Here is a 56,838-nt window from a genome sequence, read left to right as displayed (position 1 = left end):
TCGGTCGCAGCCGTGCTCGCGGGTACCGGGGTCGACCCGGGCCGCGCGCACGAGCTCACGGGCGGCAATCCCTTCTACGTCGGCGAGATCGCGCGACATCCCGACCAGCGGCTGCCGTCGACGATCCGCGACGCGGTGCTCGCGAGTACCACCGCGCTCGACGGTGACGACCTGGAGACCCTGCAGCTCATCGCCTCGGCACCCGACGCGCTCGACGACCGCCTGTTGCCCGGACTCGGCATCGATCTGCCGCAGTTGCGTCGCCTCGAGGCGACCGGGCTCATCGTGCGAGCCCGGCGCGGCATCGCGTTCCGCCACGAACTCGCCCGGCTCGCAGTGCTCGACTCGGCCGGACCGGGCGGCGCGAGCCTGCTGCACCGACGGCTGCTCACGGCCCTCGAGGCGCTCGGCTCGAACGACTACGCGGTGCTGACGCACCACGCGGAGGCGGCCGGCGACGACGCCCGCACCCGGCGATACGCGGCCCTCGCCGCCGACGTCGCGACGCGCACCGGGTCGCACTCGGAGGCGGTCGCCTTCCTCGAGCTCGCACTCGCACACCTGGGCGACGAGCGCACTCACCGCCGCGAGCGCGCCGAGATGCTCGAGCTCCTCAGCACGGAGCAGTACATGGTGTCCCGATTGCCCGAGTCGATCGCGTCGATCGATGCGGCGCTGCGGCTCCGCGAGCAGCTCGGCGACCGCGAGGGCGCGGCAGCCGCGCACGACCGGCGCGCCGTGGTCGAGTACTACTCGGCGCGGCGTGCCGCCGCCGAGCACCATGCCGAGCTCGCGGTCGCGGCGAGCGACGGCACGCCGAACGGGCCGTCGGCGCGTGCCACGCTCGCCTATCTCGCCTACCGGCGCCACGACCTCGCCGCTGCCCGCGCCATCCTGCTCGAGGCCGAGCACGATGACGACGCGCCGGCCGGCCCGCACGACGACCCCGCCGCGATCCGCTTCGCCATCACCGAGGCGGCCGCCGCTCTCGTCGAGGGCGAGCCGTCCGGCCGTCCCCGGCTGCTGCTGCGTGCCGCGCAGGCACTCGACCGCTCGCTCGACGAGGTCGGCACGACGGCGTTCTCGAATCTGGCTGCGATCGACATCGAGTCGCGCCGCTTCCGCGAGGCCGAGGCCGTGCTCGCCCGCTCGATCCCGCTGACCGTCGAACGCGACATCCCGATCTGCTACCAGTGGCAGACGGGCATGCGGGCACGGCTCCACTTGCTTCGCGGACACTGGGCCGCGTCCGCCGAGGATGCCTCGAACATCCTCGACGAAGGCAGTGCGCCGCTCGCCTCGGTGTGGCCGAACCTCGTGCTCGGGCTCGTCGAGCTGCGAACGAGCGGTGACGACGCGACGGTCTCCGAGCACCTCGACACCGCATGGGAACTGGCGCTCGAGCTGGGGGAGTCGCTCATGATCCTCGGCGCCCTCGCCGCGATCGCCGAACGCCGTTGGATGAGCGGCGGCGCCGATGCGCGGCTCGACGAGGCGCCGGCCCACCTCGGCGCCGCCGCCTCACTGCCGGGCATGCAGTGGGCGATCGGAGAGCTCATGGTCTGGCTCGCCCGCGTCGGCCGGGCCGTCGATGCCGATGCGAGCGGGCTCGCCCGCATCGCCGAGCCGCACCGGCTCGAACTCGCCGGTCGCCACGCGGAGGCGGCCGCGGCCTGGTTCGCACTCGGTTCGCCGTTCGAGGCGTCGCTCGCCGAGCTGCACGGCACCGACCGGGAGGCGGCGATCGGCGCCCTGATCCGGCTCGAGGAGATGGGGCTGGATGCCTCGGCGGCACGCGCCCGCACCCTGCTCGCCGATCGAGGCATCGAGGGGCTGCCCGCGCAGCGCAGGGCGAGCACCCGGTCGAACCCCTCGGGCCTCACGAACCGCCAGCTCGACGTCGCCCGCCTGGTCGCGAAGGGGCTGACGAACGCCGAGCTCGCGACGAGCCTCTACATCTCGCCGAAGACGGCCGACCATCATGTCTCGGCGATCCTCGCGAAGCTCGGACTCTCGAGCCGGCGCGAGATCGCCCGACGGGCCGCCGAGTTCGGCATCGACTGAGCGATCGGCTCGTTCACCGCTCCACGTCGGGTCGGCGGCCCTTCCGGGCCGCCCGCCGGGCCGCGACGCGCCCGAGCGAGAGCGTCTCGGCCTTGCGCATCATCTCGGGCTCGAGCTTGACGTACCCGGCGCTCTGGACGCCGATGGCGACGGCCCCGCTGACGAGGATGACCACGCCCGCGATCCAGCTGATCTGCCAGAACGCCGCCACCGTGCCGACGCACGCGGCCGCCATCGCGACCCCCCGGGCGAAGCCGACGCTGCGCGCGCGGCTCACGCGGTGGCGGTACGCCTCCTGGCTGCCGAGCAGCATGAGCATCGCGAGCAGCGGAATGGCCAACGCGAACGAGATGACCGTCACGAGCCCGAGCGGGGGAAGGTCGTCGCTCCCGATGTACGGCTGGACGATCACGACGCCGAGGCCGATCAACCCGCCGTACATGAGCGTGTTCTGCCGGATCAATTCGTCGGCGAGGCCCGGCTCCTTGAGGAGTTCGCCCGTGATCGCCTCGTCGTCGCCCATGCCGAGCGGGTCGCCGGCCGCCGGCTGCCCGCTCGACGGGGACTCGTCACCGTGTTCGGTCATCGACGTCAGTCTCGCACCCGAGGGGTCGACGGCGCCATCGTCCGATGATCGAGCAGGTCGTTCTAGTATCGGACGCATGGCGGCAGACATGAAGGCGGCGCAGGCGGGGTCGCAGACCCTCAGCCGTGGCATCCGGATCCTCGAGATCCTGGCCGATGCCGACCGCGCGCTCTCGATCGACGAGGTGGCCGCCGAACTGGGCGTGCACCGCTCGGTCGCCTACCGCCTGCTGCGTACGCTCGAGCACCACGGGCTCGCCTCGCGCGACGCCGGGGGGCGCATCGTGCTCGGGGCCGGTCTCGCCGCACTGGCCGCCGGGGTGCAGCGCGACCTGCAGCAGCTCGCCCTGCCCGAGCTCGCGGAGGTCGCCGAAGAACTCGGCATGACGTGCCTGCTCGCCGTGCTGCTCGACGGCGACGAGGCCGTGACGCTCGTGAGCGCGTCGCCGCGCCGGACGGCCGCCGTGTCGTACCGGCCGGGGCACCGGCACCCGATCACGCGCGGAGGCCCCGGCAAGGCGATCCTCATGGGCTTGCCGGAGTCGCGCTGGCCCGACGACGTGCCCGAGACCCTGCGCGCCGAGATCGCCGAGAGCCGTGCCCGGGGGTACACCGTGAGCCACGACGAGGTGGTGCCGTCGCTGCGATCGGTCGCCGTGCCGCTCAACCTGCCCGGGCAGCCGCCGGCGGCGATCGCCGTCATCCACGTGTCCTTCCCCCGGCCCGAGGACGAGCTCGCCGAGCGGCTGCTCGTCGCCTCGGCGAACCTGCGGCGCGCCTCGGGCGCCTGACGACTCGCCCCTCCGCGCCCCGAGAGTGCACTCGCCGCCCGCATCCGGGCCACGAGTGCACCTTCGACGGGCCCGGGTTCAGCGCTCGAGCATCTGCCCCGCGAAGAACTCGCCCAGCTCGGCCGTCGCCGTGAGCGGCAGCACGTGCGCGACGTACCCGTCGGGGCGCACGACGACGACCGCACCGTCGCGCGAGATGCCGCGCTCCTCGAAGATGTCGGTCGGGCACCAGACGCTCGGGCCGGCGGCGAAGACCTTCTCCCAGTCCATCAGCGCGAGCGGACCGGTCTTCGGCCGGAACGCCTCGGGCGCCCGGGTGATGTCGAGCTCGTCGTGCCGCTGCTGGTAGATCGCCTTGACGTCGAACACCGCGTCGACGTCGGCACCCGCCGGCGTGAACCGCGACACCGGTGACTCTGGTGCGGTCGCCATCCACTCGGCCCAGTCGGTCAGGGCGGATGCCTCGCCCGCGGCCGGCGCGTCGGCGAAGGCGTAGACGCGCCAGCGGCCGTCGGCCTTGGCGTGGTGGCCGAGGTGCACGACGTTGCCGTCGCACACGAACGACACCTGCGACGACTTGAACCGCTTGCCGATCGGGAACCCGGTCGCGAGCTCCTGGTGCGCGGCGTCGCCCGTGATCATCGAGGGCCCGTACTGCGTCATGAACCCCGACGGGAACTCTGCCGTGCCGAGGTAGAACGTCGCGAGCTCCTGCGGGTCGGAGATCTCCTCGGGCTTGCGCGCCATGAGCGACGACCACTCGCGGTCGAAGTCGATGAGCTGCTGCGCGACGGGCTGCCGTTCGGCCGAGTAGGTCGAGAGCAGCGACGCCGGCGCGAGCCCCGAGACGACCGAACCGAGCTTCCAGCCCAGGTTGAAGCCGTCCTGCATCGAGACGTTCATGCCCTGGCCGGCCTTCGCGCTGTGGGTGTGGCAGGCGTCTCCGGTGAGGAACACCCGCGGCGAGGCATCCTCGTCGTCGTTCGCCCGGTCGTCGAAGTGGTCGGTCACCCGGTGGCCGACCTCGTAGACGCTGAACCACGCGACCTGGCGCACGTCGAGCGTGTACGGGTGCAGGATGTCGTTGGCCTTCGCGATGATGGCCTCGATCGGCGTCTTGCGCACCTCATGGTCGTCATCCTCGGCCACGGCCCCCAGGTCGATGTACATGCGGCTGAGGTACCCGCCCTCGCGAGGGATGTGCAGGATGTTGCCCGCCTCCGAGTTGATCGCGCACTTCGTGCGCCAGTCCGGGAAGTCGGTGTTCACGACGACGTCCATGACGCCCCACGCGTGCGACGCCATGGCGCCGATGTGCTTGCGGCCGATCGCCTCGCGCACGCCGCTGCGCGCGCCGTCGCAGCCCGCGACGTACTTCGCGCGCACGGTGCGCTCCTCGCCGGCGCGCTCGCCCGCGGTGTAGCGCACGCGCACCTCGACGGGGTAGCCCGACGCCGCGCCTTCGCTGCCTTCCTCGTGCACGGTGAGGCCCGTGAACTCGATGCCGTAGTCGGGCACGATGCGGCCGGGCCCGTGGGCTGCGGCCTCGGCGAAGTAGTCGAGCACGCGCGCCTGGTTCACGATGAGGTGCGGGAACTCGCTGATCTTGTAGCCGTAGTCCTCGGTGCGCGAGGTGCGGATGATGTTCTGCGGGTCGGCGGGGTCGGGGCCCCAGAAGTTCATGTAGCCGATGTTGTACGCCTCGGCGATGATGCGCTCGGCGAAGCCGAACGCCTGGAACGTCTCGACGCTGCGCGGCTGGATGCCGTCGGCCTGGCCCAGCACGAGCCGGCCGTCTCGGCGCTCGATGATGCGCGTGACGACGTCGGGGTACTGCGAGAGCTGCGCCGACAGCAGCATGCCCGCGGGCCCCGAGCCGACGATGAGCACGTCGATCTCGTCGGGCAGCTCCTCGGGGCGGTCGATGCCGACCCCTGCGGCCGGGAGCACCCGGGGGTCGCCGGACACGTAGCCGTGGTGGTGGAACTGCACGGTGGGCTCCTCACGTCGTCGTGACGAGGCACCCGGCGGTTTCGAGAGATGGATGCCTCGCATTGTTCGATATTCGAACGTGCTATTCGTTTATCGCGCGAGGCAATGGTAGATCGCGACGCGACGCAGCACAAGCCGGGTGGCGATCAGCGCCGGGCGACCGATGCGGTCGGGCTCGGCGACGTTCGTCACCTCAGTGGAGGAACCGGGTCGCGGCGGGTGGTCGGGCTTCCGTTCGGGCTTGCGGTCAGCGGGAGCGGGCGAACCGGCTCGCGCCGATGATCATCGCCAGGGCGGCGCCGACCGCCGACACGAGCGGCACCGCGACCACCGCGAGGGCGATCGTGTTGGGGCGGAATCGCAGTCCATCCGGTCCGCCGATGTACGCCCCGATCGGCACGGCGTAGCCACCGCCACCGCCACCGCTGCCCTCACCCCGGCCGGCCGGGGTCTTCTCGGTCTCCGGCATGTCGCCGGAGCCCTCACCCCCGCCGAACCCGAAGGCCACGAGCGCGACCGGAACGAACTCGCGCCCGTCGATCGTCGACTTCTCGCCGTACGCCACCTTCGCGCCCCACCTGGGCACCGAATCCGCCAGGTTCTCGATGAGCTTCGTCATGCGCTCGACGGTACGCGCGTTGCCCGCGCGCGGCTAGACCCACCGCGAGGTCCGGAACGCGATTGCGCTGGTCAGCGGGTCTCGACGTTCGACGCGAGGTCGGGATCCTGATCGTCCTCGGCGGGCCGATGGACCGGCACCGATCCGGTCACGACGGCGTCGACGGTCATCGACCCGTCCACGGGCCCGATGACCGCGACCGGCGTGGTCGGAGTGGCCGCGAGCGGCTCGACCGGCAGCCGACCCAGACGGCGATGCTCGCGGACGTAGGCGGGAATGAGCAGCGCGACCGAGCCCAGCCACGCGAGCGGGTTGCTCAGCACGACGCCGACGAAGCCGAATATCGACCCCAGCACGACCGCGGCCGCGACGCGCATCACGAGCTCGATCACCCCGGTCACCGTCGGCACGATGGTGTAACCGAGCCCCTGCAGCACTCCTCGCAGGATGAACAGCACGCCGAGCAGCGAGTAGGTGAAGCCGTCGATGGAGAGCATGAGCGCGGCGGCGTCCACCACGTCGTTCGACCCCTCGCCGACGAAGAACCGCACGAGTTGCTCGCCGAACATGATCAGCAGTGCCCCGATCGCCACGGCTGCCCCGATCGACATCCAGGTCGCCTGCACGACGCCGCGACGAACGCGGTCGGGGCGCTTGCCGCCGAGGTTCTGCGCGGCGAACATCGAAGCGGCGAGGCCCAACGACGAGAGCAGCGCGACCGCGATCGACTCGACCCGCGATCCCAGCGTGAACGCGGCGACCGCGTCGGCGCCGAGCTCGTTGAGCGCCACCTGCACGGTGAGCGTGCCGATCGCGATGATCGAGGTCTGCACGCCCATGGCCATGCCGATGCGCAGGTGCTCGCGCAGCTCGACGCGCGACACCCTCCAGTCGGAGCGGCGCAGGTGCAGCACGGGCAGGCGGCGGCGCACGTAGAGGAGGCAGAGGGCGACCGAGACGGCCTGCGCGACGACCGTCGCCCACGCCGCTCCCGCCACGCCCCAGCCGAGCGGGCCGACCATGACGACGACGAGGCCCACGTTCAGCACGCACGCGATCGTGAGGAACACGAGCGGCGTGCGCGAGTCGCCGAGCGCCCGGATCACAGCGGAGAGGTAATTGAAGAACATGACCGCGGCAGCCCCGAGGAAGCTGACCTGCGTGAACACGGTCGCCTCGGCGAGCAGCTCCTCGGGGGTCTGCAGCAGGCGCAGCATCGGTTCGGCGAGGAACGGGGCGGCGATCGTGAGGCACGCGCTCATCGCGGCGGTGAGCATCGTGCCCGTCGCCACCGAGCTGCGCACCGCGGCGGAGTCAGCGGCGCCGAAGGCCTGCGCCGTCGGGATGGCGAATCCCGAGGTCAACCCCCAGGCGAATCCGAGCAGCAGGAAGAGCAGCGACCCCGTCGCACCGACCGCGGCCAACGAGTCGATGCCGAGGTAGCGCCCGACGACGATCGCGTCGGCGACCTGGTAGAGCTGCTGCACGACGTTGCCGATGAGCAACGGCGTCGCGAAGACGAGGATGACGCGCCAGGGGGCGCCGGTGGTGAGGGAGGTGGGCATGGGGCTCTCGGCGGGTCTCTGCGGGGGCTTCAGATGTTTGCGTTGCCAAGGAGCCTATCGAACCGATTCGATGCGGGTGGCCCGGGTCGGGAGATCACGACACGCGAGTCGCACGGCCAGGTGCGCGGGTCACAGCCTCCCGGGAACGAGCGGATCGAACTCGGTGCGGTCGACGTCAGGTGCGGGAGACTTCGAGTGGCGTCCCCGAGAACCGCGGCACCCAGCACCGCACCGCCGCGCGGTACCGGCGGAACTCATCGCCGATTCTCGCTTCCATCTCGGCCTCCTCGAGCGGGCGCACGACGAAGTTCCAGAACAGCCCGCCCGCGACCGCGTAGGCGACGACCAGCCACGCGCCGAGCATGAGACCGACCGCGACCCCCTGCGTGATGCCCGCCAACGCCATCGGGTTGCGCACGAAGCGATACGGCCCGGTGATCACGAGCCGGTTCGCGGTCGCCGCGGGCAGCGGAGTGCCGGCGCCGCGGGTCGCCATCGCGACCGCCGACCAGATGCCGAGGCCGCTCGCGAGCGCGAACACGAAGGCACCGAACGGCAGCAGCCAGCCGGGCGTGGGCACGGCCAGCCCCCACCGCACTTCGAGCCAGGCGATCACCGCCGGCACGACTCCGAGCAGCAGCCCCCAGAAGACCACGATCTGCACGGCGGTCGCCGCGAGGTGTGCGACCGTCTTCGCCGACTCGTCCGCCCGGCGGAATCGGAACGGCCCGACGAGCATCCACTCGGTCGGCACGCGTCCCAGCACCATCAGGCAGAGAGCCACCACGGATGCCACGGACGCCGCGCCCATGAGCAGCACACCCCAGCCCGCCTCGGTGCTGAGCGTCGCGTACACCGTGAGACCCGCGGTGACGATCAATGTCCACCCTGTCGCGACGAACGCCGCCGCGCGCACGCCGCACGCAGCGACCGCCGAGGCCCCGACGAACAGCGGGAGGTCGAGCACGGCGACGACCATGGGGTCGAGCCCGCCGAGCGTGGCGCCCCGCACGACGGGCACCGTGAACACCGCGAGCCACCACGCCAGTCCTGCGACCGCCTGCACCCCGAAGTACGCCCGGCCGAGCCGTTCACTCATCGAAGACGTTCCAGCAGATCGCGCTGCGGCGCCGCTGATCGTCGAGCACGAGATCGCGGATGGCCGGCGGCAGCCGGTCGCGCTGCCAGTCGCGCTCGGCGAGCCGCGCCCGCTCCGAGGCATCCCCGTCATCAACGGGTGCCGCGGCCGTGGCCGCACGGATCGCATACGCCGCCGCCCCGAGCTCGTGCTCGGCGACGTGCGCCACCGCGACCGCCTGCCCGACCGACAGCGCAGCGAACTTCACGGGATCGGGTCGGCCTCGGCCCGCGGCGTTCGCGTGGAACGCCGCATGATGCGCCTCGCGCATCGGCACCTCGCCGCGCACCCACCCGCGTGCGACCTCGAGCACCTCGCGCGGCCGCGGGTCGTCGGGCTGCGCGTCCTCGAAGAGGGGCAGCACGTGCTCGGCGCACGCGATCGCCCACTCCGCGAGCAGGTGGTGGTCGTCGTCGCTCAGGGTTCCGCCACGACGGATCGTGATGAGCCGCGGATCACGTTCTTTCGGCAGGATCGGCACCTGCCATTCCTACCATCGCGTCGGCGCGGCCGGCGGCGCACCGTCGCGGGCGCCGCGCCCCGCCGCGCTCAGCTGAGACGGCGGGTGAGGTGGACGGTGACCGAGTCGCCGTCGGTCTTGCCGATGCGCTTGCGGACGGCCGCGGAGACCGGCAGCTTGTGGGTGCCGTCGCCGAGCGCCATGAACGCGCCGCGGAACGGCTCGCCGTCGATCGTGCCCTCGACCTTGACGAGGCCGCGGGTGTCGAAGATCGTCGCCGAGTCGGGCAGCTGGGCACAGGTCCAGGTGTCACCCTCGCGCACCTTGCCGAGGGTCGAGGTGAAGGTGATGTCGAGCGGTCCGCTCGTGTCGGTCATGTCGTTGCTCCGATCAGGTGAAGGCGCCGACGAGGGCGCCGATGATGACGAGCTTGAGCAGCCAGTCGGTGAAGTGGACGAGCGCGACGGGGATCGGCGTGTTCTCGTGCACGACCGACCCCAGCAGGAGGACCGCCGGCAGTGAGGCCAACGCCAGTCCGAGCACCGCGCCGGCCGCCGCTCCGTGCCAACCGCCGGCGAGCATCAGGCCGAGCACGAGCAGGGACATGACGAGGCTGCGGAGGACGACGAGCAGCATCTGGACGACGACCGGGATGCCTGGGCGAGGGGTGCTCCGCGCGCCGATGAGCCGGGAGACCGGCGGAATCGCGTAGAGCACCGCGCTTGCGATGAACGAGACGACCGTGGCGAGGGCGACGCCGAGGAGTGCCATGCGGTCCCCTTTCAGTACTGGTGAGTACTCAGTACGGTACGCGCCTCGTTTTAGTCCTGTCAAGTACTAAACTGGAACCATGTCGGTTCCCACTTCTGCTCGCGGGCGTCCGCCCGGGCTCACCGGCTCGGCACTGCTCGCCGAGGCGCGGGCCGTCTTCCTCGAGCGCGGCTACTCCGCCGCGACGATGGACGAGGTGGCCGCGCGTGCGCGAATCTCGAAGAGCTCGTTGTATCGGGAGCATCCATCGAAGTCGGCGCTCTACCGCGCGGTGGTCTCCGACTGGGCGGCCTCGGGTCGCGGCGCGATGCGGCCGGCGCTCGACCGGCTCGCGCAGGTGCCCGATGTCGAGCACGGGCTCGTCGAGCTCGGTGAAACGCTCCTGCGCGCCATCCTCTCGCCCGACGTCGTCGCCATGCGACGACTGGTCATCAACGAGGCGAAGACGCAGCCCGAGGTCGCGGCCATCTACTTCGAGGAGAGCTGGCAGCGCAACGTCTCCGACCTCGCGGACACCTTCGACGACTTGCGCCGAGCGGGCGCGCTGAAGGCCGACGCCCCCCGGGCGGCTGCCGAGGAGTTCACGTGGCTCGTCGTCGGCGCCCCGCTGAACGCCGCTCTGCTCGGCGTCGAGGCCGAGCCGGCGGCGGATGCCTCGGCGAGAGCCGTCGCGCTCTTCCTGGCGCGCTACGGCGAGCCGGGCCGCCACGTGCCGTGAGCATCGAGCGCCCGGTTGCCGTCGGTGTCGCCGTCGACCGCCGGCCGCGGTGACCGCGTCGGTGCGTGGAGCCCTCATACACGCGGGGCGGGCGGACGGGTCAGTCGGTCGCGGAATCGCGCAGCTGCGCGAGGAGCTTCTCGACGCGGCGCGACCGGGTGTCGGCCCCCTTCGCCTGGCCGATCACCCGCGCCTGCTGACGACGCCGGCTCACGGTGAGAGCGTCGAACGCGGCTCGAGCGGTCGGGTCGGCATCGAGCGCCGCGGTGAGCTCCGGCGGCTCGTCGACGGTGATCGGCTCGTCGTCGAGCGCGAGACCGATGGTGACCTCGTCGCCGACCTCGGCCCCGGTCGCCGCCCGGTTCGCGTTGCTGAAGCCGATGAGGTTGCGTCCGAGCATGATCGCGAGACGGGTTCGCCACGTGTGACCGTTGATCGTGACCACGACACGCGGTCGCTTGCCGCCTCCGAGCGCGTCGACCACCTCTGGCGGCACCTCGAGCCCGCGCATCTTCTCGTGCGGTTCGACGATCGAGGTGAAGTGGAGTGCCATGCGGCCATCCTGCCGCAGGGCCTCGTTCAACGACAGGGATGTCTCCGCGACATCCCTGTCGCCGTCGTAGGCTCGTTGGAGTGAGCGATGAAGTGCGCAACCTCAGGGCGGCCCTCGCCGCCGTGCCCGATCCGTGGCAGCCGCACCGGCTGACGAGCGTCAACGACTACGACGTGAAGGTCGTGAAGCTCCTCGGCGAGTTCGTGTGGCACAGCCACCCCGAGACCGATGAGCTCTTCATGGTGCTGAGCGGTGAGCTCACGATCCAATTGCGCGACCGCGACGTCGTGCTCGGCCCCGACGACGTGTTCGTCGTGCCGAAGGGGGTCGAACACTGCCCGCGCGCCGACGCCGAGGTGCACGCCGTGCTCTTCGAGCCGCGCGGCACGGTCAACACCGGCGATGCCGGCGGAGCGCTGACGTCACCGCTGCGCGAGCTCGACTGAGGCCATCGCCTCGGACCGCGACCGCGACCGCGCGCCGAGGTTCGCTGTGCTCTCGGATCGGGGTCGTCACGCCGTGACTCGCGCGGGCCGGTATCGCATGGCGACCACGCCCGACCGGAACTCGTGGCGATCGACGAGCTCGAGCCGGATGCGTTCGCGCAGGCCGGCGAGCAACGTCGGCCCGTGCCCGGCGAGGACCGGCTGCACGACGAACACGTACTCGTCGATCAAGCCGAGGTCCGCCAGCGCCAGGGGGAGCGTCACGCCACCCACGAACAGGCCCTCGCCCGGCTCCTGCTTGAGCCGCTGAACCGCTCGCCCCACGTCGCCTCGCACGAGTTCAGCGTTCCAGTCGACGCCGCTCAGCGTGCTCGACACGACGTGCTTCTTCGCCCGGTCGATGGTCTCGGCGAACGGGATCTCCCACTCGTCCATCCAGTCGGGCCACGTGCCCGTGGCGGGCCGCCGCCACGCCGCCTCCATCATCTCGTAGGTCACCCGTCCGAAGAGCAGGGCGTCGGCCCGTTCCATCTCCTCGGTCCAGTAGCGCATCGACTCCTCGTCGGGAGGGAGCCCTGCCTCGTGATGGCAGCAGCCGTCGAGAGTCACGTTGATCGAGTATCGAAGGGGTCTCATCTCGTCGCTCTCCCTGATGCGTGCATCGCGCCTTCGCCGGACCGTGCTGAGACCATTGTCGGCGGTATTCCCCATCGGCGCCCGTTCCCCTCCTCCTTCCGTATGTCCGGCGCTGCGTTTCGGGCGCTTCCTGCACGGCTTCGTGCGCTGTCGGGCGATCGGGCCAGCTCGATCAGGATTCGAGAAGCGCCGCGGTGCTCGATTCCGTACCGTGAAGGCAGATCGAATTTGACCGGAAGACATCGAGAAGGAGCAACCCATGGCTACGACAAAGACCGACGGACTCTCCGCCGACGAACGCGCCGCCGTCAAGCAGCGCGCGGCAGAGCTGCGGGCCGAAGCGAAGGCCGGCAAGACGCGGGAGGCGGGCGAGAAGGCGATCCGCGAAGCGATCGCCGCGCTGCCCGATGACGACCGCGCGATCGCCGAGGGCATCGACCGCATCGTGAAGGATGTCGCGCCGCAGCTGTTCCCCAAGACCTGGTACGGGTTCCCGTCCTACGCCGACGCGAACGGCAAGATCGTGGTCTTCTTCAAGCCCGCGTCCAAGTTCGAGTCGCGCTACGCGACGCTCGGTTTCGAGGAGGCCGCCCAGCTCGACGACGGCGACATCTGGGTGACCTCGTTCGCGCTGCTCGCGCTCACCCCCGAGACGGAACGGCGCATCACCGAGCACATCCGCAAGGCCGCCGGCTGAGCCCGCCACTCGGCGAACCGACCGGGCGAGCCCGGCGTCAGCCGTGGGCCGGTGCGACCGTCTTGCGCATGACGGTCTTGCTCTTGCCGATGTGCCGCTCGAACGTGAATCCCGCCTTCTCGAACATGGCCCTCGTGCCGTTGTGGAGGAACGACGACGACGTCCGCTTGCCGGGGGCGAGCTCGTTGGGGAACGAGACCACCTCGCCCCCGCCGGCCTGGGCGATCAGCTCGAGCGCGCCGTCGAGCGCTTCTCGTGCCACTCCCGACCGTCGATGGTCGCGGTCGACGAAGAAGCAGGTGATGCGCCACGGCGCCGGCGTGGTCTCGCCGGCGTCGTACTGCTTGCGGTGGTAGATGTTCGGCAGTTCGACCGGACTGCCGTACTCGCACCAGGCGATCGCGTCGTCGCCGTCGAAGACGAGCGCGGCGTGCGCGACGCCCTCCGCCACGAGTCGCTGCTTGAACGTCGGCCGGTCGTAATCGTCCTTGACGGTGCGCTCCGTGTCGCCGTGGAAATACGAGCAGTAGCACCCGCCCCAGACCCCGTTGTGCTTCTGCGCGAGCGCCAACCACGCCGGGAAGGTCTCGGGAGTGAGCGGCTTGATCACGTGCGACGTCGTCACTCCCGTCTCACCCGCCACACGTCTCGGCCCGTGCGGCGGCCCGCCGATCCGAGACTCGCCATCGCTCGCGGAAGATGGCTGGCGTGCCTCCGCTCGGGACGTCCTGATCGGCCATGGCAGACTCCTCGCGTCGTGGTGCCAGTCTGCCGACGACTGCGATGTTCGACAAGGTCGGCCGGCACGCCGATCTGCGGGCGTGCGAGTCGGATCGGGCTGCCATTGTCGATGCGGCCGGCAACGCCGCGACGACAGGTTGCGCGAGAACCGGCGAAACGGCCCTGTAGGTTCCGCGCCGAAATGGCATCAGGGTCCGAGATTCCACGGCAAATGTCATCGGTTTGAGCGCTCGGATTCCACAGAAGATGGCATTTTCCTACACGCCCCGCGACTCACCGAATGGTGCCGCCTCGCTGCGCCAATTGCCTGCGGATGATCCGAACCGACTCCGGCTCATTGCTGCTTGGGAGGAAGTCGTGGCGAAACTCACTGCGGTGGCGCGCGACCTCGAAGCGTTCGACGCATCCCGCAGCGAAGTCGAAGCAGCCCTGGACGAGGCGGCGCCCGTGCTCGACGAGCTCGACGCCGCGATCCACGCCGCAGCAACAGCCGGCATCAGCGACGTGGGAATCGCGCTCGAATCCCGCATCGAGTTGCGACTGGCTCGCGAGGTTGTCAGCGGCGGAACGAGCCTCGGCTATTTCCGTTCGAAGTACGAGCGCCTGAAGCGCCCTCGCTCGAGGTAATCGCTCATTCGCGGGCGTGGAGGGATCCTTCTGCGGCATCTCGTCTAGCGGTCTGTGGTGGCGCTTAAAGGCGGCGTGCTGGTGATGTCGGATTCGTGCGGGGCCGTTCGTTGATCTAGTGAGAGGCGTCCGATGGGCGGGCGCCGAAGCCAGGGAGAACCAGGTCAATGAAACTTACGACGATCACGCAGCTCACGCTCGACGGAGTGACGCAGGGAAACGGCGGCCCGACCGTGGAAGACCGCGAGTGCGGGTTCGAGCGCGGTGGTTGGGCGCGGGGCGCGGGTGACGACTCGACCCGCGATCATATCGCCGCGACCTTCGAGCGCGCCGATGCGTTTCTTCTCGGCCGCCGAACCTACGACATCCTGCTCGAATTCTGGGGAACCATCGAGGACCTGAAACTGCAACCGATCGGCGTGGCCCTGAACACGAGGCCGAAGTACGTGGCATCCAGAACGCTGAGGGAACCGGCGTGGGCGAACACGGCAGTCCTCGGTGATGACCTCTTCGCCGCCGTCACGGAACTGAAAGCCAGCGGGCGTGGAGAGCTGCAAGTGCACGGCAGTAGTCGCCTCATCCAGTGGCTCCTGGAGAAGGACCTCGTCGACGAAATGGAACTCATCATCGTGCCCGTGGTGCTGGGGCAGGGTGCCCGACTTTTCGCGGATTCAGGTCGGGATATCGCGATGAATCTGGTCGACTCACGTACGGATTCGAAGGGCGTGATGATTCAGACCTATCGCCCCGCTGGCCGCCCCGACTATGCAACGTTCTGATCGACAGGAGTCAGTCGTGAGTCTTTACACTGCTGTTGCTACTTCGACCGGTCGCAACGGCCGCGCCTTCAGTTCTGACGGCAAGTTGGATGTGGACTTGGCGTTGCAGCAGGAGCTGGGCGGTACGGGCGATGGCACCAACCCCGAGCAGCTGTTCGCGGCAGGATATGCCGCCTGTTTTGCAACCTCGTTGCAGCTCGTGGCAGGCCAGCGGAGAATCGACGTTTCAGGGCTATCGGTGACAGCCGAGGTCAGCCTGCTTCCCAACGGTGCAGGTGGCTTCACGCTCGAAGTCACGTTGCGGACAGCACTGCCCGAGGGCCTGCCCCCAGAAGTCGCTCAAGAGCTCATCCGGACCACACACGACGTCTGCCCGTATTCGAATGCGACGCGGGGCAACATTCCTGTCCACCTTCTCGCCGAATAATCTAGGGAAACGGAATCTGGTCATGGCGGTCCTCGACGACGTTCGAGCGCTGGGCGCGGAGCTGGAGCGCTCCTATCATGCATACGTGCGCGGGCGATTGAAGTTCCGGGTCGGTCAGATGGTCTACGTCGCGTTCTCACTCGACGAGGCCGTGATGGGGTTCGCCTTCCCGAAGGAGGAGCGGGCAGCGCTCGTCGCGGGAAACCCACGCAAGTTCCAGATGCCCTCGGAGTCAGAACTGCGCTTCAACTGGGTCCACGCCGATCTCGCTGTGCTGAAGCCTTCCGAGGCCCGCGAACTCGTCGTCGATGCCTGGCGCATGGTCGTGCCCGCGAAGCTCGCTCGCGCGTACGATCTCGCGCATCCCACGGGCCCGCACTGAAGACCCGAGCGGGCGTCGCACCAATGACATGAACCAGAGAGAGGACTTCCGATGCAGTACCTGATTTCCGTGATCGATGACAAGCGCAATCCCGGCAGCTTGGACAGGCGACCCGCGATCAGCCAGTTCAACGAGCGCCTGATCGCCGATGGCTACTGGGTGTTCGCGGGCGGGCTCGCGGACACGGACGCAGCCACGGTCATCGACAATCGGGGCGAGCACCCGATGATCAGCGATGGACCGTTCCTGGAGTCGAAGGAGTACCTCGCCGGTGTCTGGGTATGGGAGGCGCCAGATCTGGATGTTGCGCTCACCCTGGCGGCCGAGGCGTCGAAGGTCTGCGACCGGAAGATCGAGGTGCGGCCGTTCCAGTGAGCGACGTCGAGGGCGCGATCAGCCAGGCGTACCGTGACGAGTGGGCCCGGCTTGTCGCCGGCCTGACCAGGCGCTTCGGCAACCTCGACCTGGCGGAGGAGGCTGCGGCCGAGGCGTTCGCGACCGCCGTCACCCGGTGGCCTGTCGACGGCTTACCACCCAACCCGGGCGCCTGGCTCACCACCACGGCGACCCGCAAGGGCATCGATCGACTGCGGCGCGAAAGCCAACGCGACAGCAAACACGAGGAGGCCCGGATGGTGTTCGGCCACGCACCGACCGAGTCGATCTGTGCCATCGACGACGACCGGCTCCGGTTACTCTTCACCTGCTGTCATCCGGCGTTGGCGATGGAGAATCGAGTGGCGCTGACCTTGCGCATGATCGGCGGTCTGACCGTGCCCGAGATCGCCCACGCGTTCCTGGTCCCCGAGAACACGATGGGACAGCGGATAACCCGCGCGAAGGCCAAGATCAAAGCGGCTCGCATCCCGTATCGAATGCCTTCTAAGGCAGATCTCCCGGACCGCGTCGCCGGGGTCCTCGCGGTGCTCTTCCTGATCTTCAATGAGGGCTATCTGGCGACCAGTCCAGAAAGCAGCCCGGTACGTGCCGACCTCACCGCCGAGGCGATCCGCCTCACACGCCTGATCCGTCAGCTCATACCCGAGAGCGGCGAGGTCGCCGGGCTGCTGGCGTTCATGCTCCTCACGGAGGCCCGCCGCACCGCCCGGATCTCCGAACACGGCGAGCTGGTCCCGCTCGACGAACAGGACCGTGCGGCCTGGGAGCCGGAACTCATCGCCGAGGGCCATCAGCTGGTGCGTGAGCGCCTCATTGCCGCCGCCGCCGGTGAGGCTCCCGGCCGATACCAGATCCTCGCCGCCATCGGGGCCGTGCACACCTCCGCCCGCGACTTCCGCGAGACGGACTGGTCACAGATCCTCGCGCTCTACGACCAGCTCGCCAACGCAGACCCGTCACCGATCATCGCCCTGAACCGGGCCATCGCGGTCGCCGAGATCGACGGCCCGGCAGTTGCCCTTACGACGGTCGATCGGCTCGAAAAGGCGTTGAACGGCTATCACGCCTTCCACGCAACGCGTGCCGATCTGCTGCGGAGGCTCGGCCGTAACCAAGACGCCCGCGCAGCGTACGACACGGCCCTCGACCTGGCGGGCAATACCGCAGAGACCGCTCACCTCGCCCGTCGCCGCGACCGGCTCCGATAGCGCGGATGCTCAGCCAATCAGAACCCGCACGAGCGAGCGACCGGTGAGGTTCAGTATCGTCCCGATGGCGGATCCACTCATGGACCACTCTCACGTGATGCCCTTTTGCCCGATCCGGCACCTGATGAAAAGGGCGTCACGCGGCGAAAGGGCGTCACGTCCGTTGGCCCATCCGCCCGCAAAGCCGGTCCGTCACCGCGCCCACAGAACCGATGGGCTAACCCGGGAGGCGACCAACCATGATGGGGGCGATCTCCTTCGAGTACATCTGAATGTCGCTGTTGGACGGCGCATGGAGAATTGTCTGAACCTCAGGAACGCCATTTGGTGCGAGCCATCGCAGATCGTGAGAGTCCCGGGCGTCTTCGTACAGGAGCCACTCCGTCGCATCGACCCAGCCGCGACCCGCAAGCACGGCATCAGAGTCGGACGTCGCCAGCGCCCATGAGAATGGCCGGAATGTCACTGCGGCGAGAGTATGGATCGCCCGGCCACTTCCGTCCGTTAGACCAGTCAGCATCGGCCCGGTGAGCTGGGCTGCGGTCCCCATGTAGGTCGCAACTCGCAGAGTGATTTCACCGGGGAGCCTAACCGGCCCGCCTTCGTGCACCTGCTCCGCGAGTGTCGGATGTAATACCCGCGTGTGGGGACTGATCCCTAACATTCCGGAAAGCACCGATCGCGAGACTCGGCCGGGAGCGACAGTAACCGCCTGAGCGTTTGGTGTCGCGATGCGACTTCGAGAAGTTAGCCTGAGCCGAGTCTCCACTCGACGAGCGAAGTCGGCGTATGCCGTGTCATAGCGTGAGCCGGCGAAGTTGTTGCAGTCGACGCAAAGCCCACGCACCCACATCCCACCCTTGTTCCAAGTCCCTGGCGTCAGTCCGACCCCCGGTGATGCCATCACATTCGCTCGCTCAACATCACGGGTGTTGCCAGCCGCCTGTGGGGGCACGTGGGTCTTACTCAGCCTTCGGAAGACCCCGCACACACCGCATTGACGTGGGTGGTTGTCAAGGAGCAACCCTGCGGGCTCTGGGCCAGAACGGATCACGCATCCCCCATCTCCGGCGCCAGCTTCGTAAAGATACGACCGTCATCCGGGAGCGGGCGACCCGATCGTCGAATGAGTTCGCCGTGCCCAGCGAGCGAATTGTCCGTCTACCTGACCCGATGGTATTCGCCCGCCCAGATACGTCTACTGCAACACAGATCGAATCCCAAACACATGTCCTTTTGGACACCTCGATGACAAGTCCAGTGGGAATTGGACATTTACCACGGGAACCTACATGTAGGTTCCGCGCGGAGATGTCGCTGTGGCGCAGAATCCGCGGTATTTGTCCGGGTCTGAGCGGACGGGATTCCACGGAAGATGGCAAATTCCTACACACCGACATCTGCCGCCACGCCCCGCAAGGGATCTCTCAAAGGGCGCGAGTGGCGCCGGCTAGGGCAAATTGCTTGGCCGGATCCCACAGACCGCGATCGATCGGGTCATTCGTGTTTGTCGCCCGTACCGGTCTGACCTGTCCTTGGCGTGGTGCCTGCGTCTGTGGGTCCAGTGTGAAGCGCATCGGTGTCGACGCTGACGAGGCCGGGCGCGGCCAACCCGCCGGTGACGGCTTCGCGCACAGGGTGTGCGTCAGCGTCTTCATCGAGTGAGGCGCGCAGCGGAACTTCCTTGATGAAGAGCACGAGCACGAGGCCAACGAGGACCATCGGGATGAGCGTTGCGAACACTGGGGTGAGGGCGTCGTTGTAGGAGCCGACGATGACCTCTCTGATCTGGTCGGGGAGATCGCGTACGGCCGCGGGGGTGAGGGAGTTGAGGTCTCCGGCATCGCCACCGCCGGCGGGCATGTTCTCGGTGAGCAGGTTCGTCAGGTTCGCGGTGAAGAGGGCACCGACGATCGCGCCGCCGAGGGATGCGCCGATTTCGCGGAAGAAGTTGTTCGCGGCGGTGGCGGTTCCGACTTGCCGGTCTGGGAAGGAGTTCTGGACGATTAGGACGAGGATCTGCATGCCCAGGCCGACGCCGAGGCCGAGGATGAACAGGTAGCTCATCAGCACCCAGAGCGGTGTGTCGACGGTGAGGGTGGAGAGGAGCCACAGCCCGATGCCGAGGCCGACCATGCTGCCGATCGGCATCCACTTGTACCGGCCGGTCTTTGCCGCGAGCTGCCCGGTGGTGATCGCCCCGGCCATGAGACCGACGATCATCGGGATCAGCATCAATCCGGACACGGTTGCGTTCACCCCGGTGACCATCTGCAGGTAGGTGGGCAGGTAGGCGATCGCCCCGAACATTGCAATGCCGATGAAGAGACCAGCGATGGTGGCGAGCACGAAGTTGCGGGACTTGAACAGGGAGAGCGGAATGATCGGTTCCTCGGCCTTGTGCTCGGCGAGGACGAACAGTGCCGAGAAGACGGCCGCGATCACGATCAGCCAGATGATGATCGGAGAGTTCCACTCGTACTCGGTGCCGCCCCACGACGCTACGAGGATGATCGAGGTGACCGCGATGGCCATGGTGAGCACCCCCCACACATCGAACCGGACTTTGGTGTCGTGCTTAGGGAGTTTCAGGAAGAATGCGGCGAGAGCGATGGCGGCGATGCCGAGGGGGATGTTGATCCAGAACGCCCATCGCCAGCCGACGGACTCGGTGAACCAGCCGCCCAGGAGCGGGCCGACAACGGCGGACAGTCCGAAGACGGCGCCCATGATGCCCATGTACTTGGAGCGCTCGCGGACGGGAGCGACGTCGGCGATGATCGCCTGCGAGAGGATCATGAGTCCGCCCCCGCCGAGGCCCTGGATCGCGCGGGCGATGATCAGCCAGGTCATGTCCTGGGCAAACCCTCCAACGATCGACCCGACCAGGAAGATCGATAGCGCCCCGATGAATAGGCCCTTACGGCCGATGAGGTCGCCCAGTTTGCCGTAGATCGGCATCATGATCGTCGACGCCACCAAGTAGGCGGTGGTCACCCACAGCATGTGGTTCACTCCACCGAGCTCACCCACGATGGTCGGCAGTGCGGTAGAGAAGATGGTCTGGTCCAGGGAGGCCAGCAGCATCGCGACCAGCAAGCCGGCGAAGATCGGGAGGATGTGGCGGGAACCGCCGGCCTGGTCAACAGTGTTCGCGTCGGGTCGGGAAGAGTGAGTCACCCGTCTATGCTCTGACGGAGCTCTCGGGTGCACGTCCCCCAGGTGCGGCATCTTGACGTACTGCGTTCGCAGTATGCGGGTATCTATCCACCCGGGGTCAGTAGACCGGTCTCGTAACCGATAATCACCAACTGGGCGCGATCATGAGCGTGAAGCTTGGTCATCACTCGGTTCACATGAGTCTTCGCAGTGTGCGGGGAGATGAAGAGCTCCTCTGCGATCTCGAGGTTCGACCGGCCCCGAGCGACCAGGAGCAGCACCTCGCGTTCCCGATCGGTCAGTTCGGCCAGCTCTGGGATGGTTTCAAGGTTGGGCTGCGCTGGAACATTCACGTACCGCGTGATCAGGGAACGGGTAGCGGTCGGCGACAGCAACGCGTCGCCCGCGTGCACGGCGAGAACCGCCCGGACGATGTCGTCGGGCTCTGACCCTTTGCCGATGAACCCGCTCGCGCCGGCGCGCAGCGCCGCGACGAGGTACTCATCTTCCTCGAACGTGGTGAGAATCAGCACCCGGGTGTCGGCTAGGTCGGGGTTCGCGCAGATCTGGGCAGTCGCGGCGATGCCGTCCATGCCGGGCATCCGGATATCCATCACGATCACGTCGGGCCGCAGCCGGGCGGCCTGGTCGACGGCATCGACGCCGTTCACTGCCTGCCCGGTGACGGTGATGCCGTCTTGGCCCGTGAGAATGTCGGTGACGGCCTGCCGGATCAGGGCTTGGTCATCGACGATCAGCACATCGATCACGTCGCGTCCTCCTTCTTCAGCGGCAGAGTAGCGCTGATCTTCCAGCCGCCGAGTATGGGACCGGCCTCAACGGTTCCGCGCACCGACGCGACTCGTTCCCGCAACCCGATCAGCCCTACTCCAGTACCGGTCAAGGGGGCGCTGGGCTGGTCGCCGGCGGGGTTGGTAACCACGATCCGCAGGTTGTCCGGTCCAACCTCCAACAGCAGGTGGGCACGGTGCTCGGTGCCGTGCTTGTGGGCGTTCGTGAGTGCTTCCTGAATCACCCGATACGCCACAAGTCCCACAACACCAGTGACGTGCGTGGTCGCTCCGTCGATGCGAGTGTTCACCTCCAGGCCGGTGCTGCGGAACTGGTCTAGGAGGTCGGGAAGCTGCTCGAGCCCGTATTGAGGAGCCGGGACGCCATCGGCCGGGTCGTCGGCACGGAGCATAGTGAGCAGACTACCGATCTCGCCGAGAACGGTCCGGGCGGCTCCGCGGATCGTGCCGAGCGCCGTTGCCGCCCGGGCGGGGTCATCTCGCAGCGCGGAAGAAGCGACTCCCGCGTTCAGGCTGATGACTGCGATCTGGTGGGCGACCGCGTCATGCAGATCACGGGCCAGGCGCAGCCGCTCCTCGGTGACGCGGCGGCGGGCCTCTGCATCCCGGGTCTGTTCGGCGCGTTCGGCGCGCTCCGTGATCGCCGCAATATATGCCCGACGTGACCGGGCACCGTCTCCAGCGGCGGAGGCGAACGCGACCGCGAACACGAACTGGAACACCCGCGGGTCAAAGACACTCCCGGGGGCGGCCGGAATGCTCAACACGAACACCACCAGCACGGTGAGCCCCCCGATGAGGACCGTGGCTCGTCGGGTGGACCGGTTCGCTACTCCAAACATCGCGATCGCCACGCTCAGCCCAATGCCCGGCGACAGCAGCCCGATCCACGCCGCCGTCCCGTACAAGACGAGGCACACGATGAGCACGGCGAGTGGCCATCTACGCCGGAATGGCAACACAACCGCCGGCAGGATCACCAAGACCGTCGCCGCCCAGTTGTCGGGTTGGAACTCATCACCCGGGAAGGGTGCGAACGCGGCGGCGACGATCAGCGCTGCGGCGATCAGATCCCCCGCCCACGCCGGCATCGCCGGATGCGGTGAAGCCGGCACCTCCGCCACCGTCACGGGGCGATCCGGATCTCTGGTCACCCTCCCAGTGTGGCGCGACCAGACCCCACAGACGTCACCTTCTCAGGGGATCCGGAAATACCGCATCCGCGGTATGAGAGTGTCCGCGTCAGAGCGACGCGCGTATCGGGTGTGCCCGGAAGGCTGGAGATACCCAGACCATCCGACGGCCCCGCGGGGCATCACAGGAGCGATTCATGAGTATCCCGATCATCCTCGCCGACGACGTGCACAAGTCGTACGGGCGCGGCCAAACCCGTTTCGACGCCCTCAAGGGGGTGAGCTTCGCCATCTCCGAAGGTGAATCCATCGCGATCCTCGGCAAATCCGGCTCCGGGAAATCCACCTTGATGCACATCATGGCCCTCCTCGACGCCCCGTCCAGCGGTCGCATCAAGCTCGAGAACGTCGACACCCGTACTTTGAAGGGCCGCCGGCTCAACCGCACCCGCAACAAGACCTTCGGGTTCGTGTTCCAGCAGTTCTTCCTCATCCCCAACGCATCAGTGCTCGACAACGTCACACTGCCGCTGAAGATCGCCGGCGTCGGTGCGGCAGAACGCAAGCGCCGCGGCATGGCAGCGCTCGAGCAATTGGAACTCGCCGACAAGGCCAAGAACAAGGCCATCAACCTATCGGGCGGGCAGAAGCAACGCGTCGTGATCGCCCGCGCCCTGGTGAACAACCCCCGGATCATCTTCGCCGACGAACCCACCGGCAACCTCGACTCCAAGACCGGAGCCGTCGTCGAAGACATCCTCTTCGAGCTGAACCGGGAACACGGCATCACCCTCATCGTCGTCACCCACGACGAAGACCTCGCCGCCCGCTGCGACCGGCAGCTGCGCATCCGCGACGGCCTCCTCATCGACGACACTACGGAGGTAGCGGCATGAAGGCCCTCGACCTGATCGGCTCCGCGGTCTCCAACACGTTCCGATCCAAGACCCGCACCATCCTGACGATTTTGTCGATCTTCATCGGCGCATTCACCCTGGCTATCACCAGCGGCCTTGGCACAGGTATCAACAACTACATCGACGACACCATCTCCGGAGTCGGAGCCTCCGACGCGATGACTGTCACGAAGACCACCGAAAACGCTGGCGACCCCCTCGCCGGAGGCGGCGAACCGGCCGAATACGACCCCGACGCCGTCTCCGCCGGCATCCCTGGGATGACCGTCACCGCCCTCACCCCCGACGACATCGAAACCATCGAGGGCATCGACGGGGTCCTTTCCGTCGACGCGCAGCGGAACATCAACCCTGACTTCATCCAATTCGATGACGGCACTCAGTACGTCGCGAGCGTCGGCGCCCTCGTTGCCGGGCAGACCACCGTCCTCGCGGATGGCTCCGCACCCGATGACGACGCGACGGAGTACGAAGTCGCGTTGCCGCAGGCGTACGTGGAACCGCTCGGATTCGACAGTGACGCTGACGCGATCGGACAGACCGTGACGATCGCGATCACCGACGCGGTGCGCACCCAGCACACCATCGACGCGACCGTCGTCGGTGTCACGGAAGAGGCCCTCGCGTCCCCGACGGGCTCCAGCATCCTCATCAACACCGCGCTCACCGACACCCTGTTCGACGCACAGTCCACCGGCATCCCCGCAGACGAAGCGGACCGGTACTCATCCGCGACCGTCTGGTTCGACCCAGACGCAAGCGCGGACGACATCGAAGCGCTCAAGGAGCGACTCGCCGACGCCGGCTTCACCGGCACGACCATCGATGACCAGCTCGGCACAATCACCACCGTCATCGACGGGATCGTGCTCGTCCTCAACGCGTTCGCGATCATCGCACTGCTAGCCGCGGCGTTCGGGATCGTGAACACCCTCTACATGTCCGTTCAGGAACGGACCCGGGAGATCGGACTCATGAAAGCCATGGGCATGGGCAGCGGCAAGGTCTTCGGCCTGTTCAGCCTCGAAGCTACCTTCATCGGCTTCCTCGGCTCCGCGATCGGCGCGGTCATCGCGATCGCAGCCGGCACCGGGCTCAGCTCCGTACTCTCGCAGACACTACTCGCCGACCTGCCAGGGCTCACGCTGATCGCGTTCGACCCGGCATCGATCGTGGGAATCATCCTGCTGGTCATGGCGATCGCGTTCCTCGCTGGCACTCTGCCCGCCGCACGGGCCGCGAAAGCCGACCCCGTCGACTCACTTCGCTACGAATAGCCGCTATGGGGTGCTCGGCAAACCCCGAGCACCCCACCAGCTCCGCAATCGATCACGTCCCGAGGAGGTGATGTCAGCATCAACTCACTAGAAGAGCACGCGGCGTCGGTCTGAGAATCGAAGGATAATCACGACTTTTCGTTGCAGTCCAGCTCCTCCATGGCACCACCCGAAACCCGAGCGATCCGCACCCGCAGCAACAGATCTGACTCCGATTTCCCTCGACACCGCAGACCGCCCTCACCCACACCGAACAGATCGGACCGGAGATATGAAACACAAGACCGCTACGTTCCTCCTCGCATCCGTGGTCGGCGCAGTCGCAGTGTTCGGGCTTACCCTGCTCATCTACGGAACCTTCTTCCAAGACTTCCTCGAAGGTTTCAGCGAGCTATCCCCCGAAACCACGGAGCTGATCTCCAGAGACAGCATCAACATCGTCGCGATCATCATCGCCAACCTCGCTCACGGCGTATTGCTGGCGACCGTCATCACCTGGGGCAAGTTCTACACACCGCTACGCGGTGCGACCGCAGCCGCCGTCGTCGCATTCCTCACTGAGGTGTACTTCCTGTTCACCCAGTACGCGATCTTCAAAACCATGGACCTTGTCTCCGCGATCGCCGACACCATCATGTGGACCATCGTCAACGCCATCGTCGGCGCCCTCCTCGGCTGGATCCTCGCCACCTCAGCTCGCAAACGAGCCGCGCCCGCAGCCATACAGGAGTAGCCGCCGAGGACAGGATCGCGTGATAGGCAGGGGCACGCGCCACGCGCCGGCGAGGGTGCGCTCGGGCACACTCAACGCGATCACCCCGCAGCCAGCCCGCCACACCGCCGTTCAAGCCCCTGGAGAATGAGGGCCCGTTCACCCTGACTGGTGAAAACGCCCGCACAGATGCGTCTACTGCAAAGGCACGGTCGACTCATCTATGGGACCCACGGAAGGTGGCAGAAATGCCATCTTCGTGTGGAACCCTAGGACGGGCCGGAATCCGCGGTAGTTGTCACTAATGACAGGTAGGTGACAAGTACTCGCGGAAAATGACATCTTCCTGCGGAACCTACACCGGCGAAACGGCCCGGCTACACCTGCACCATGTCGGCGAACCGCGAGAAGTGCCCGTGGAAGGCGACCGTGATCGTGCGCGTCGGACCGTTTCGGTGCTTCGCCACGATCAGGTCGGCCTCGCCGGCACGGGGGCTGTCTCGCTCGTAGGCGGCCTCGCGGTGCAGCAGGATGACCATGTCGGCGTCCTGCTCGATCGAACCCGACTCGCGCAGGTCGCTGATCGCGGGCATCTTGTCGGCGCGCTGCTCGGGGCCACGGTTCAGCTGCGACAGCGCGATGACTGGCACCTGCAGCTCCTTCGCGAGCAGCTTCAGCGCACGCGAGAACTCCGACACCTCTTGCTGGCGGCTCTCGACGCGCTTGCCGCTCGTCATGAGCTGCAGGTAGTCGATGACCACCATCTTGAGTCCGACGCGCTGCTTGAGCCTGCGGCACTTCGCGCGGATCTCGACGAGCGTCATGTTCGGCGAGTCGTCGATGTAGAGCGGGGCATCGTTGATGCGACCGCGGGTCGAGGCGATGGTGGTCCAGTCGCGCGAGTCGACGGTGCCCTTGCGCATGTTCTGCAGCGGCACGGATGCCTCGGCCGACAGCAGGCGCATCGCGATCTCGCTCTTGCCCATCTCGAGGGAGAAGAACACGGCAGGCAGGTCGTTCGTGATCGCCGCAGCCCGAGCGAAGTCGAGCGCGAGCGTCGACTTTCCCATCGCGGGTCGGGCGGCGACGATGATCATCTGCCCGGGGTGGAAGCCGTTGGTCAGGTCGTCGAGATCGGCGAAGCCGGTCGGCACGCCGACCATCTTGCCGTCGGTGTGCTTCGCGGCCTCGATCTCGTCGATCGCGACGCCGATCGCGTCGGAGAGGGGCACGTAGTCTTCGGTCTCGACCGAGCCGGTGACCGAGTAGATCTCGGCCTGCGCGTTGTTGACGAGGTCGACGACCTCGCCCTCGCCCTGGTAGCCCATCTGCACGATGCGCGTGCCCGCCTCGACGAGGCGGCGCAGCAGCGCGCGTTCGGCGACGATCGAGGCGTAGAAGCCGGCGTTCGCCGCGGTCGGCACGAGGCTCGTGAGCGTGTGCAGGTACTCGACGCCGCCGGCGCGCTGCAGGTCGCCCGTCTTCGTGAGCTCGTCGGTCACGGCGATGACGTCGGTCGGCTCGCCGTGCGAATAGAGCGTCAGCAGGGCGTTGAAGATGACCTCGTGCTTGGGCACGTAGAAGTCGACGCCGCGGATCGTCTCGATGACGTCGGCGACCGCGTCTTTCGAGAGCATCATGCCGCCGAGCGCGCTCTGTTCGGCGAGCAGGTCATGCGGCGGAACGCGTTCGCCCCGTCGGGCTCCCTCGTCGTCGACCGGTTCGGCGAGCCCGATGTGCGCGATCGACAACTTGGTGACCTCCGATTCGGCTCGGGCGGGCGAGCGACCCGCGCCCGCTCTTCAGCCTCGCCGTGACCACTGACATGGACTCGGCGACCGCGAGAGAACCATCTGATCGAGGGACGCTGCTTCACGATATGGAAGGCTCGTCCACAGCACAAGCCAGCCTGTGGATAACTCTGGGGAGAATCTGGGCGAAACGCCGACCAACATGTGCACTCAGCCTGTGGACAACTGTGGAATTCTTGTGAATTACACGGGTTGAATTCTGACTTGATCAGGGATTCAAGAATTCCACACCTGTGGGGGAGAACTTCTTTTCGAGATCTTCACACACGGTTCTCCACCTGTGTACAACCATCTCAGGAAACCCGCATGCGGGGTTGCGGCCGACCATCGAACGGGTGTAGAAAACGCGACCCTTCCGAGGGTCTCCGAGCGCCCCGCCACGGGGGACGCCGACGCCGTGCCGCGCCCGCCCGAGGCATCCCCGAAAACGACGAAGCGGCGGCCGGGAGCCGAAGCTCCCGACCGCCGCTCGCGATCGTTGCGAAGGCTACTTCGCGGCGACCACCTGGAGGGTGATCGTCGCGGTGAGCTCGTCGTGCAGACGAACCGTCGCCTCGTGGTCGCCGACCGACTTGATCGGCGACGGGATCTGGATCTTGCGCTTGTCGACCGTGCCGAGGCCGGCGGCCTCGACCGCAGCCGCGACGTCCGACGTCTTGACCGAGCCGAAGAGACGGCCGCCGAGGCCGGCCTTGACGGCCAGCCGGACCTTGCCCTCTTCGAGCTTGGCCTTGAGGGCCTGAGCGTCTTCGAGCGAGTGCAGCTCGCGAGCGGCACGCGCCGCCTTGATCTGCTCGACCTGCTTCTCGCCACCGCGGGTCCACGGCGTGGCGAAGCCCTGGGGAACCAGGTAGTTGCGCGCGTAGCCGTTCTTGACCTCGACGACGTCGCCGGCCGTGCCGAGGCCGGTGACCTCGTGCGTGAGAATAACCTTTGCCATTGTCGTGCTCCTTAGCGGCCGGAGCCCGAGTAGGGCAGGAGGGCCATCTCGCGCGCGTTCTTCACGGCGCGGGCGATGAGGCGCTGTTCCTGCACGGAGACGCCGGTGATGCGACGGGCACGGATCTTGCCGCGCTCCGAGATGAACTTGCGAAGGGTGGCGACATCCTTGTAGTCGATGACGCCGACCTTGATGGACTTCGCGGGGGCGGCGTTCTTCGCGCCCTTGCCGCCGCGAGGCTTGCGGCGGTCGCCGCTGCTCTTTCCAGCCATTTCTGATCCTGTCTAGATGTTGCGGGTGTCGGTGGGCGGCCCGGCCGCCTCACTCACCCGCGTGAGTGTTAGAAGGGCGTCTCGTCGCCGTAGTTGGTGCCGGGGGTGTTCCACACGTCGCCGCCGCCGCCCTGAGGGGCGGAAGCGGGCGCGCTGGGAGCCCACGCGTCGTCGGACTGGCCGCCCCCGAAGGAGCCGCCGCCGCCGACCGCACCGCGGTTCGACTGCGCTCGAGTGACCTGGGCGGTCGCGTACCGGAGCGAGGGGCCGATCTCGTCGACCTCCAGCTCGATGGTGGTGCGCTTCTCGCCTTCCTTCGTCTCGTAGGAACGCTGCTTGAGACGCCCGGAAGCGATGACCCGAGAACCCTTGGTGAGCGATCCGGCGACGTGCTCGGCGAATTCACGCCAGCAGCTCGCGCGCAGGAACAGCGCTTCACCGTCCTTCCACTCGTTCGCCTGACGGTCGAACGTACGAGGAGTGGAGGCGATGGTGAAGTTGGCAACCGCCAGACCGTTCTGCGTGTAGCGCAGCTCGGGATCTGCAGTGAGGTTGCCCACCACGGTGATGATGGTCTCGCCGGCCATGGGGACTAGGCGTCCTTCTTCGCAGCGGCGGCGGCCTTCTTGGCGGCCTTCGCCTCCTGCGCCTTGGCGTACGCGGCGACCTGGGCGATCGCCTCTTCGGCGCGGAGCACCTTCGTGCGCATGACGGCCTCGCTGAGGTTCAGCTGGCGGTCGAGCTCGTTGGTGGTCGCCGACTCGGCGGTGAAGTCGACGACGGCGTAGATGCCCTCGGACTTCTTGTTGATCTCGTAGGCCAGGCGACGACGTCCCCAGACGTCGACCTTGTCGACGGTGCCGCCATCGTTACGGATGACGTTGAGGAACTTGTCAAGGCTGGGAGCAACGGTGCGCTCGTCGATCTCGGGATCGAGGATGACCATCAGCTCGTACTGGTGCATGACTAACCCACCTCCTTCGGACTCAGCGGCTACAGGATCTCTGCAGCAGGAGGGTTGTGCATACGTCGCGTCGTGGAGGCCGCGCAATGCGGCACACGGGCAACCTGTCAATGGTAACGGATGCCTCGCGCTCGCGCCATTCGAGCCCGCACCCGCACCCGCACCCGCACCCGCGAATGTTCCCGTTTCGACCGAGCGTCGCCGCGAGGGGGGTACCTCTCGGCTGGAAAGGCCACACTCGTGCGGTGCGAGCGGAAGAGCAACACCGTCACCGCCGCTCGCGGAGCGGGCGCAGCCCCGCACGGCGGAGTTCGGCGTCGAGCAGTGGGGGCCGTACGGCCGCCGTCCAGTCCCAACGGGCTCCGAACGGGCGATGATGACGCACGCGGTTCTCACGCTCCTTCTCGAGCAGCACCGCCTCGGCCGTCGTGCGCCCCTTCAGGTACTCGGGCCGAACGTACTTGCCGCGTCCGTCGAATTCGCCGAACACCCCGAACTCCGGCCAGTCGAAGTCGACGATGTCGCGACCGCCTCCTGGTCGTGGGAATGCGACCTGCAGCTCGGGTGCCGGGTACCCGAGCAGATGCATGTTCGCGCGACTGACCGATTCACCGGGCGAGCCCGACCTGGGGTCGCCGAACGCCACGGCGATGCGCGCCGAGCGCACCCCGCGCCGCCCGGGAATCGCCTCGATCGCCTCGAGCAGGTGCTCGCGCGAGACACCCGCGAGCGCCGGATGATGCGGATGCATCGTCGCCGCGCCGAGCGCCACGTCGACGACCGCGACCGCCGCGGCGAACGGGAGCGCCCGTACGAGGTCCACGACGGTTCGCCGGAAGCTCGTCACGAGGAACCCGTCGTGCTCGACGGTCTCCTCGTCGGCGACCGGCTCGTAGTGCCACGTGACGCCGTTCTTGCTGCGGACCCCGGAGCGCTCCGGCGCGACGAGATGGACGGCGCCGTGGTGCGGGCCGACGATCGGCAGGCCCCAGACGACGCCGGCCGACACGTTGCAGAGCACCGCATCGACTCGCCGCGTCTCGAGCACGGCGCTCACCCTCATCAGGTATCGCTCGTCGTGTCCCGCCGACCGCCACGTCTCCGAGTTCACGAAGACACCGCGGCGCAGGCGCGTGAGCTCGCCCGAACTCGCTCGCGGGTCGCGTCCTTCGAGCGCGAGCGCCCGCGTCGTGACGAGCTCTGCCCGGCGCCGGTCCGTTGAATCCACGCCGCAACGCTGGCACGAATCGCCACCTCCGCCCGCGACTGAACCCGCTCCGTGCACCGTCTGGCCGAAGCATCCGGTGTGGAGGACCAGTGACGACGACGCGTGCGCGGCGAGCGTTGCCGGGCCCGCCGAAGGTTGCCGGTCTCGCCGCCACGCTCGGTCGAAACGGTCACACTCGCGTGGCCGCCGCGCGGCGCGCGCTGCGCGCCCGGCGCGCGCTACTGCTCGCGCGCGGCCCACCAGGCGAGCAGGCGTTCGCGCGCGGCCTCCTCGCCGATCGGACCCTCGTCGAGCCGCACGTCGAGCAGGTACTTGTACGCCTCGCCGACCACCGGGCCCGGCCGGATGCCGAGCGCGGCCATGATCTGCTGGCCGTCGAGTTCGGGCCGTACCGAGGCGAGCTCCTCCTCCTCGGCGAGCCGGGCGATGCGCTCCTCGAGGTCGTCGTACGCGAATGCGAGCTGGTCGGCCTTGCGGCGATTGCGGGTCGTCACATCGGCCCGCGACAGGATGTGCAGGCGCTCGAGCTGCTCGTCCGACCCCGCGTCGCGCACGTAGCGGCGCACGGCCGAGTCCGACCACGAGGCATCCGCGTAGCCGAAGAATCGCAGGTGCAGCTCGACGAGCCGCCCGACCGCCGCAACGGTGTCGTTGTCGAACCGCAGCGCCCGCAGGCGCTTCTTCGCGAGCTTCGAGCCGACGACGTCGTGGTGGTGGAAGCTCACCGCCCCGCCCGACTCGTACCGGCGGGTGGCGGGCTTGCCGATGTCGTGCAGCAGCGCGGCGAGGCGGACGACGAGGTCGGGCGATTCGAGCACGCCGCGCGAGATCTCGTAGTCGATGGCCTGCTCGAGCACGGTGAGGCTGTGCTCGTAGACGTCCTTGTGGCGGTGGTGCTCGTCGCGTTCGAGGCGCAGCGCCGGCACCTCTGGCAGCACGCGATCGGCGAGCCCGGTGTCGACGAGCAGGCGGATGCCTCGGGCCGGCGACCTCGTCGACAGCAGTTTCGACAGCTCGTCGCGAACGCGCTCGGCCGAGATGCGGTCGATCTCGGGTGCGAGCGCCGACATCGCCGCGAGCGTGCCCTCTTCGACGTCGAAGCCGAGCTGGGCGGCGAACCGTGCGGCGCGCATCATGCGGAGCGGGTCGTCGCCGAACGACTGCTCGGGCGCGGAGGGCGTGCGCAGCACCCCGGCGAGGAGGTCTTCGATGCCGCCCGACGGGTCGACGAGCTCGAGCCGGGGCAGGCGCAGCGCGAGCGAGTTGACGGTGAAGTCGCGGCGGGTGAGGTCGCCCTCGAGCGAGTCGCCGAAGACGACCTCGGGCTTGCGCGACTCGCCGTCGTACGAGTCGGCCCGGTACGTCGTGATCTCGACGGTCTCGCCGGCGATCTTCGCGCCGATCGTGCCGAACTGGCGGCCGATGTCCCAGTGCGCCTCGGCGATCGGCTTGACGATCGCGAGGATCTCGTCGGGCGTCGCATCCGTCGTGAAGTCGAGGTCGTTCGTGGACCGCCCGAGGAAGGCGTCGCGCACGGGCCCGCCGACGAGCGCGAGTTCCCGTCCGGCGCGCTCGAAGGCGGCCGCGAGCGGTGCGACGGTCGGCGAGGCCGCCGACTCGGCCAAACGGTCGAGGGCTGTCGCGACACTCTGCATGCCCCCTATGTTAAGCGGGCGTCGTGCGCCGCCGTTCCGAGCGGATGCCCCGCCCCCGACCCGTAGAATCGCCTGCATGGCAGCCGACTCGACCCCTGCGCGCGCGCGCGGCGATCGGCTCACCCACCGTCGGGGCGTCGTGCTCGGCGTCGCCGCCGCCTCGGTGATCGCGGTGATCGCCGCCCCCCTCGGCGCGCTCGCCCTCTCCGGCGGAGCCTCGTCGGCCGGGATCGGCGACGCCGCCTCAGCGCAGGCACGTGCGCAGGCCGAAGCCGTTGCGTCCGCCGAGGCGGAGGGCGTCAGGCTGCACCTCGCGCCCGCGACGTCGACGACGATCGACCCCCGCAGTCCGCTCACCGTGCAGGTCGAGCTCGACAACGCCACGGCCGAGCAGCTCGCCGCCGGCACGCTGCGGCTGACCCGGGCCGAGGAGCCGATCGACGACGCCGACGAACTCGACGCCTGGTTCGGGGTCGGCGACGGCACGCCGCCGTCCGCCGTCGAGCTCGGCACGGCCGAGTCCCGCGCGACGAGTGCCGGCGGATCGACCACGGTCACGTTCACGGTCCCGTCGAGCGCGCTCGGTGACCCCACGGCGCCCGTCATCGGGCTCGGCGCGGAGCTCGTCGTCGACGGCACGGTCGTCGCGACCGGCGCCGACGCGTTCGCGACGCCCACGGGCACCGCCGGCGCGAAGACCACGGTCGCGTTCGCGTATCCGCTCACCATCCCCGAGCAGACGACGGGCATGATCGACGACGCGACCCTCGAGGAGTGGACGGCGCCGCTCGGCCTCCTCAGCCGGCAGCTCGACGCCGTCGCCGACCGGCCCGTCGCCATCGGCGTCGACCCGCGCATCATCGCGTCGATCCGTGCGCTCGGCAGCGCCGCTCCCGAGTCGGCGACCGCGTGGCTCGCACGGCTGGGCACGGTCACGAACGAGATCTTCCCCCTGGCCTACGCCGACGCGGATGTCGCGCTGCAGGCGCAGCTCGGACTGACCACGATGCTCGCGCCCACGAGTTTCAGCGACGTTCTCGACCCGTCGTCGTTCACGACGCCGATCGAACCCGAGCCCGGCACGGATGAAGGCGAACAGGCGCCGATCGACGAACCGACGCCCACGGCCGACGCGACCGTGCCGGCCACCCTCCCCGCGACGACGACGCCCACCGACGGCCCTGCCGACACCCCGACGCCGACGCCGACCGAGACGCCGGCGGTGCCCGGCGAGGTGCCATCGACCGAGGCGCTGCTCGAGTGGCCGTACACCCGCACCGATCTCGCCTGGCCGGCCGACGACACCGTCGCCACCGGCGACCTCGGCCGACTCGACGCCGCCGGTCTCACGACGACGATCCTCGCTCCCGGCAACGTCGCGCCCACCGACTCGGCCGTCTCCGCGACGGCCTCGATCGACGGCTCGACGGCACTCGTCGCCGACGCGAGGATCACCGCGCCGTTGCGCGAGGCATCCGCTGCCGGAAGTGACACGGCGTGGCGCTCGGCGGCGGGGCAGCTGCTCGCCGAGTTCGCCGTCGCGCCGGCCGCGGGCGGGCCGGCCCTGCTCGCGACCTTCGACCGCGATGCGGGCGAGCACTCCGTGCGGGTGGCCGCGACGCTCGGGCAGCTGACGAACGACGCGTCGGTGCAGCCGACCGGCCTCGCCGGAGCGATCGGGGCTCCGCCGGTGGCGCGCACGCTGGTCGACGAACCGGAGGACCCGCAGCGCACGACGACCGCTCAGCGCATGCTCGACCTCGAGGCCGAGGTGGGCCAGTTCTCGACCGTGCTCGACGATCCGCGCCTCCTCACCGGCCCGGTGCGCCGCGACCTGCTCGCGCTGTTCGACGTCGCCTGGCTCGCCGACCCCGCTGCCTGGGACGCGGCGGCCGCCCAGTGGCTGGCCGACCGCCGAGCGACGCTCGCGGGCGTCTCGGTCGTGCCGTCGTCGAGCGTCAACATCTTCGCCCGCGAGTCGCCGTTGCCGATCACCGTGCTCAACGCGCTGCCGTACCCGGTGACGGTCGTCGTGTCGGCCGACCCGTCGAACGGTCGCCTGGTGGTCGAGGAGAGCGTCACCGAGACGATCCCCGCCGAGTCGCGCAGCACGGTGCAGGTCCCGATCGCCGCCGGCGTCGGCCGCGGCGAGGTCACCATCGCGATCTCGCTGGCCTCCCCGACCGGGGTCGCCATCGGCCGTACCGTCTACATCAGCGGCAACGTCCAGGCCGACTGGGAGGGCCTCGGCGCCGTCATCCTGGCCACCGCCGTCGTGCTCTTCTTCGGGTTCGGCATCTGGCGCAACATCCGCCGCCGGCGCAAGCAGCGCGCGGCCGAGGCGAGCAGTGCGATTGCGGAGAGCGGGGTAGCGAAGTCGGCGGAGGCCGGCGGTGCCGCCGACGCGGCGGAGATCGCGGATGCCGCGGCTGCGGTCGAAGCCGGCGACGATGCCGGAGAACGCGAAACCGCCCGAGCCGGTGTCGACACCGCAGAGCGCGCCGACGAGACCCAGGACGACGAGGACCCGAAGCGTGACTGACGACCATATCGGCAAGGCGAGCCTGTTCCTGGCCTCGGGAACGCTCGTCTCCCGCATCCTCGGGTTCGTCAAGGCGATCGTGCTCGCGGGCACCATCGGTGTCGTCAGCTCGGTCAGCGGTGACGCGTTCGCCGTGGCGAACGGGCTGCCGAACACCGTCTACGTCATCGTCGCGGGCGGCGTCCTGAGCGCCGTGCTCGTTCCGCAGATCGTCCGTGCTTCGGCACACGCCGACGGCGGAAGCGGCTACATCAACAAGCTGCTGACCCTCGCGATGGTGATCCTGCTCGGTGCGACGGTCGTCGCCACGGCACTGGCCCCGCTGCTCACCACGCTCTACGCCGGCACGAACAAGACGATGCTGCCGCTTGCCATCGCCTTCGCGTGGTGGTGCATGCCGCAGATCTTCTTCTACGGCCTCTACACGCTGCTCGGCGAGGTGCTCAACGCCCGCCGCAGCTTCGGCCCGTTCACCTGGGTACCGGTGCTCAACAACGTCGTGGCCATCGCCGGCCTCCTCGTCTTCGGCCTGATCTACGGCTTCGACCCCGACGGCCAGCGCGAGGTCGCGGACTGGACGAGCGGCATGGTCGCGCTGCTCGCCGGCTCTGCGACGCTCGGCATCGCCGTGCAGGCGCTCGTGCTGTTCTGGTTCTGGCGTCGCGTGGGCCTCCGCTTCCGGCCCGACTTCGCCTGGCGGGGCGCTGGCCTGCGCGCGGCCGGCAAGCTCGCCGGCTGGACCTTCGGCATGCTGCTGCTCACGACCTTCGCCGGCATCGTGCAGTCGCGCGTGCTGTCCATCGCGTCCGGCTACGGCGCATCGGTCGCAGCAGTCGACACCGCCTGGCTCGTCTTCATGCTGCCGCACTCGGTCATCACGGTCTCGATCGCGACCGCCTACTTCACGCGCATGAGCGAACACGCCGCCCGCGACGATCTCGGTGAGGTCCGCTCCGATCTCTCCAGTGCGATTCGCGGCGTCCTCGTCATCCTCATGCTCGCGGCAGCAGGACTCATGGTCGTCGCGTACCCGTTCGGCGCGGTGTTCCAGACCGGACTGGCCGCGGCATCCGCGATCGGCAACATCCTCATCGCCTTCGCCCTCGGACTCGTGCCGTTCAGCCTCCTGTTCGTCGTGCAGCGCACGTTCTACGCGCTCAACGACACCCGCACGCCCTTCTTCTTCACGCTCTTCCAAGTGGTCGTGTTCACGATCGCCGCGTTCACCTGCCTCATCCTGCCGCTCCCCTGGATCGGCGTCGGCGTCGCGCTCGCGACCACCGTCGCCGTCATCGCGCAGTTCATCCTCGCGACACTGCTGCTGCGTCGTCGGCTGACCACCCTCGACGGTCGACGGATCGGGGTGGCGATCGTCCGCTCGCTCATCGCTCTCGTCCTCCCGGTCGCCGCGGGCCTCGTGCTGCTCGTCGTGCTCGGCGGAACCAGCCAAGGCGGTTTCGCCGTGTCCGGCAGGTTCGGCGCCATCGTCTCGATGGTCGTCATCGGTGCCGTGATGTCGGCGCTGTACTTCGGCGGCCTCTGGCTGCTGCGCTCGCCCGAGTTCCGCGGCTTCGCCGAACCGGCACTCGCCCGACTCCGTCGGCGCTGACGTCCGGGATCGCGCGTCGGCCGCGGCATCCGTCACACGGGCGTCGCGTTCGGGCCACCGGAATACGCGACGCCTAGACTGTGTTGACCATGGCGTGACATCCGGATGCCTCGGATGCCACTTGCACGAGAGGGAGCACCCGTTGCGCGACATCATCATCATCGGTTCGGGCCCGGCCGGGTTCACCGCCGCGATCTATGCGGCCCGCGCGCAGCTGAAACCCCTGCTCATCGCGAGTTCCGTCGAGATCGGCGGTGAGCTCATGAACACCACCGAGGTCGAGAACTACCCCGGCTTCCCCGAGGGCATCATGGGCCCCGACCTCATGACGGCGTTCCAGCAGCAGGCCGAGCGCTTCGGCACCGAGGTCGTGTACGACGACGTGGTCGAGCTCGAGCTCGAGGGTCCCGTCAAGCGCGTCAAGCTCGGCAACGGCGGAGTCGAAGAGGCGCGCACGATCATCTACGCCACGGGCTCGGCCTATCGCAAGCTCGGCCTGCCCGAGGAAGACGTGCTCTCCGGCCACGGCCTGTCGTGGTGCGCGACCTGCGACGGCTTCTTCTTCCGCCAGAAGACGATCGCGGTCGTCGGCGGCGGCGACTCGGCGATGGAGGAGGCGACGTTCCTCACCCGCTTCGCCGACAAGGTCTACGTGATCCACCGCCGCGACTCGCTCAAGGCGTCGAAGATCATGCAGCAGCGGGCCTTCGACAACGAGAAGATCGAGTTCATCTGGAATGCCGAGGTCGCCCGCCTGCTCGGTGAAACCGCCGTGACCGGTGTCACGCTGCGCGACACCGAGACCGGCGCGGAGCGCGACCTGCCGCTCGACGGCCTGTTCGTCGCGATCGGCAACGACCCCCGCACGCACCTCGTGCACGGCAAGCTCGACCTGACGCCCGAAGGCACGGTCGCGGTCGCCGGCCGCAGCTCCAAGACGAGCATCGAGGGCGTGTTCGCCGCCGGCGACGTCATCGACCCGCACTACCGCCAGGCGATCACCGCCGCCGGTTCGGGCGCGGCCGCCGCGCTCGACGCCGAGCACTACCTCGCCTCGATCGGCAACGAGAACGCGGCCGAGGCCGTGCTCGAGAGCGAGTTCGCCGTCGTCGACTGACACGAGGCATCCCATCGACACCGGATCAGCCGGTATCACGACGTTTCAACCAAGGAGAACGCAATGAGCGCACGCGCTGTGACCGAGGCCACCTTCGAGCAGGAGGTGCTCAAGAACGACAAGCCCGTGATCGTCGACTTCTGGGCCGAGTGGTGCGGGCCGTGCCGCGCGGTCAGCCCGATCCTCGACCAGATCGCGACCGAGCACGCCGACAAGATCGACATCGTCAAGCTCAACGTCGACGAGCACCCGAGCCTCGCCATGAAGTACCAGATCACCGCGATCCCCGCGTTCAAGGTGTTCCAGGGCGGCGAGGTCGTCAAGAGCTTCGTCGGCGCCAAGCCCAAGCCGGCCCTCGAGGCCGACCTCGCCGCCTACATCTCGTAGTCGGCGGTCGCAACGTACGAAGGACCCGTCCGGCACCAGCCGGGCGGGTCCTTCGTCGTAGCGGGATGCCTCGTGCCGCGTGCTCCGCGCTCGGACACGGGCTCCCGTAACCCGTCGATCCGCCGGTTCTCCGGCAACTAGCATGGAACTCCTGAGCAGAACGGATAGCGCAGTGACCTCTGACGGCGTCCCCCAGCGGACCGGCAACAATCTCGACCCCTGGTACGCGAATTACGCCGAGCGAGCCGCCGGGTTCGCCGCCTCAGAAGTCCGGGCCCTCTTCGCCGTCGCCTCGCGCCCCGAGGTCGTCTCGCTCGCCGGCGGCATGCCGTTCGTCTCGGCGCTGCCGCAGGACCTGATCACGTCGTCGATGGACAAGGTCATGCGCGAGCAGGGCCCCGTCGCCCTCCAGTACGGCGGGGGAGCGGGCGTCCCGGTGCTCCGCGAGCAGATCCTCGAGGTGATGGCGATCGAGGGCATCGACGGCACGGTCGACAACGTCGTGACGTCGACCGGGTCGCAGCAGGCGCTCGACTTCGTCGCGAAGCTGTTCCTCGATCCTGGCGACGTCGTGCTCGCCGAGGCGCCGTCGTACGTCGGCGCGATGGGGGTGTTCCGCTCCTACCAGGCGTCGGTGGTGCACGTCGCGATGGACGAGAACGGGCTCATCCCCGAGGCGCTGCGCCAGACCATCGCGCACCTGCGCGGGCAGGGTCGGCGCATCAAGTTCCTGTACACGATCCCGAACTTCCACAACCCGGCCGGGGTGACGCTGTCGGCCGAGCGCCGGCCCGAGATCCTCGAGATCTGCCGGGCGAACGAGATCCTGGTGCTCGAGGACAACCCCTACGGGCTGCTGCACTTCGACGAGCCGGCACCGAACGCGCTCCGTTCGCTCGACCCCGAGGGGGTCATCTACCTGGGTTCGTTCTCGAAGACGCTCGCGCCCGGGTTCCGTGTCGGCTGGGCACTCGCGCCGCACGCGATCCGCGAGAAACTCATCCTCGCGGCCGAGTCGGCCGTGCTGTCACCGTCGTCGTTCAGCCAGCTCGTCGTCTCGGAGTACCTCGCCACCGCCGACTGGCGGGGCCAGATCGACACCTTCCGCGGCGTGTACCGCGAACGCAAGGACGCGATGATCGAGGCACTCGGGGAGTACCTGCCGCAGTTGTCGTGGACGAACCCGAACGGCGGGTTCTACGTGTGGGTCACGATGCCCGATGTCCTCGACTCGAAGCAGATGCTGCCGCGCGCGGTCAAGGAACTCGTCGCGTATACGCCCGGAACGGCATTCTTCGCCGACGGCCGCGGTCGTCACGCCATGCGCCTGTCGTTCTGCTACCCGACGCCCGAGGCCATCCGCCTCGGCGTCCGCCGCCTCGCGACGGTCGTCAACGGCGAACTCGACCTGCTCGACACCTTCGCTGGAACGGGCACGCTGCAGCTGCCGCTGACCCCAGGCGTCGAACCGGCGCCCCCATCCGACCTCAAGTAGCCCGCGAACCAAACCGTCACGTCGATTCGAGCACTGGAGAAACCCCTGATCATGAGCGAATCTGCTGGTCTTCTCGTCGTCGTCCTCGCCGGCGGCATCTCGCATGAGCGCGACGTCTCACTTCGTTCCGGGCGACGCGTCGCCGATGCGCTCACGGCGGCCGGGCACCGCGTGGTCCTGCGCGATCCCGATGCCGGGCTCCTGCCGTACCTCGCGGCCGAGCGTCCCGATGTCGTATTCCCCGCGCTGCATGGATCGAGCGGAGAGGACGGCTCGCTGCTCGACCTGCTCGCCGCGCTCGACCTCGCGACCGTGGGCTCGACCGGTGCCGCCGCCCGGCGCGCCTGGTCGAAGCCGGTCGCGAGCTCACTGGTCGCGGGCGCCGACGTCGCGGTCCCCGAGTCGATCGTGCTCTCGCACGAGGCCTTCCGCGAACTCGGTGCGGCGAGCGTGCTGCGGGTCGTGCGCGAAAGGCTCGACGGCGACCTGGTCGTGAAGCCCGGCTCCGGCGGATCGGCGCAGGGCGTCTCGATCGTCGACCACCCCGACGCGCTCGCTCGCGCGATGGTCGAAGCCTTCACGTACGACGACATCGCCGTCGTCGAGCGCCGCATCGTCGGCACCGAGATCGCGATCACGGTCGTCGACACCGGCGACGGGCCGGCGACGCTGCCCGCGGTCGAGATCGAACCGACGGCCGGGGTGTACGGATTCGACGCGCGGTACAACGCGGGGGAGACCACGTTCTACGCACCGTCGCGACTCGGCGACGACGCACTCGCGAACGCGACGGCGGCCGCGATCACCGCACACTCGACCCTCGGACTCCGCGACCTCTCGCGCGTCGACTTCATCGTGGATGCCGCGGGCACACCCTGGTTCCTCGAGGCGAACGTGCTTCCGGGGCTGACCGAGACCTCCCTCGTCCCACTCGCGATCGAGGCATCGGGATCGACGGCCTCGACGTTGTACAGCGAACTCGTGCGGGCGGCGCACACTCGTCAGGCGGCTCGGCGAGCGTGACGAACGAGGGCCCGTTCCACTGGAACGAGCCCTCGAAATCGACGGTTTTCAGTTCGTCAGGAGCCATTCTCCCGACGAGTCGTGATCACACGCCGTCGAGTTCCTCGCCCAGCTCCGTGAGAATCCGGCGAAGGTCCTGAACGGTCGCGAAATCGATGCTGATCTGGCCTTTTCTGGCGCCCAAAGCGATCTTGACCCGCGTGTTGAGCCGATCGCCGAGTCGGGTCGCCAGATCGTCCAGGAAGTCCTGTCGCTTGCCGGCGGATGGCTTCACTCGCGCGGCCGCCTTCGGCTCCTGCGAGGCGATCGACTCGGCGGCGCGCACCGAGAGCTCCTCGTTCACGATCTTGTCGGCGAAGCGCTGCATCTCGGCGGCGTCACCGACCGAGAGGATCGCGCGAGCGTGCCCGGCGGTGAGCACGCCGGCTGCCACGCGGAGCTGCACGGGCTCGGGGAGCTTCAGCAGGCGAAGCGTGTTCGAGATCTGGGGACGCGAACGCCCGATGCGGTTCGCCAGTTCTTCCTGCGTGATGCCGAAGTCGGCCAGCAGCTGCTGGTAGGCCGACGCCTCTTCGAGCGGGTTGAGCTGCGATCGATGCAAGTTCTCGAGCAGCGCATCGCGCAACATGTCCTCGTTGGCGGTGTCCTTGACGACCGCCGGGATGGTGTCGAGACCGGCGGCCTTCGTCGCACGGAGCCGACGCTCGCCCATGACGAGTTCGTACTTGCCGGGCTGATCGGGGTGCGGGCGCACGACGATCGGCTGCAGCACGCCGAACTCTCGCACGCTGTGCACGAGCTCGGCCAGATCGTCGGGGTCGAAGACACTCCGCGGCTGCACGGCATTCGGCACGATGTCGTTCGGGTCGAGGCGCGCAAGCCGCGCACCGGGAACGGTGACCAGCTCTTCGGCGGACGCCGCTTGCTCCACCGCAGCCACCGCCGTGGCCGGCGTCGAGTCGGCGTCGGGGAAGAACACATCGACCGGGCGATTCGCCCTCGTGCTCTCATCGACTGTCGGAATGAGCGCGCCGATGCCCCGCCCGAGTCCGGTTCGCTTGCTTGCCATCAGTTCGACTCCTCGGTCTTCGCAGCGCCACGTCGGGCGATCTCGGCTGCCGCCTCACGGTACGAGAGCGACCCGCTCGACGCGAAGTCGTAGCTGATCACGCTCTGGCCGTAGCTCGGTGCCTCCGACACACGAACCGATCGGGGAATGATCGTCTCGAGCGTCTGGGTGGGGAAGTGGTCGCGAACCTCCTGCGCCACCTGCTGTGCCAGGTTGGTGCGGGAGTCGTACATCGTGAGCAGGATCGTCGAGAGTCGCAGCTCGGGATTGAGGTGCTTCTCGATGAGCTCGATGTTGCTGAGCAGCTGCGAGAGCCCCTCGAGTGCGTAGTACTCGCACTGGATCGGGATGAGCACCTCACGAGCTGCCACGAACGCGTTGATCGTCAGGAGTCCGAGCGACGGCGGGCAGTCGATGAAGACGTAATGGTACGGCTCGTCCATCGAGGCGAGGTGGGCGTCGAGCGCACGGCGGAGTCGCTGTTCGCGGGCGACGAGCGAGACGAGCTCGATCTCGGCGCCGGCCAGGTGGATGGTCGCCGGCACGCAGTCGAGGTCGTCGTGCTCGGTCGACGGCTGGATGACCTCGGCGAGGGGAAGGTCGGAGACCAGCACCTCGTAGACGCTCTTCTTCTCCGAGCGGTGGTCGACGCCGAGGGCCGTCGACGCGTTGCCCTGCGGGTCGAGGTCGATGACGAGAACTCGGGCGCCCGAACGCGCAAGCGCGGCCGCGAGATTCACGGCGGTGGTCGTCTTGCCGACGCCGCCCTTCTGATTCGAGATGGTGAGCACGCGAGTCTGCGCCGGACGGGGGAGCACAGCCTCCTCGAGCGCGATGCGCCGACGGGTCTCGTCGGCAAGTTCGTAGGCCAGGGGAGTTCCTCCGGGATCGATCGATGTTTCACGTGAAACATCGGTGGTGGCATTGGGCTGCGTTGCGGCAGGCGCTGCTTGCGCCTGAGCGGATGACTCGGTGGGCGCCGCATCCTCGGCGGGAGCGGTCGGCTCGGCGGGAGCGGTGGTCTCAGCGAGCGCCACGTCAGGCACGACCGCCACGGCCGGCACCTCTTCCTCGGGCGCGGTCTCCTCGGGCGCGGGCTCCTCGGGCGCGGTCTCCTCGGGCGCGGTCGCCGCTGCGACCTGCGACATCGGTGCCGCCGTGAGTTCGGCCTCGGCGAGCGGCTGCTCACCGACTCGTGCAGTTCCGTCGCTCGCGGGAGCACGCTCGATGTCGTCGGTGCCCGCCTCGGCGACCGGCGATGGTGCACTTGCAGCGGCCGAACGCTCGTCGGGCGTCTCTTCCCGTACCGCGACAGGCTCGGCGTTGGGATCAGCGTGCAGCGCCGTTGCGGTGTCGACCGCGGCGTCTCCGACGATTTCGCGGATGAGGTCCTCGAGCAAGCGGTCGGGCCCGTGATCGGCATCGAGAGGGTGCCCGCTCGAGCCCTCCGTCCGCTCGCCCTCGTCGGTCAGCGCGGCCGCGGTCGCGGCATCCCAATCGATCGCCGCTGACGGCCGCGGATCCGCTGGGTACGCATCGACACTCGATTCGGGAGCCGCCGGAACGGCCGGGTGCGGACCTGCACTGATTGGCGGCTCGGTCACCGACGCTGCGAGTCGTTCGATGCCGGACGTCTGCTGTTCGGGCGGCTGAGCCGGGGAAGTCAAGCTGTTCGAACCGTTGCCCTCAGGGATCGGGTCGACAGGCGGTTCATTCTGGTGGGAACGTCGACGATGGAACCATCCTCGTCCTCCACCAGGTGTCATGCCGTCGTCTCCCAACCGCCGCCGATCGGCCGCAAGTGGATGTCGCGACCCGAGAGTCAAGCTTAACCGTCCCGACCGACCAGCGCCCGCGAAACCGCGGTTCGAGAGAAGACTGCGCTCACCGGTGCTGCCGTTTCACGTGAAACAGCGCGGCGGGTGCACTGGGTGCTCAATGTTTCACGTGAAACGCCACCAGATCGTCCCTCAGCTGCCGACGCTCGGAGTCCTCGATCCGGGGCAGGTCGCGTGGCCCGCTCGCCCGAGTCACCCGCCGCCGGCGGCTTTGAGCGGAGCGGTGTCGAGGGCGCACCAAGACGAGTGGCAAGTGCGGCGATCGTCATCCCGCCTGGCCGGGCGGCATCGACGTCGGCGTGCCCGTGAGTCGCCGCGTGCCAACACGATGTCGCGAACCGGATCAGGCTCGGCTCTTCGCGTGAGGCGCTCCACCATTGGCTCACGCGGCGCCGGTTCGCCGGGCGGGCAGTCCGCCCCGAGGAGTGCTGTCCTCCCGCGACCTCCGTCCTGGTGAGCGCGGAGGCGAGTTCGCCGATCTCCCGGAACCAGGCCGAGCGAGCTCGCCGTTCAGTGATCGGGGGAATGACCACCACTGCCACGAGCGAGCGTGATGGCTCGGGTCGCCGAGTTGAGCTCTTCGGAGCGGAGACGATGTCCAGACTCGATCATCGTGCAGTCGCCGCGTGGTCAGGTTCGTCGGCAGGAGGTCATGACGGGATCGCGGCCACACCGATCGACCCCGCCGTGCGAAGTCGGAACCACCACGGGGAGTCCGAACCCTCGCCGCAGACTGGACCTCAGGTCGGCGCCCGGCCATCACGCCGCTGCGCATGCCCGTGGGGGAGTGGCACTCGCATGTCTGGCGCCTGATGTTTCACGTGAAACGTCGCGAGTACCTTCCCGAGTCGCCGAAGCTCCCCTGGCTGTCATGGCATCACGCCCGATCGATACCGGAGCACGCGAGCGCTCCACGCTCGCACCCGTCGATGTGGCGATGCCGGCCGAATCCGTGACTGCGTGCACCTCACCGGCTCGGCGCATTCGCCGTTTCACGTGAAACGAACTCCAACTGCCCACCATCAGCCACTCGCAACGGAGACAATACCTGGCGCAGTCGGGAGACTGTTTGCGCTCGGCGACGAACGCATTCGATCCTCGGTCACCGACTCCGCCAACCGACTGACACGAACGGCTCGCTGATCGATCCGAGGGGCGGGGAACGTGAACGGGGTCGCACAAATTGCCGCTGGAATCGAGATGTCGACCGACGAGCCCCGCCTCAATCGGCCCTCAGGCGGCTGCCGAGCACTCCCGCCGGCCAGCCCTTCGCGTCAGCTTCAGCAGTGCGCTCTGCCCTGCAGGGTTGAATGCCACGTGATGGCTCTCGAAGGCTGAGGCCACCCGCCGGCCATGGGGGAGCGGCCGATCAGCTCGGGGTGCGCCAGACCGCAACCGCGGGGCACTCGCCCACGGTGCCCGCCGTCGCTCTCACGAGGCGCTCAGACCGGCCGCACCCGAAGCTGACCCGCCTCACGGCGGCCCGGTCGAGCCACGAACCGTTCCGACCATGGGAGCCATTTCAGCCGCAGAGCCTCCCAACTCGGGCCGCCGCTTTGGGCCGAACGGCCCGAGGGTCCGACATCCAACGTGACGGCGCGGCCGCAACGCGCCCAGCAGAGCGAGCGGCATCCGGCGACCTCCCCACACGAGTTGCGACGTCCACTCTCGGTACGAAGCCCTGACCGGCCGCATCCTGAACGAACGGCAACCACGATCGGCGCACTCGATCTGCCTCACTGTGCAGATCACCGTGCATCCACGACGCGCTCGGCGATCCAATCAGGCACGACCGACGGTGCAGCGAAGGATCGGGGGGCGCATCGAAGGAGTCAACCCAACGACCGTGCCGAGTCGCTCTCTGAACGAGTCGCACCGGGGAAGAGCCACATCGCTCCCATCACGCACCCGGACTCCCCAGCTCTCCCACGCGCCCGTCGCCCGTCCAGAGATGGACTCGATCGCCTTGAAACCCGGAGTCGCGCGACACTCAAGATTCGCCCCACACCCCCCAATTCACCGACCGCTCCAACGAAACGGAGGCCGGCTGGACGAACTCCCGGGGCAGACACGCGTGGCCTTTGGGCCGCCAGTACAGCCAAGCACCGTGCCACGTCCCCCTGACGTCTCGACCTCCCTGATGTGCCTCATCGCGGCTGCACCCACCCGGATGCCATCCGCGCGACCGAGCGATGGTCGCGTCGACGCCACCGTTTCACGTGAAGCACATGTGCGGCCCATCAGGACGACCAACCCGTTCTGCTCCCGCCGGGCGACGCAGCATCCACCGGCCGGCCACTATCAGGTTCATGAAGTACCCGTGCCGTGGCGACTCGTCGCGAACGTTCGCCCCGGGCGCTCGGCGCGACGATTCCGGCGGCATTGGTCCGTGCTGGAGCGCGCATCCAAGCCCCACTGCTGTACTGGTCGACCCAGCACTGCGCCAACAGGGCTGGCGCATCCTCGCGTTCGACCGAGATCGCGCAATACGAGCGCTGCTGCACGGGTTCGTGGCCGCGGCGGTGACCGAGCTGTTCGATCGGGTGAGGGAACGCGTCGACTTCAGGTCACGAAGCCCATCGGCCCGCACACCCCTCCAGAACGCACGCGTGATCGCGCGCGGCGTCCTCGGCGCCTGGCTCACGCTGCCACTCGCAAGGCCCGTGATCATCGACACCTTGAATGGCAGACCGAAGATCGTCTCGCCGCCGGTGGCACAGACGACTCCTCCTGGCCGCGGGGGAGCGCAGTGTGGCGACGGGTGCAAGCACGCTGACGATGGGCGACGGCAGGCACAGTCCCGTCCGGCACGGGTGTGGCACGCGTCACCGCTCAGACACGGGAAGGTGATCGATATGGACCCGCGCACGCGAAGCGGACGCGAACGTACATGCCCGCGACTGCTCACGACACGACACCGAAGGACCGCCGCCTGGGGGACTACACGACACCGCGGGAAGCGGCGAGTCTCCAGCCGAGGCCGCGATAGAACCCTGCGCTCGACCGCTCGCCGGCACCTGCCACGCGTTTCACGTGAAACGACAGGGTCCGCGGAGCACGGCGGTGCAGCCGACCGCTCGATTCACCCGATCAGTCGACTACGGCGCGGAACACGCGGGTGACTTCCGAGTCGGGCACGACGCCCTCACCCAGCAGAAGCACCTCGACGTCGCGCAACCGGTACTTGCGAATGACCTTCTCGGCCTTGCCGATCTCGCCGTCGACGCCTGCGCCCTTCATCAGCACGAGCTCGCCGCCGGGCCGAACCAGGGGAGCGGTCACGGGAATCAGCGTGCGCAGTGCGCTCACGGCTCGCGCGGTCACCTGGTCGAGCGACTCGAACAGCTTCGACTCCTCGGCTCGCGCGCGCACGACCGTCACGTTCGAGAGGTCGAGTTCCCTCGCCTGTCGCTCGAGCCACGCCACCCGACGCTCCATCGGCTCGATCAGCACGAATTCGACGTCGGGGCGTGTGATCGCGAGCACGATGCCGGGCAGCCCGGCACCGGAGCCGACGTCACCGACGCGGCCGGGTCGCAGCAGCGGCGCCACCAGGGCGCTGTTGACGATGTGCCGGGTCCACAACCGGGGGAGTTCGAGCGGGCCGATCAGGCCGAGCTCTTCACCATGGCGCGCAAGGGCGGCGGTGAACGCACGGCCCTTCTCGAGATGCTCGCCGAACAAGCCTGAGGCGGCTGCGGGTTCGGGTTCGAGTCCGTCGGTCATCGTTTCACGTGAAACGTCGGGCGTCGGCGTCAGCCGACTCGGGTGATGACCGTGTGACGCTCGGAGCCCTCGCCGCGCGACTCCGAGTGGAAACCCTGCTCGGCGACGAGGTCGTGCACGAGCTTGCGCTCGTACGACGACATCGGGGGGAGCGAGGCCTCGGCCGCGCCGCCCTCGATCCGCTCGACCGCGCGCGTCACGAGCGTCGCGAGCTCGTCGCGGCGCGCGTCGCGCGAGCCGCCGATGTCGAGGATCAGACGTGAGAACGAGCCGGTCTTCGTCTGCACCGCCAGGCGAGTGAGCTCCTGGAGTGCGCTCACGGTCTCGGGCTTCGAGAGCAGGCGCAGGTTGGCACCGTCACCGGCGTTCACCGAGACGTACGCACGCCCGTTCCGGGCGTCGATGTCGATGTCGCCGTCGAGATCGGTGATGTCGAGCAGTTCCTCGATGTAGTCGGCCGCGATGTCGCCCTCTTCTTCGAGCTGGGCGGTCGAACGCTCTTCGGCCTCGTGCTGCACGTCGGTCATGGTCTATTTCCCCTGCTTCTTGGCGCGCGACTTGCTCATCGGCTGCTGGCGCTGAGTCTTCTTCTCTTCGACGACGATCGTCGTTCCCTCGTCCTTGTCCTCGACGACGAGCTTGCCCTTCTTGGCAAGGCGGGCCTCGCGCGCCTTCGCCGCCTCGCTGCCGGGAGTCGGCATGTTGCGGATGACGACGAACTGCTGACCCATGGTCCAGAAGTTCGAGACGAGCCAGTAGAACATGACGCCGAGCGGGAACGCGACGCCCGAGAAGGCGAACACGAGGGGGAGAAGGTACAGCAGGATGCGCTGCTGACGGAACATGGGGCTCGCCTTGGTCTCGGGCGACATGTTCTTCGACACGATCTGCAGCTGCGTGATGAACTGCGACGCCGTCATGAGCACGATCATCGCGAGGGCGATGAGCATCGTGTTGATGCTGAACGGCTGGCCCGCGACCATGAGGTTCCACTCGCCGATGAAGGTCGAGTTGAGCGGGGCACCGAGGAACTCGGAGTTGGCGAACGAGTTCGCGAGCTCCTGGGTGAGCAGGCCGACGCCGGCCTTGTCGTGCTGCGCGTCGTTGAGCACCGAGAACAGTGCGAAGAAGATCGGCATCTGCAGCAGCAGCGGCAGGCACGACGACAGCGGGTTGGTGCCCGTCTTCTTGTAGAGCTCCATGGTCTCGCGCGACATGGCCTCGCGCGAGAGCTGATCCTTCTTGCCCTTGTACTTGTCCTGGATCTTCTTGAGCTGCGGCGCGACCTCGAGCATGCGGCGCTGGCTCTTGATCTGACGCACGAAGATCGGGATGAGGGCCGCACGCACGACGAGCACGAGGCCGACGATCGACAGCACCCAGGTGACGCCGGCGTTCGGGTCCATCCCGATGAAGTCCCAGAACGAGTGGAAGGCGACGAGGATCAGCTCGACGGCCCACTTGATGGGCCAGAGGATCAGGCCGATGAGTTGGTCCATGGGTGGCGGTCAGTCCTTTCGGGACGGGCTGGGGGAGGAGATCATGGCGGCTGCGGCGGGCTGCACCCGCTGCGCCGAGAATTCGAAGGATGCCTCGTGGCCGGTGTGCGACGCACCGTGCACGTGAGCGGCCGGAGCCGAGGCATCCGCCTTCACGTAGCCCGCGGGGAGCACCCAGCCGAAGCGGGTCACGCGGTACCGGTCATGGCGAGCCGGGCGCACGTCGTCGATGCCGCCGGGCGACCACGGATTGCAGCGGAGGATGCGCCAGCCGGTGAGCAGCGACCCGATGACGAGACCTCGCTGCTGCACCGAACCGAGGCCGTACGCCGAGCACGACGGGTAGTAGCGGCAGACGTCGCCGTACAGGGGCGAGATCAGCTTGCGGTAGCCGCGGATGAGGAGCACCCCGAGGTTGCGGGGGATGAGTACGACGAAAAGGGCGAAGTCACGCATGCGACTCGCCCTGTTGCTGTTGCGCCGGCACCGACGTGCGCACGCGGCGCTTCTCGATCGCGCGGATCACGTCGGCCCGGAGCGAGGCCCAGTCGGCCTCGGCCGCCGACGGGAGTGCCCGCACCACGACGTCGGTGCCCGCGAAGCCGTCGCCGAGCACCTCGTGGCACGCCGCCTTCAAGCGGCGGCGGACGAGATTGCGACGCACGGCGCCGCCCACCTTCTTCGAGACGATGAAGCCGAAGCGCGCGTCGGTGCCCGACTCCCGTGAGCGCATGTAGCTCACGGTGTGGGCACCGGCGACCTTCGCACCCCGGCGCACGATGACTCGGTAGTCGTCGGCGCTCGTGATGCGATTGGCTTTGGCGAGCACCGACGAATTACGCGGACAGTTCGGTGCGGCCCTTGGCGCGGCGCGCCGACAGGATGGCACGGCCCGCGCGGGTGCGCATGCGAAGGCGGAAGCCGTGCTTCTTGGCACGACGACGGTTGTTCGGCTGGAACGTACGCTTGCTCATTCTTCTTCTCCGGCTGTCGAATCTCCTCGCCGGGAAGTGGCTGCGACAGGTGCTGCAGCGCGGCGGCGGGAAAACTGGGTGCCCGAAAGGGCTGGGGTCAACTGATTAAAACTACGGCCTCGACGGCCGCCGGTCAAACCGACGGGAGCGCACGAGCGCGCAATTCGAACCCCACAGTATCGCTCGAACCTCGATGCATCCTGTGGAACAACACGCCCGCGATGTCGGATCCTCCGATCGGCATTTGTCGGGGGCGGCATCCTCGGATAGCGTTTGACACCAGTTATCCCCAGCTTCGTGCGCGGAATCCCGGGCGAGTTCCCGAATCTCCCCACAGGCAGTGGAAAACGCTGTGAACACACGCCTCGCGCCGCTCGCTTCGTCGATGGGGGATCGATGAGCGGCACACGAGAGCACCGAACTTGATTGCGGGGAACGATGACAGAACAGCCCATTTCCGAGACGTGGGCGACGATCCTCGATCGACTGTCTGACGACGACGCGATCACCCCGATGCTCCAGGGTTTCCTGAACCTGGTCGAGCCGAAGGGCATCGCGGCCGGCACGTTCTACCTCGAGGTGCCGAACGACTTCACCGCGAGCATGCTCAACCAGCGGATGCGCGTCTCCCTCCTCTCTGCGATGAGCGCGGTCGAGGCGCCGTCGCCGGTCACCTCCTTCTACGTCGTGGTGAACCCCGAGCTCGAAGAGGTGAGGGCCGCTGCCGAGCAGCAGGCCGGCTACGCGAACGAGCCCGACCCCGTCGAGCTGCCGGCGTCGCCGCAGTCGGTGTTCGAGAACACGAGCCCGGTCTCGCCGCGCGACACCCGCCTCAACCCGAAGTACTCGTTCGACAGCTTCGTCATCGGCCAGTCGAACCGCTTCGCGCATGCCGCGGCCGTCGCCGTCGCGGAGGCGCCGGCGAAGGCCTACAACCCCCTCTTCATCTACGGCGACTCCGGCCTCGGCAAGACGCACCTCCTGCACGCCATCGGCCACTACGCGATGAGCCTGTATCCGGGCATCCGCGTGCGGTACGTCTCCTCCGAGGAGTTCACGAACGACTTCATCAACTCGATCGCGAACAACCGCGGCTCCCTCTTCCAGCAGCGCTACCGCAACATCGACATCCTGCTGATCGACGACATCCAGTTCCTGCAGGGCAAGGCGGAGACGCAGGAGGCGTTCTTCCACACCTTCAACACCCTGCACGACCACAACAAGCAGGTCGTGATCACGAGCGACGTGCCGCCCAAGCACCTCACCGGCTTCGAGGACCGCATGCGCAGCCGCTTCGAGTGGGGCCTCATCACCGACGTGCAGGCGCCCGACCTCGAGACGCGCATCGCGATCCTTCGCAAGAAGGCGCAGTCCGAGCGCCTCCAGGTGCCCGACGACATCCTCGAGTACATGGCGTCGAAGGTCTCGTCGAACATCCGCGAGCTCGAGGGCACGCTCATCCGCGTCACCGCCTTCGCGAGCCTCAACCGCACGCCCGTCGACATGCCGCTCGTGCAGACCGTGCTGAAGGACCTCATCACCGACGACAGCGACAACGTGGTCGCGCCGGTCGACATCATCACGGCGACGGCCGACTACTTCAAGCTCACCGTCGACGACCTGTACGGCTCGAGCCGTTCGCAGGCCGTCGCGACCGCCCGGCAGATCGCGATGTACCTCTGCCGCGAGCTCACGAACCTCTCGCTGCCGAAGATCGGCCAGCTCTTCGGCAATCGCGACCACACCACGGTGATGTACGCGAACAAGAAGATCTCGGAGCTCATGAAGGAGCGCCGCTCGATCTACAACCAGGTGACCGAGCTCACCGCGCGCATCAAGCAGACCGCGCGCTACCGCTGAGTCCGTTTCCACCCTTCTGCAGCGCCCCTGCGGACCATCTCCGAACGGTTCCCACAGTTGTGGAGAACCTGTGGATTGTTAACGAGCAACCGCGTCACGACTGTTGACACTGTTCGGTCGGCTGTGCAGAACACCGTTCGGCGTTCTGCGCGCACTCGAGGCATCCGCGCTCGAATCCACACGGTGTGCACAGATGCGATGGGCTGCGATCGGCACCGTTCCGCGGGTCTCCGAACACCATCCACAGTTTCCACAACGGTTAACACCGTTAAGAGAGAGTGGTTAAAGGGGTGATTCCCACAACCTCGAGGTCGAGGTGCGTCGAACGCCGGGCGACCCGGTCGGTGGTGGATGCCGCGCCGCGCCGTTCGATCGGACGGGTGAGCCGGATTCACCGGCATCACGATCGGCTCTGCGGATAGCATGGGAGCCACCAAGCGACATCCACGACGGGAGAACCGTGAAGTTCCAGGTCAATCGCGACGTCTTCAGTGAGGCCGTTTCCTTCGCCGTCAAGCTGCTGCCGCAGCGCACCACGCTGCCGATCCTCTCGGGCGTGCTGATCCAGGCGAACGCCGACGGCCTCGTGCTCTCCTCCTTCGACTACGAGGTGTCCTCCCAGACCGAGATCCAGGCCGACGTCGAAGAGCCGGGCACCGTCCTGGTGTCCGGCCGGCTCCTCGCCGAGATCGCCGGCCGCCTGCCGAACGCGCCCGTCCGCGTCGCCACCGAAGAGAGCCGCATCTCGGTGAGCTGCGGCTCGGCGAGCTTCACGCTCCTGTCGATGCCGGTCGAGGAGTACCCGTCGATCCCCGAGATCGGCGAGCAGTCGGGTCTCGTCCCGGCCGAGGAGTTCGCGGCCGCCGTCGCGCAGGTCGCCGTCGCCGCGTCGCGCGACGACGTCACCCCGGTCATCACGGGGGTGCAGCTCGAGGTGCGCGAGAACAGTCTCGGACTCGTCGCGACCGACCGCTACCGGGTCGCCGTGCGCGAGATCGACTGGGACGGCGGCAATGTCGGCGGCGGCGACGGAGACACGGTCACCGCGCTCGTCCCCGCGCGCACCCTGCAGGAGGTCGGCAAGACCTTCGGCCACTCCGGCAACATCTCGGTGGCCATCACGAACCGCGACGACCGCGAGCTCATCGCCTTCAGCGCCGACAAGAAGACCGTCACGTCGCTGCTCATCAAGGGCAACTTCCCGCCCGTGCGCCGACTCTTCCCCGACACGGTCGACAACTACGCCGTCATGAACACGGCCGACCTCATCGAGGCCACTCGCCGCGTCGCCCTCGTGCTCGAGCGCGAGGCCGCGCTGCGGTACAGCTTCACGGCCGACGGGCTCACCCTCGAGGCGATCGGTTCGGAGCAGGCCCAGGCCTCCGAGTCGATCGACGCGATCCTCACGGGTGACGACACGGTCGTCTCGCTGAAGCCGCAGTTCCTGCTCGACGGCCTCGGCGCCGTCCACTCCGAGTACGTGCGCATCTCGTTCACGAAGACCGAGAACCCGAACAAGCCGGGCCCCGTGCTCATCACGAGCCAGACCTCGCGCGAGCAGGCCGGCTCCGACAGCTACCGCTACCTGCTGCAGCCGAACCTGCTGCTGCGCTGAGCGCGCGCCACACCTTCAACCGGCCCTTCAACCGGCGCGGATGTCTCGGCGCCGGCGTGTCGGCGGCCGCGGGTAGCGTTGTCGTGGTCGATCGAGAGGAGTGGTGCCCGTGCACGTCGCACGCCTCTCATTGACCGACTACCGCAACTACGCCCGCGCCGAGCTCGAACTCGGCCCCGGTGCGACGGTGCTCGTGGGTCGCAACGGGCAGGGCAAGACCAACCTCGTCGAGGCGATCGGCTATCTCGCGACGCTCGGCTCGCACCGGGTCTCGAGCGACCAGGCCCTGATCCGGGCGGGTGCCGACGCGGCCATCGTGCGAGCTCAGCTCGCGCACGGCGACCGGCGCGTGCTCGTCGAGCTCCAACTCAACCGGCAGGGTGCGAACCGTGCGCAGCTCAACCGCTCGCCGGTGAAGACGCGCGAACTGCCGCGCTACGCGCACAGCGTGCTGTTCGCTCCTGAAGACCTCGCGATCGTGCGCGGTGAGCCGGGGGTCCGTCGTCGCATGCTCGACGAGCTGCTGGTGCAGCGCTCACCTCGCCTCTCCGGGGTCATGGCCGACTACGACCGGGTGCTCAGGCAGCGCAACTCGCTCCTGAAGAGCGCGCGGGCCCGCGGACTGGCGGCCGACAAGCTCACGACCCTCGACATCTGGGACGAACGGCTCGTCGCGCTGGGCACCGAGATCATCGACCAGCGCATCGCACTCGTCGCCGAGTTGGGCGACCCCGTCGCCGCGGCGTACCGGTCGATCGTCGACGCCGACCACCGGCCGGAACTGCGCCCGGTGCTGTCGGTCGACGGGGCCGACGTCGACGTCGACGGGGCGGCCGGTCCCGATCGGGGAGCCGGTGGTGTCGTCGCGGCGGAGCACAGCGACGACGCGTATCGAGACCGGTCGGGCGCCACTCGACCAGCGGGGTCCACCGCTGACCGGTTCGCCGCCGCGCTGCGTGCGCTCCGCGGCAAGGAGCTCGAGCGCGGCGTCACGCTCGTCGGGCCGCACCGCGACGACGTGCTGCTGCTGCTCAACGGACTGCCGGCGAAGGGCTATGCGAGCCATGGCGAATCGTGGTCGTTCGCGCTCGCGATCCGGCTCGCCTCGGCCGAGCTGCTTCGTCGCGACTCGTCGACCGGCGATCCCGTGCTCGTGCTCGACGACGTCTTCGCCGAGCTCGACCGCCTCCGGCGCGAGCGCCTGGCCGAGGCGATCGGCGGATTCGAGCAGGTGCTCGTGACCGCTGCCGTGCTCGAAGACGTGCCGACGCCGCTCACGGCGCGTATCGTGCACATCGAGGCCGGGCGCATCGTCGACGGCGAGGCGACGCTCGGGCAGCAGGGTGAGCGCGGCGGCGAGTCCGACGACGCCTCGGTGTCCGTCGCCGAACACGAGGAGGGGGCCGCCGATGACTGACGTCTCCGAGGCCGCCCGCGTGTACCGGCACTTCCGCGAGATCTTCGGCGGTGAACCGCGTGTGCGACCCGGCCGCGCTCGAGTCCGCACCCGCGACGAGTCCGGCAGCCAGCCGTTCACCCCCGGTCGCGACCCGAAGCCGCTCGCCGCGACTCTCGACGGACTGAGTTCGCAGCTCGGCTGGACGGGCCCGCTCTCGCAGCACGACGTGCTCGCGTCGTGGGCGGAGATCGTCGGCGACGAGACCGCGCGGCATTCCGAGGCGATCGCGATCGAGGGCGGCGTGCTGCAGGTCAAATGCGAGTCGACCGCGTGGGCGACGCAGCTCCGACTGATGCGCACGCAACTCGTCACCGAGATCGTCTCGAGGTTCCCCGGCGCGGGGGTCGAGACCATCCGCTTTCAAGGACCCGACGCCCCCACCTGGAAAAGGGGTCCCAGATCGGTTCCAGGGCGCGGTCCTCGCGATACCTACGGCTGAAGAGGCGAAAACGGTCGCTCGACCTGAGTTATCCCCTGAGAAGGCCCGTCGGCGGCCGGTCGGGACACTTGGTTTGATAGGATCGAACGTCGCCAGAACGACGGTTTGGAGCCCGATTCACCCATGACAGCGGAACCGACGAAGGCCCAGAGCGCGCCCGAATACGGCGCAGACGCGATCCAGGTTCTCGAGGGCCTCGAAGCGGTACGCAAGCGGCCCGGCATGTACATCGGATCGACCGGGCCCCGAGGGCTCCACCACCTCGTCTACGAGATCGTCGACAACTCCGTCGACGAGGCGCTCGCGGGCTATGCGACCGACATCGACGTGACGATCCTGCCCGACGGCGGTGTCCGCGTCGTCGACAACGGGCGAGGCATCCCCGTCGACGTCCACAAGACCGAGGGCAGGTCGACCGTCGAGGTCGTGCACACCGTGCTGCACGCCGGCGGCAAGTTCGGCGGCGGCGGATACGCCGTCTCCGGCGGACTGCACGGCGTCGGCGCATCGGTCGTGAACGCACTGTCCAGCCGGTTCGAGGTCGAGGTGCGCCGGCAGGGCCACGTATGGCGCCAGGCGTACGAGATCGGCGTGCCGATGGCCCCGCTCTCGCAAGACGAGGCGAGCGATGCGACCGGCACGACGACCACCTTCTGGGCGAGTCCCGAGATCTTCGAGACCGTCGAGTACGACTACGAGACGCTGCGCACCCGCTTCCAGCAGATGGCGTTCCTCAACAAGGGCCTGCGCATCACGCTGACCGACCTGCGTGCCGGCCACGTGGTCGTCGACCCCGACGACACCGCAGAGGTCGAGGCGGACGCAGCGTCGTCCGGACCGCGCACCGACACGTTCCTCTATGAACGCGGTCTCAGCGACTACGTCGAGTACCTCAACAAGTCCAAGCGGTCCGAGCTCGTGAACGACGAGATCATCTCGTTCGAGGCCGAGGACACCGAGCGCAACATCGCGCTCGAGGTCGCGATGCAGTGGACGACGGCGTACACCGAGTCGGTGCACACCTACGCGAACACGATCAACACGCACGAGGGCGGCACCCACGAAGAGGGCTTCCGGGCCGCGCTCACGACGCTGATCAACCGCTACGCCCGCGAGAAGAACATCCTCAAGGAGAAGGACGACAACCTCTCCGGCGACGACGTGCGCGAGGGGCTCACCGCGGTGATCTCGGTCAAGCTCGGCGAACCGCAGTTCGAGGGCCAGACGAAGACGAAGCTCGGCAACACCGAGGCCAAGTCGTTCGTGCAGAAGGTGACCGGAGACCAGCTCGGCGACTGGTTCGAGCGCAACCCCACGCAGGCTCGCGACATCATCCGCAAGGCGATCCAGGCGGCGACCGCCCGGCTCGCGGCGCGCAAGGCGCGCGAGGCGACCCGGCGCAAGGGCCTGCTCGAGTCGGGCGGCATGCCCGGCAAGCTGAAGGACTGCTCGTCGAAGGACCCGTCGCTCAGCGAGATCTTCATCGTCGAGGGCGATTCGGCCGGCGGATCGGCTGTGCAGGGGCGCAACCCCGAGACGCAGGCGATCCTGCCGCTGCGCGGCAAGATCCTCAACGTCGAGAAGGCCCGCCTCGACCGAGCGCTCGCGAACAACGAGGTCCAGGCGATGATCACGGCGTTCGGCGCCGGCATCGGCGAGGACTTCAACACCGAGAAGGCCAGGTACCACAAGATCGTGCTCATGGCCG

Annotated in this window: 54 protein-coding genes (2 of these 54 cut by a window edge); 25 read left to right on the top strand and 29 right to left on the bottom strand. The window is 68.3% G+C overall.

The window, feature by feature from the left end; translation table 11 throughout:
• Positions 1 to 2,064 carry the 3' portion of an AAA family ATPase gene (locus LR269_RS03365; protein ID WP_231429290.1) on the top strand. The gene continues 558 nt to the left of window position 1, outside the view, so the window shows 2,064 of its 2,622 coding nt (coding positions 559–2,622); its start codon lies beyond the left edge, outside the window; its stop codon occupies positions 2,062 to 2,064.
• A gap of 13 nt (positions 2,065 to 2,077) precedes the next feature.
• On the opposite strand, the gene LR269_RS03360 is transcribed toward LR269_RS03365, so the two are convergent.
• Positions 2,078 to 2,650 carry a hypothetical protein gene (locus LR269_RS03360; protein WP_231429289.1) on the bottom strand — a complete coding sequence of 191 codons (573 nt, stop codon included), beginning with the start codon at positions 2,648 to 2,650 and terminating at the stop codon, positions 2,078 to 2,080.
• A 76-nt stretch (positions 2,651 to 2,726) separates the two neighbouring features.
• Between LR269_RS03360 and LR269_RS03355 the strand changes: the two genes are divergently transcribed.
• On the top strand, positions 2,727 to 3,440 hold the full coding sequence (locus LR269_RS03355; protein ID WP_231429288.1) for an IclR family transcriptional regulator: 714 nt from the start codon (positions 2,727 to 2,729) through the stop codon (positions 3,438 to 3,440).
• A gap of 78 nt (positions 3,441 to 3,518) precedes the next feature.
• On the opposite strand, the gene LR269_RS03350 is transcribed toward LR269_RS03355, so the two are convergent.
• The 7 genes from LR269_RS03350 to LR269_RS03320 form a co-directional block, all read right to left on the bottom strand.
• Positions 3,519 to 5,432, bottom strand: a complete 1,914-nt coding sequence (locus LR269_RS03350; protein WP_231429287.1) for an FAD-binding monooxygenase — start codon at positions 5,430 to 5,432, stop codon at positions 3,519 to 3,521.
• A gap of 247 nt (positions 5,433 to 5,679) precedes the next feature.
• The gene (locus tag LR269_RS03345) at positions 5,680 to 6,051 is read right to left on the bottom strand and encodes a hypothetical protein (protein ID WP_231429286.1); all 372 of its coding nucleotides are present in this window, start codon (positions 6,049 to 6,051) and stop codon (positions 5,680 to 5,682) included.
• Between the two features lie 71 nt (positions 6,052 to 6,122).
• Positions 6,123 to 7,616: an MATE family efflux transporter gene (locus LR269_RS03340; protein WP_231429285.1), complete on the bottom strand. Its 1,494-nt coding sequence runs from the start codon at positions 7,614 to 7,616 to the stop codon at positions 6,123 to 6,125.
• Between the two features lie 175 nt (positions 7,617 to 7,791).
• A complete protein-coding gene (locus LR269_RS03335; protein ID WP_231429284.1) occupies positions 7,792 to 8,715 on the bottom strand; it encodes an isoprenylcysteine carboxylmethyltransferase family protein in 924 nt (307 codons plus the stop codon).
• Positions 8,708 to 9,235, bottom strand: coding sequence for a putative immunity protein (locus tag LR269_RS03330; protein WP_231429283.1), 528 nt, complete (start codon positions 9,233 to 9,235; stop codon positions 8,708 to 8,710). Before LR269_RS03330 ends, LR269_RS03335 begins: the two co-directional genes overlap by 8 nt.
• A 68-nt stretch (positions 9,236 to 9,303) precedes the next feature.
• Positions 9,304 to 9,591: a DUF1905 domain-containing protein gene (locus LR269_RS03325; protein ID WP_231429282.1), complete on the bottom strand. Its 288-nt coding sequence runs from the start codon at positions 9,589 to 9,591 to the stop codon at positions 9,304 to 9,306.
• 13 nt (positions 9,592 to 9,604) lie between these two features.
• The gene (locus tag LR269_RS03320) at positions 9,605 to 9,985 is read right to left on the bottom strand and encodes a DUF1761 family protein (RefSeq protein WP_231429281.1); all 381 of its coding nucleotides are present in this window, start codon (positions 9,983 to 9,985) and stop codon (positions 9,605 to 9,607) included.
• A gap of 79 nt (positions 9,986 to 10,064) precedes the next feature.
• On the opposite strand from LR269_RS03320, the gene LR269_RS03315 reads away from it, so the two are divergent.
• Positions 10,065 to 10,703 carry a TetR/AcrR family transcriptional regulator gene (locus LR269_RS03315; RefSeq protein ID WP_231429280.1) on the top strand — a complete coding sequence of 213 codons (639 nt, stop codon included), beginning with the start codon at positions 10,065 to 10,067 and terminating at the stop codon, positions 10,701 to 10,703.
• Positions 10,704 to 10,803: 100 nt separating this feature from the next.
• Here the strand turns inward: LR269_RS03315 and LR269_RS03310 are convergent, their stop codons facing one another.
• Positions 10,804 to 11,256, bottom strand: coding sequence for a YdeI/OmpD-associated family protein (locus LR269_RS03310; protein WP_231429279.1), 453 nt, complete (start codon positions 11,254 to 11,256; stop codon positions 10,804 to 10,806).
• An 80-nt stretch (positions 11,257 to 11,336) separates the two neighbouring features.
• Here LR269_RS03310 and LR269_RS03305 point away from each other — a divergent pair, with 80 nt between their 5' ends.
• On the top strand, positions 11,337 to 11,702 hold the full coding sequence (locus LR269_RS03305; protein WP_231429278.1) for a cupin domain-containing protein: 366 nt from the start codon (positions 11,337 to 11,339) through the stop codon (positions 11,700 to 11,702).
• Between the two features lie 66 nt (positions 11,703 to 11,768).
• On the opposite strand, the gene LR269_RS03300 is transcribed toward LR269_RS03305, so the two are convergent.
• Positions 11,769 to 12,338, bottom strand: a complete 570-nt coding sequence (locus tag LR269_RS03300; protein ID WP_231429277.1) for a dihydrofolate reductase family protein — start codon at positions 12,336 to 12,338, stop codon at positions 11,769 to 11,771.
• Positions 12,339 to 12,597: 259 nt separating this feature from the next.
• Here LR269_RS03300 and LR269_RS03295 point away from each other — a divergent pair, with 259 nt between their 5' ends.
• On the top strand, positions 12,598 to 13,035 hold the full coding sequence (locus LR269_RS03295) for a hypothetical protein (protein ID WP_231429276.1): 438 nt from the start codon (positions 12,598 to 12,600) through the stop codon (positions 13,033 to 13,035).
• A 37-nt stretch (positions 13,036 to 13,072) separates the two neighbouring features.
• Here LR269_RS03295 and LR269_RS03290 read toward each other — a convergent pair whose 3' ends face one another.
• Positions 13,073 to 13,660 carry a GNAT family N-acetyltransferase gene (locus tag LR269_RS03290; protein WP_231429275.1) on the bottom strand — a complete coding sequence of 196 codons (588 nt, stop codon included), beginning with the start codon at positions 13,658 to 13,660 and terminating at the stop codon, positions 13,073 to 13,075.
• 362 nt (positions 13,661 to 14,022) lie between these two features.
• Here LR269_RS03290 and LR269_RS03285 point away from each other — a divergent pair, with 362 nt between their 5' ends.
• From LR269_RS03285 to LR269_RS03260, 6 genes are all read left to right on the top strand, one after another.
• Positions 14,023 to 14,403, top strand: a complete 381-nt coding sequence (locus LR269_RS03285) for a hypothetical protein (RefSeq protein ID WP_231429274.1) — start codon at positions 14,023 to 14,025, stop codon at positions 14,401 to 14,403.
• A 167-nt stretch (positions 14,404 to 14,570) separates the two neighbouring features.
• Positions 14,571 to 15,182 carry a dihydrofolate reductase family protein gene (locus tag LR269_RS03280; protein WP_231429273.1) on the top strand — a complete coding sequence of 204 codons (612 nt, stop codon included), beginning with the start codon at positions 14,571 to 14,573 and terminating at the stop codon, positions 15,180 to 15,182.
• A 16-nt stretch (positions 15,183 to 15,198) separates the two neighbouring features.
• Positions 15,199 to 15,609, top strand: coding sequence for an organic hydroperoxide resistance protein (locus tag LR269_RS03275; RefSeq protein WP_308191609.1), 411 nt, complete (start codon positions 15,199 to 15,201; stop codon positions 15,607 to 15,609).
• Positions 15,610 to 15,631: 22 nt separating this feature from the next.
• Positions 15,632 to 15,991 carry an MmcQ/YjbR family DNA-binding protein gene (locus LR269_RS03270; RefSeq protein WP_231429271.1) on the top strand — a complete coding sequence of 120 codons (360 nt, stop codon included), beginning with the start codon at positions 15,632 to 15,634 and terminating at the stop codon, positions 15,989 to 15,991.
• Between the two features lie 51 nt (positions 15,992 to 16,042).
• On the top strand, positions 16,043 to 16,366 hold the full coding sequence (locus LR269_RS03265; RefSeq protein WP_231429270.1) for a YciI family protein: 324 nt from the start codon (positions 16,043 to 16,045) through the stop codon (positions 16,364 to 16,366).
• Positions 16,363 to 17,598, top strand: coding sequence for an RNA polymerase sigma factor (locus LR269_RS03260; protein WP_231429269.1), 1,236 nt, complete (start codon positions 16,363 to 16,365; stop codon positions 17,596 to 17,598). Before LR269_RS03265 ends, LR269_RS03260 begins: the two co-directional genes overlap by 4 nt.
• Positions 17,599 to 19,095: 1,497 nt before the next feature.
• On the opposite strand, the gene LR269_RS03255 is transcribed toward LR269_RS03260, so the two are convergent.
• From LR269_RS03255 to LR269_RS03245, 3 genes are all read right to left on the bottom strand, one after another.
• The gene (locus LR269_RS03255) at positions 19,096 to 20,778 is read right to left on the bottom strand and encodes an MDR family MFS transporter (RefSeq protein WP_231429268.1); all 1,683 of its coding nucleotides are present in this window, start codon (positions 20,776 to 20,778) and stop codon (positions 19,096 to 19,098) included.
• An 83-nt stretch (positions 20,779 to 20,861) separates the two neighbouring features.
• Positions 20,862 to 21,527: a response regulator transcription factor gene (locus tag LR269_RS03250; RefSeq protein ID WP_231429267.1), complete on the bottom strand. Its 666-nt coding sequence runs from the start codon at positions 21,525 to 21,527 to the stop codon at positions 20,862 to 20,864.
• On the bottom strand, positions 21,524 to 22,723 hold the full coding sequence (locus LR269_RS03245) for a sensor histidine kinase (protein WP_231429266.1): 1,200 nt from the start codon (positions 22,721 to 22,723) through the stop codon (positions 21,524 to 21,526). Before LR269_RS03245 ends, LR269_RS03250 begins: the two co-directional genes overlap by 4 nt.
• Positions 22,724 to 22,899: 176 nt before the next feature.
• Between LR269_RS03245 and LR269_RS03240 the strand changes: the two genes are divergently transcribed.
• From LR269_RS03240 to LR269_RS03230, 3 genes are all read left to right on the top strand, one after another.
• Complete coding sequence (locus LR269_RS03240; protein ID WP_231429265.1) at positions 22,900 to 23,598, top strand: ABC transporter ATP-binding protein; 699 nt, start codon at positions 22,900 to 22,902, stop codon at positions 23,596 to 23,598.
• The gene (locus tag LR269_RS03235) at positions 23,595 to 24,896 is read left to right on the top strand and encodes an ABC transporter permease (protein WP_231429264.1); all 1,302 of its coding nucleotides are present in this window, start codon (positions 23,595 to 23,597) and stop codon (positions 24,894 to 24,896) included. The genes LR269_RS03240 and LR269_RS03235 overlap by 4 nt, the downstream gene beginning before the upstream one ends.
• A gap of 271 nt (positions 24,897 to 25,167) precedes the next feature.
• Positions 25,168 to 25,629, top strand: coding sequence for a hypothetical protein (locus LR269_RS03230; protein WP_231429263.1), 462 nt, complete (start codon positions 25,168 to 25,170; stop codon positions 25,627 to 25,629).
• Between the two features lie 356 nt (positions 25,630 to 25,985).
• On the opposite strand, the gene dnaB is transcribed toward LR269_RS03230, so the two are convergent.
• The 7 genes from dnaB to LR269_RS03195 form a co-directional block, all read right to left on the bottom strand.
• Positions 25,986 to 27,359 carry a replicative DNA helicase gene (gene dnaB, locus LR269_RS03225; protein WP_231429262.1) on the bottom strand — a complete coding sequence of 458 codons (1,374 nt, stop codon included), beginning with the start codon at positions 27,357 to 27,359 and terminating at the stop codon, positions 25,986 to 25,988.
• A gap of 547 nt (positions 27,360 to 27,906) precedes the next feature.
• Complete coding sequence (rplI, locus tag LR269_RS03220) at positions 27,907 to 28,359, bottom strand: 50S ribosomal protein L9 (RefSeq protein WP_231429261.1); 453 nt, start codon at positions 28,357 to 28,359, stop codon at positions 27,907 to 27,909.
• An 11-nt stretch (positions 28,360 to 28,370) separates the two neighbouring features.
• Entirely contained in the window at positions 28,371 to 28,631 is a 261-nt protein-coding gene (gene rpsR, locus LR269_RS03215; RefSeq protein ID WP_231429260.1) for a 30S ribosomal protein S18, read from the bottom strand.
• A gap of 68 nt (positions 28,632 to 28,699) precedes the next feature.
• Complete coding sequence (locus LR269_RS03210; protein WP_231429259.1) at positions 28,700 to 29,218, bottom strand: single-stranded DNA-binding protein; 519 nt, start codon at positions 29,216 to 29,218, stop codon at positions 28,700 to 28,702.
• 5 nt (positions 29,219 to 29,223) lie between these two features.
• Complete coding sequence (gene rpsF, locus LR269_RS03205; protein WP_231429258.1) at positions 29,224 to 29,595, bottom strand: 30S ribosomal protein S6; 372 nt, start codon at positions 29,593 to 29,595, stop codon at positions 29,224 to 29,226.
• 268 nt (positions 29,596 to 29,863) lie between these two features.
• Positions 29,864 to 30,823: a hypothetical protein gene (locus LR269_RS03200; RefSeq protein WP_231429257.1), complete on the bottom strand. Its 960-nt coding sequence runs from the start codon at positions 30,821 to 30,823 to the stop codon at positions 29,864 to 29,866.
• Between the two features lie 218 nt (positions 30,824 to 31,041).
• On the bottom strand, positions 31,042 to 32,478 hold the full coding sequence (locus LR269_RS03195; protein WP_231429256.1) for a CCA tRNA nucleotidyltransferase: 1,437 nt from the start codon (positions 32,476 to 32,478) through the stop codon (positions 31,042 to 31,044).
• Positions 32,479 to 32,554: 76 nt separating this feature from the next.
• Between LR269_RS03195 and LR269_RS03190 the strand changes: the two genes are divergently transcribed.
• From LR269_RS03190 to LR269_RS03165, 6 genes are all read left to right on the top strand, one after another.
• A complete protein-coding gene (locus tag LR269_RS03190; protein WP_231429255.1) occupies positions 32,555 to 35,020 on the top strand; it encodes a DUF6049 family protein in 2,466 nt (821 codons plus the stop codon).
• Positions 35,013 to 36,629: a murein biosynthesis integral membrane protein MurJ gene (murJ, locus tag LR269_RS03185; RefSeq protein WP_231429254.1), complete on the top strand. Its 1,617-nt coding sequence runs from the start codon at positions 35,013 to 35,015 to the stop codon at positions 36,627 to 36,629. The genes LR269_RS03190 and murJ overlap by 8 nt, the downstream gene beginning before the upstream one ends.
• A 142-nt stretch (positions 36,630 to 36,771) precedes the next feature.
• Positions 36,772 to 37,746, top strand: a complete 975-nt coding sequence (trxB, locus tag LR269_RS03180) for a thioredoxin-disulfide reductase (RefSeq protein WP_231429253.1) — start codon at positions 36,772 to 36,774, stop codon at positions 37,744 to 37,746.
• 63 nt (positions 37,747 to 37,809) lie between these two features.
• Complete coding sequence (gene trxA / locus LR269_RS03175; protein ID WP_231429252.1) at positions 37,810 to 38,133, top strand: thioredoxin; 324 nt, start codon at positions 37,810 to 37,812, stop codon at positions 38,131 to 38,133.
• Positions 38,134 to 38,275: 142 nt separating this feature from the next.
• Entirely contained in the window at positions 38,276 to 39,628 is a 1,353-nt protein-coding gene (locus tag LR269_RS03170; RefSeq protein ID WP_374201071.1) for a PLP-dependent aminotransferase family protein, read from the top strand.
• Positions 39,629 to 39,679: 51 nt separating this feature from the next.
• A complete protein-coding gene (locus LR269_RS03165; RefSeq protein WP_231429250.1) occupies positions 39,680 to 40,651 on the top strand; it encodes a D-alanine--D-alanine ligase in 972 nt (323 codons plus the stop codon).
• 85 nt (positions 40,652 to 40,736) lie between these two features.
• Here the strand turns inward: LR269_RS03165 and LR269_RS03160 are convergent, their stop codons facing one another.
• The 8 genes from LR269_RS03160 to rpmH all read right to left on the bottom strand — a co-directional run bounded on the left by LR269_RS03160 (position 40,737) and on the right by rpmH (position 49,757).
• Positions 40,737 to 41,720: a ParB/RepB/Spo0J family partition protein gene (locus LR269_RS03160; RefSeq protein ID WP_231429249.1), complete on the bottom strand. Its 984-nt coding sequence runs from the start codon at positions 41,718 to 41,720 to the stop codon at positions 40,737 to 40,739.
• Positions 41,720 to 42,613: an AAA family ATPase gene (locus tag LR269_RS03155; RefSeq protein WP_308191671.1), complete on the bottom strand. Its 894-nt coding sequence runs from the start codon at positions 42,611 to 42,613 to the stop codon at positions 41,720 to 41,722. The genes LR269_RS03160 and LR269_RS03155 overlap by 1 nt, the downstream gene beginning before the upstream one ends.
• A 4,035-nt stretch (positions 42,614 to 46,648) precedes the next feature.
• Positions 46,649 to 47,284: a 16S rRNA (guanine(527)-N(7))-methyltransferase RsmG gene (gene rsmG / locus LR269_RS03150; protein WP_231429248.1), complete on the bottom strand. Its 636-nt coding sequence runs from the start codon at positions 47,282 to 47,284 to the stop codon at positions 46,649 to 46,651.
• Between the two features lie 29 nt (positions 47,285 to 47,313).
• A complete protein-coding gene (locus LR269_RS03145) occupies positions 47,314 to 47,811 on the bottom strand; it encodes a R3H domain-containing nucleic acid-binding protein (RefSeq protein WP_231429247.1) in 498 nt (165 codons plus the stop codon).
• Positions 47,812 to 47,814: 3 nt separating this feature from the next.
• On the bottom strand, positions 47,815 to 48,783 hold the full coding sequence (gene yidC / locus LR269_RS03140) for a membrane protein insertase YidC (RefSeq protein ID WP_231429246.1): 969 nt from the start codon (positions 48,781 to 48,783) through the stop codon (positions 47,815 to 47,817).
• Between the two features lie 9 nt (positions 48,784 to 48,792).
• Positions 48,793 to 49,239: a membrane protein insertion efficiency factor YidD gene (yidD, locus tag LR269_RS03135; protein ID WP_231429245.1), complete on the bottom strand. Its 447-nt coding sequence runs from the start codon at positions 49,237 to 49,239 to the stop codon at positions 48,793 to 48,795.
• Complete coding sequence (gene rnpA, locus LR269_RS03130) at positions 49,232 to 49,612, bottom strand: ribonuclease P protein component (RefSeq protein WP_231429244.1); 381 nt, start codon at positions 49,610 to 49,612, stop codon at positions 49,232 to 49,234. Before rnpA ends, yidD begins: the two co-directional genes overlap by 8 nt.
• A 7-nt stretch (positions 49,613 to 49,619) precedes the next feature.
• Positions 49,620 to 49,757 (bottom strand): 50S ribosomal protein L34, encoded by a 138-nt coding sequence (gene rpmH / locus LR269_RS03125; protein ID WP_022889115.1) that lies wholly within the window; start codon positions 49,755 to 49,757, stop codon positions 49,620 to 49,622.
• Positions 49,758 to 50,195: 438 nt separating this feature from the next.
• Here rpmH and dnaA point away from each other — a divergent pair, with 438 nt between their 5' ends.
• The 5 genes from dnaA to gyrB form a co-directional block, all read left to right on the top strand.
• Positions 50,196 to 51,617, top strand: a complete 1,422-nt coding sequence (dnaA, locus tag LR269_RS03120) for a chromosomal replication initiator protein DnaA (RefSeq protein ID WP_231429243.1) — start codon at positions 50,196 to 50,198, stop codon at positions 51,615 to 51,617.
• Between the two features lie 460 nt (positions 51,618 to 52,077).
• Positions 52,078 to 53,232, top strand: a complete 1,155-nt coding sequence (dnaN, locus tag LR269_RS03115; RefSeq protein ID WP_231429242.1) for a DNA polymerase III subunit beta — start codon at positions 52,078 to 52,080, stop codon at positions 53,230 to 53,232.
• A gap of 109 nt (positions 53,233 to 53,341) precedes the next feature.
• A complete protein-coding gene (gene recF / locus LR269_RS03110) occupies positions 53,342 to 54,649 on the top strand; it encodes a DNA replication/repair protein RecF (protein ID WP_231429241.1) in 1,308 nt (435 codons plus the stop codon).
• Complete coding sequence (locus LR269_RS03105) at positions 54,642 to 55,130, top strand: DUF721 domain-containing protein (protein WP_231429240.1); 489 nt, start codon at positions 54,642 to 54,644, stop codon at positions 55,128 to 55,130. Before recF ends, LR269_RS03105 begins: the two co-directional genes overlap by 8 nt.
• Before the next feature lie 123 nt (positions 55,131 to 55,253).
• Positions 55,254 to 56,838, top strand: the 5' portion of a protein-coding gene (gene gyrB, locus LR269_RS03100; protein ID WP_231429239.1) for a DNA topoisomerase (ATP-hydrolyzing) subunit B. Its footprint extends 434 nt past the window's final position; the window shows 1,585 of its 2,019 coding nt (coding positions 1–1,585); the start codon lies at positions 55,254 to 55,256; its stop codon lies beyond the right edge, outside the window.

The sequence above is a fragment of the Agromyces sp. S2-1-8 genome, from assembly GCF_021129215.1.
Lineage (GTDB): Bacteria > Actinomycetota > Actinomycetes > Actinomycetales > Microbacteriaceae > Agromyces > Agromyces chromiiresistens.
This window is presented reverse-complemented; position numbering and strand designations above follow the sequence as displayed.

What these genes read in the sequence shown, in the direction of transcription:
- LR269_RS03360 (WP_231429289.1), bottom strand. Translation starts at nt 2,650, where the DNA reads ATGACCGAACACGGTGACGAGTCCCCGTCGAGCGGGCAGCCGGCGGCC.
- LR269_RS03355 (WP_231429288.1), top strand. Translation starts at nt 2,727, where the DNA reads ATGGCGGCAGACATGAAGGCGGCGCAGGCGGGGTCGCAGACCCTCAGC.
- LR269_RS03345 (WP_231429286.1), bottom strand. Translation starts at nt 6,051, where the DNA reads ATGACGAAGCTCATCGAGAACCTGGCGGATTCGGTGCCCAGGTGGGGC.
- LR269_RS03340 (WP_231429285.1), bottom strand. Translation starts at nt 7,616, where the DNA reads ATGCCCACCTCCCTCACCACCGGCGCCCCCTGGCGCGTCATCCTCGTC.
- LR269_RS03335 (WP_231429284.1), bottom strand. Translation starts at nt 8,715, where the DNA reads ATGAGTGAACGGCTCGGCCGGGCGTACTTCGGGGTGCAGGCGGTCGCA.
- LR269_RS03325 (WP_231429282.1), bottom strand. Translation starts at nt 9,591, where the DNA reads ATGACCGACACGAGCGGACCGCTCGACATCACCTTCACCTCGACCCTC.
- LR269_RS03320 (WP_231429281.1), bottom strand. Translation starts at nt 9,985, where the DNA reads ATGGCACTCCTCGGCGTCGCCCTCGCCACGGTCGTCTCGTTCATCGCA.
- LR269_RS03315 (WP_231429280.1), top strand. Translation starts at nt 10,065, where the DNA reads ATGTCGGTTCCCACTTCTGCTCGCGGGCGTCCGCCCGGGCTCACCGGC.
- LR269_RS03310 (WP_231429279.1), bottom strand. Translation starts at nt 11,256, where the DNA reads ATGGCACTCCACTTCACCTCGATCGTCGAACCGCACGAGAAGATGCGC.
- LR269_RS03300 (WP_231429277.1), bottom strand. Translation starts at nt 12,338, where the DNA reads ATGAGACCCCTTCGATACTCGATCAACGTGACTCTCGACGGCTGCTGC.
- LR269_RS03295 (WP_231429276.1), top strand. Translation starts at nt 12,598, where the DNA reads ATGGCTACGACAAAGACCGACGGACTCTCCGCCGACGAACGCGCCGCC.
- LR269_RS03285 (WP_231429274.1), top strand. Translation starts at nt 14,023, where the DNA reads ATGGCATTTTCCTACACGCCCCGCGACTCACCGAATGGTGCCGCCTCG.
- LR269_RS03280 (WP_231429273.1), top strand. Translation starts at nt 14,571, where the DNA reads ATGAAACTTACGACGATCACGCAGCTCACGCTCGACGGAGTGACGCAG.
- LR269_RS03270 (WP_231429271.1), top strand. Translation starts at nt 15,632, where the DNA reads ATGGCGGTCCTCGACGACGTTCGAGCGCTGGGCGCGGAGCTGGAGCGC.
- LR269_RS03265 (WP_231429270.1), top strand. Translation starts at nt 16,043, where the DNA reads ATGCAGTACCTGATTTCCGTGATCGATGACAAGCGCAATCCCGGCAGC.
- LR269_RS03240 (WP_231429265.1), top strand. Translation starts at nt 22,900, where the DNA reads ATGAGTATCCCGATCATCCTCGCCGACGACGTGCACAAGTCGTACGGG.
- LR269_RS03235 (WP_231429264.1), top strand. Translation starts at nt 23,595, where the DNA reads ATGAAGGCCCTCGACCTGATCGGCTCCGCGGTCTCCAACACGTTCCGA.
- LR269_RS03230 (WP_231429263.1), top strand. Translation starts at nt 25,168, where the DNA reads ATGAAACACAAGACCGCTACGTTCCTCCTCGCATCCGTGGTCGGCGCA.
- rplI (WP_231429261.1), bottom strand. Translation starts at nt 28,359, where the DNA reads ATGGCAAAGGTTATTCTCACGCACGAGGTCACCGGCCTCGGCACGGCC.
- rpsR (WP_231429260.1), bottom strand. Translation starts at nt 28,631, where the DNA reads ATGGCTGGAAAGAGCAGCGGCGACCGCCGCAAGCCTCGCGGCGGCAAG.
- LR269_RS03210 (WP_231429259.1), bottom strand. Translation starts at nt 29,218, where the DNA reads ATGGCCGGCGAGACCATCATCACCGTGGTGGGCAACCTCACTGCAGAT.
- rpsF (WP_231429258.1), bottom strand. Translation starts at nt 29,595, where the DNA reads ATGCACCAGTACGAGCTGATGGTCATCCTCGATCCCGAGATCGACGAG.
- LR269_RS03195 (WP_231429256.1), bottom strand. Translation starts at nt 32,478, where the DNA reads ATGCAGAGTGTCGCGACAGCCCTCGACCGTTTGGCCGAGTCGGCGGCC.
- LR269_RS03190 (WP_231429255.1), top strand. Translation starts at nt 32,555, where the DNA reads ATGGCAGCCGACTCGACCCCTGCGCGCGCGCGCGGCGATCGGCTCACC.
- trxA (WP_231429252.1), top strand. Translation starts at nt 37,810, where the DNA reads ATGAGCGCACGCGCTGTGACCGAGGCCACCTTCGAGCAGGAGGTGCTC.
- LR269_RS03170 (WP_374201071.1), top strand. Translation starts at nt 38,276, where the DNA reads ATGGAACTCCTGAGCAGAACGGATAGCGCAGTGACCTCTGACGGCGTC.
- LR269_RS03165 (WP_231429250.1), top strand. Translation starts at nt 39,680, where the DNA reads ATGAGCGAATCTGCTGGTCTTCTCGTCGTCGTCCTCGCCGGCGGCATC.
- LR269_RS03160 (WP_231429249.1), bottom strand. Translation starts at nt 41,720, where the DNA reads ATGGCAAGCAAGCGAACCGGACTCGGGCGGGGCATCGGCGCGCTCATT.
- rsmG (WP_231429248.1), bottom strand. Translation starts at nt 47,284, where the DNA reads ATGACCGACGGACTCGAACCCGAACCCGCAGCCGCCTCAGGCTTGTTC.
- LR269_RS03145 (WP_231429247.1), bottom strand. Translation starts at nt 47,811, where the DNA reads ATGACCGACGTGCAGCACGAGGCCGAAGAGCGTTCGACCGCCCAGCTC.
- yidC (WP_231429246.1), bottom strand. Translation starts at nt 48,783, where the DNA reads ATGGACCAACTCATCGGCCTGATCCTCTGGCCCATCAAGTGGGCCGTC.
- yidD (WP_231429245.1), bottom strand. Translation starts at nt 49,239, where the DNA reads ATGCGTGACTTCGCCCTTTTCGTCGTACTCATCCCCCGCAACCTCGGG.
- rpmH (WP_022889115.1), bottom strand. Translation starts at nt 49,757, where the DNA reads ATGAGCAAGCGTACGTTCCAGCCGAACAACCGTCGTCGTGCCAAGAAG.
- dnaA (WP_231429243.1), top strand. Translation starts at nt 50,196, where the DNA reads ATGACAGAACAGCCCATTTCCGAGACGTGGGCGACGATCCTCGATCGA.
- LR269_RS03105 (WP_231429240.1), top strand. Translation starts at nt 54,642, where the DNA reads ATGACTGACGTCTCCGAGGCCGCCCGCGTGTACCGGCACTTCCGCGAG.